Origin of the sequence: Nonomuraea turkmeniaca, from assembly GCF_005889735.1 — a bacterium.
Taxonomy (GTDB): Bacteria; Actinomycetota; Actinomycetes; order Streptosporangiales; family Streptosporangiaceae; genus Nonomuraea; species Nonomuraea turkmeniaca.
Genome location: NZ_VCKY01000081.1, coordinates 1 through 41186, shown reverse-complemented (window position 1 = coordinate 41186; position 41186 = coordinate 1). Strand labels below are relative to the sequence as shown.

The 41186-nt window shown below is 69.7% G+C and carries 32 protein-coding genes; 13 read left to right on the top strand and 19 right to left on the bottom strand.

Features of this window, described 5'->3' with window-relative positions:
• Positions 1 to 207: 207 nt before the first annotated feature.
• The 5 genes from ETD86_RS23690 to ETD86_RS23675 all read right to left on the bottom strand — a co-directional run bounded on the left by ETD86_RS23690 (position 208) and on the right by ETD86_RS23675 (position 3522).
• Positions 208 to 453 (bottom strand): hypothetical protein, encoded by a 246-nt coding sequence (locus ETD86_RS23690; protein ID WP_138668350.1) that lies wholly within the window; start codon positions 451 to 453, stop codon positions 208 to 210.
• The gene (locus ETD86_RS55355; RefSeq protein ID WP_170223232.1) at positions 450 to 587 is read right to left on the bottom strand and encodes a hypothetical protein; all 138 of its coding nucleotides are present in this window, start codon (positions 585 to 587) and stop codon (positions 450 to 452) included. Before ETD86_RS55355 ends, ETD86_RS23690 begins: the two co-directional genes overlap by 4 nt.
• 257 nt (positions 588 to 844) lie before the next feature.
• On the bottom strand, positions 845 to 1528 hold the full coding sequence (locus ETD86_RS23685; RefSeq protein WP_138668349.1) for a DUF998 domain-containing protein: 684 nt from the start codon (positions 1526 to 1528) through the stop codon (positions 845 to 847).
• A gap of 200 nt (positions 1529 to 1728) precedes the next feature.
• A complete protein-coding gene (locus ETD86_RS23680) occupies positions 1729 to 3192 on the bottom strand; it encodes an MFS transporter (RefSeq protein WP_246148096.1) in 1464 nt (487 codons plus the stop codon).
• Between the two features lie 45 nt (positions 3193 to 3237).
• On the bottom strand, positions 3238 to 3522 hold the full coding sequence (locus ETD86_RS23675) for a hypothetical protein (protein ID WP_138668348.1): 285 nt from the start codon (positions 3520 to 3522) through the stop codon (positions 3238 to 3240).
• 523 nt (positions 3523 to 4045) lie between these two features.
• Between ETD86_RS23675 and ETD86_RS23665 the strand changes: the two genes are divergently transcribed.
• On the top strand, positions 4046 to 5338 hold the full coding sequence (locus ETD86_RS23665; RefSeq protein WP_211370263.1) for a hypothetical protein: 1293 nt from the start codon (positions 4046 to 4048) through the stop codon (positions 5336 to 5338).
• Positions 5339 to 5680: 342 nt separating this feature from the next.
• On the opposite strand, the gene ETD86_RS23660 is transcribed toward ETD86_RS23665, so the two are convergent.
• Positions 5681 to 9736 carry a CHAT domain-containing protein gene (locus ETD86_RS23660; RefSeq protein ID WP_138668346.1) on the bottom strand — a complete coding sequence of 1352 codons (4056 nt, stop codon included), beginning with the start codon at positions 9734 to 9736 and terminating at the stop codon, positions 5681 to 5683.
• 95 nt (positions 9737 to 9831) lie between these two features.
• On the opposite strand from ETD86_RS23660, the gene ETD86_RS23655 reads away from it, so the two are divergent.
• Both ETD86_RS23655 and ETD86_RS23650 read left to right on the top strand, forming a co-directional pair.
• Positions 9832 to 10182: a hypothetical protein gene (locus ETD86_RS23655; RefSeq protein ID WP_138668345.1), complete on the top strand. Its 351-nt coding sequence runs from the start codon at positions 9832 to 9834 to the stop codon at positions 10180 to 10182.
• Positions 10179 to 11078, top strand: coding sequence for a hypothetical protein (locus ETD86_RS23650; RefSeq protein WP_138668344.1), 900 nt, complete (start codon positions 10179 to 10181; stop codon positions 11076 to 11078). Before ETD86_RS23655 ends, ETD86_RS23650 begins: the two co-directional genes overlap by 4 nt.
• A 150-nt stretch (positions 11079 to 11228) precedes the next feature.
• Here ETD86_RS23650 and ETD86_RS23645 read toward each other — a convergent pair whose 3' ends face one another.
• The 3 genes from ETD86_RS23645 to ETD86_RS23635 all read right to left on the bottom strand — a co-directional run bounded on the left by ETD86_RS23645 (position 11229) and on the right by ETD86_RS23635 (position 13950).
• Positions 11229 to 12560 carry an RICIN domain-containing protein gene (locus ETD86_RS23645; protein ID WP_138668343.1) on the bottom strand — a complete coding sequence of 444 codons (1332 nt, stop codon included), beginning with the start codon at positions 12558 to 12560 and terminating at the stop codon, positions 11229 to 11231.
• A 441-nt stretch (positions 12561 to 13001) separates the two neighbouring features.
• Positions 13002 to 13169, bottom strand: a complete 168-nt coding sequence (locus ETD86_RS23640) for a hypothetical protein (RefSeq protein ID WP_211370262.1) — start codon at positions 13167 to 13169, stop codon at positions 13002 to 13004.
• Between the two features lie 40 nt (positions 13170 to 13209).
• Positions 13210 to 13950, bottom strand: a complete 741-nt coding sequence (locus ETD86_RS23635; RefSeq protein ID WP_138668342.1) for a FadR/GntR family transcriptional regulator — start codon at positions 13948 to 13950, stop codon at positions 13210 to 13212.
• A gap of 457 nt (positions 13951 to 14407) precedes the next feature.
• Between ETD86_RS23635 and ETD86_RS58300 the strand changes: the two genes are divergently transcribed.
• From ETD86_RS58300 to ETD86_RS23620, 3 genes are all read left to right on the top strand, one after another.
• Complete coding sequence (locus tag ETD86_RS58300) at positions 14408 to 16762, top strand: RICIN domain-containing protein (RefSeq protein WP_138668341.1); 2355 nt, start codon at positions 14408 to 14410, stop codon at positions 16760 to 16762.
• Between the two features lie 266 nt (positions 16763 to 17028).
• Entirely contained in the window at positions 17029 to 19854 is a 2826-nt protein-coding gene (locus tag ETD86_RS23625; RefSeq protein ID WP_138668340.1) for a carbohydrate-binding protein, read from the top strand.
• Positions 19855 to 19864: 10 nt separating this feature from the next.
• Complete coding sequence (locus ETD86_RS23620) at positions 19865 to 21613, top strand: ThuA domain-containing protein (protein ID WP_211370261.1); 1749 nt, start codon at positions 19865 to 19867, stop codon at positions 21611 to 21613.
• Between the two features lie 161 nt (positions 21614 to 21774).
• On the opposite strand, the gene ETD86_RS23615 is transcribed toward ETD86_RS23620, so the two are convergent.
• The 9 genes from ETD86_RS23615 to ETD86_RS23575 all read right to left on the bottom strand — a co-directional run bounded on the left by ETD86_RS23615 (position 21775) and on the right by ETD86_RS23575 (position 30655).
• Positions 21775 to 22734 (bottom strand): phosphotransferase family protein, encoded by a 960-nt coding sequence (locus ETD86_RS23615; protein WP_138668339.1) that lies wholly within the window; start codon positions 22732 to 22734, stop codon positions 21775 to 21777.
• A 40-nt stretch (positions 22735 to 22774) separates the two neighbouring features.
• Positions 22775 to 24100 carry an alkaline phosphatase family protein gene (locus ETD86_RS23610; protein WP_138668338.1) on the bottom strand — a complete coding sequence of 442 codons (1326 nt, stop codon included), beginning with the start codon at positions 24098 to 24100 and terminating at the stop codon, positions 22775 to 22777.
• On the bottom strand, positions 24100 to 25212 hold the full coding sequence (eboE, locus tag ETD86_RS23605; RefSeq protein WP_138668337.1) for a metabolite traffic protein EboE: 1113 nt from the start codon (positions 25210 to 25212) through the stop codon (positions 24100 to 24102). The genes ETD86_RS23610 and eboE overlap by 1 nt, the downstream gene beginning before the upstream one ends.
• A 2-nt stretch (positions 25213 to 25214) precedes the next feature.
• Positions 25215 to 26060: a TatD family hydrolase gene (locus ETD86_RS23600; protein ID WP_138668336.1), complete on the bottom strand. Its 846-nt coding sequence runs from the start codon at positions 26058 to 26060 to the stop codon at positions 25215 to 25217.
• Positions 26061 to 26567 (bottom strand): EboA domain-containing protein, encoded by a 507-nt coding sequence (locus tag ETD86_RS23595; RefSeq protein ID WP_138668335.1) that lies wholly within the window; start codon positions 26565 to 26567, stop codon positions 26061 to 26063. It abuts the gene before it with no gap.
• Complete coding sequence (locus ETD86_RS23590) at positions 26512 to 27405, bottom strand: sugar phosphate isomerase/epimerase family protein (protein ID WP_246148095.1); 894 nt, start codon at positions 27403 to 27405, stop codon at positions 26512 to 26514. The genes ETD86_RS23595 and ETD86_RS23590 overlap by 56 nt, the downstream gene beginning before the upstream one ends.
• A complete protein-coding gene (locus ETD86_RS23585) occupies positions 27375 to 28220 on the bottom strand; it encodes an SCO3242 family prenyltransferase (protein WP_138668334.1) in 846 nt (281 codons plus the stop codon). Before ETD86_RS23585 ends, ETD86_RS23590 begins: the two co-directional genes overlap by 31 nt.
• The gene (locus ETD86_RS23580; protein WP_138668333.1) at positions 28217 to 29350 is read right to left on the bottom strand and encodes an inositol-3-phosphate synthase; all 1134 of its coding nucleotides are present in this window, start codon (positions 29348 to 29350) and stop codon (positions 28217 to 28219) included. The genes ETD86_RS23585 and ETD86_RS23580 overlap by 4 nt, the downstream gene beginning before the upstream one ends.
• Positions 29351 to 29470: 120 nt before the next feature.
• Positions 29471 to 30655: an ROK family transcriptional regulator gene (locus tag ETD86_RS23575; RefSeq protein WP_138668351.1), complete on the bottom strand. Its 1185-nt coding sequence runs from the start codon at positions 30653 to 30655 to the stop codon at positions 29471 to 29473.
• Between the two features lie 192 nt (positions 30656 to 30847).
• On the opposite strand from ETD86_RS23575, the gene ETD86_RS23570 reads away from it, so the two are divergent.
• The 7 genes from ETD86_RS23570 (at position 30848) to ETD86_RS23540 (ending at position 40434) form a co-directional block, all read left to right on the top strand.
• Entirely contained in the window at positions 30848 to 31027 is a 180-nt protein-coding gene (locus ETD86_RS23570) for a hypothetical protein (RefSeq protein ID WP_138668332.1), read from the top strand.
• A gap of 2 nt (positions 31028 to 31029) precedes the next feature.
• Positions 31030 to 32460: a sugar ABC transporter ATP-binding protein gene (locus ETD86_RS23565; RefSeq protein WP_211370264.1), complete on the top strand. Its 1431-nt coding sequence runs from the start codon at positions 31030 to 31032 to the stop codon at positions 32458 to 32460.
• The gene (locus tag ETD86_RS23560) at positions 32461 to 33474 is read left to right on the top strand and encodes an ABC transporter permease (protein WP_138668330.1); all 1014 of its coding nucleotides are present in this window, start codon (positions 32461 to 32463) and stop codon (positions 33472 to 33474) included.
• Entirely contained in the window at positions 33471 to 34421 is a 951-nt protein-coding gene (locus ETD86_RS23555) for an ABC transporter permease (RefSeq protein WP_138668329.1), read from the top strand. Before ETD86_RS23560 ends, ETD86_RS23555 begins: the two co-directional genes overlap by 4 nt.
• Entirely contained in the window at positions 34408 to 35613 is a 1206-nt protein-coding gene (locus tag ETD86_RS23550; protein ID WP_138668328.1) for an ABC transporter substrate-binding protein, read from the top strand. Before ETD86_RS23555 ends, ETD86_RS23550 begins: the two co-directional genes overlap by 14 nt.
• Before the next feature lie 38 nt (positions 35614 to 35651).
• Positions 35652 to 36485 (top strand): sugar phosphate isomerase/epimerase family protein, encoded by an 834-nt coding sequence (locus ETD86_RS23545; protein WP_138668327.1) that lies wholly within the window; start codon positions 35652 to 35654, stop codon positions 36483 to 36485.
• A 469-nt stretch (positions 36486 to 36954) separates the two neighbouring features.
• Positions 36955 to 40434, top strand: coding sequence for a ThuA domain-containing protein (locus ETD86_RS23540; RefSeq protein WP_138668326.1), 3480 nt, complete (start codon positions 36955 to 36957; stop codon positions 40432 to 40434).
• A 549-nt stretch (positions 40435 to 40983) separates the two neighbouring features.
• Here the strand turns inward: ETD86_RS23540 and ETD86_RS23535 are convergent.
• Positions 40984 to 41186, bottom strand: a 203-nt coding sequence (locus ETD86_RS23535; RefSeq protein WP_281286952.1) for a non-reducing end alpha-L-arabinofuranosidase family hydrolase, incomplete at its 5' end; no start/stop codon positions are given.

The window sequence follows — 41186 nt, the reverse complement described above, 5'->3', positions numbered from 1 at the left end:
CCACGGGACCGGTCTGGTTGTACGGCAAGCCGGGCGGCAGAAGCCCTGCATGGCTCCACGACCGCCGAATCCACCACCCACCCCGAAACCGACTTCACCGGATATCTCCGGATCTCAGCTAGCTCCATCCCGACACCGTACGTCTGAGAGAGCCCTTTCACGAGGAGGTTGGCATCTGCCCGGGCTCACCGTCCGGAGGCCGCCTGTCTAGATGGCGCCCGTCTCGAACGGGATGAGCTCCAGTCTTTTCGCGGTGACGTTGTCGCCGGAGGAGGTTCCGCGCAGGCGCCGCCCGAGCCACGGCCTGAAACGTTCACGGAGCCACTGCGCGTCCTCCCGGCGTTTGGCCGCGGGATGGACCCGCTCCCGGGGCGGCCACACCTTGCGCCGGTCGTCCTCGGGCAGGACCCCGAGCACCTTCGCGGCGACCATCCGGTGGTCTTCCTTGTTCATGTGCAGGCGATCCGGGCGCGCCAGTCCCGCACCCCCTGCATCGGCCACTGGTCCACCACCAGGCAACCGCACAGGTCCGCGATCGACCGCAGGTGCAGGGAGAAGGTGGCGAACTTGGCCCGCGCCCGCCGCATGATGGGCGTGTCCCGCGACCAGGTCCGGCCGCATCGACACCGCCACCGGCACCTGATCGGCCACGATCTGGTCGATGACCTTCCCGCGCACGACGAGGGTTCGCGTACCGAACCGCGGGCTCAAGCCGGGCGATCCGCTCCGCCACCCGGTGCTCGACGCGGCAGGGCGTGGCGCGCGTGTTCGCGCCGTCCGCATGGGTGATTCGGCCCGCGCGCCGTACACCCGGCCGTGGTACCGGTGCTGGACGGCCGGCTTGCTATTTGCCCCCTCGCAGCAGGCGCACCGCCAGCACGGCAAGCCACGCCCACCCGATGGTCACCGCAGCGCGTTGCAGGAGCCCGCCGTACGCGACCAGCGCGGGATTCTGCGTGAACGCGGCCGAGGCCAGCACCATGGCCACCGCGAACGCCACCGCGCTGACGACCGAGTAAACAGCCCACCCGGCTCCCCATGTCCGCGCGAGCACCACGCACGCCAAGAGGTGTGCGACGAACCCCGGCAGTGAGAAAAGATCGTGGAGTGCGGCCGTCAGACTGCTGTGCTCCGGCAACATCGCGGGGGTGCCCGGGGGATACCCGCTCACCGGGTCGCTGGTGAACACTCCGGCGCCGATGAATCCGACAGCCCATATCCCCACCAGAATCGGCCCCCAGACCGCGCCCCCGAGCGCCCGGCGCAGCCCGAAGGCGAAGGCCAGCGACAGCACGCCGGCGACGATGAAGTTGGCCGCCTGGACCCAGCCGTCCTCGCCGAGCGCGAGGGAGCTGCCCGGGTGGCGCAGCGGGTCGTAGTCGGCGCGGACTGCGCCCTGGAGCAGCAACGCGAGGACGAACAGCGGCCCGGCGACCGCCCCGCACAGCAGTAAGCGTCTGGTGATCCTGTCATGGGGGTCCGCCTGTGGCGCGCCGTGGCCGGGCGCGGGCGGTGTGATGGTTCGCATGCCTGTCAGGCTAGATTGACAGGCATGGTGCCGTCAATCCAGCCTGACAGAAATCGCGCCCACCCCCGATGAGCCTCGGCCGCCGACGGGTTCGAGACCGGGACTTGTCTGGACCCGGAGCCGTACTGAGCCGTTGGAGCTTGGTCAGCCATTGCTCGCACCGCCGGCTGAGCTTGAAGTTGAGGCCCGTCGTCGCACAGTCACCCCGGAACGCCGTCGCTGACCTCGTCGTGGGACTCGGGCGCCGCGCCCTTCCGCCGGCCGGCGGGCCTGGCGCCGCGCAGGCCGAAGGCGGAGACCGCCGCCCCCAGCAGCACCATGATCACGGGGACGACGAGCGCGGTGCGGTAGGCGTCCAGCACCGCGCCCGGTGAACCATCGGCGCCGGCCGCGGCGAACCCGTACACCGCGGTCACCGCGGAGATCCCGACGGCCGAGCCGAACTGCGTGAAGGTGTACAGCAGGCCGCCGGCCAGACCCTGCTCCTCCTCCGCCACGCTGTCGGTGGCCGCGATCGTGAGCGGACCGTAGGCGAGGGCGAAGGCGGTGCCCGCGATGATCAGGGTCGGGAACATCACCGCGTACGACCAGTCCATCTCCACCCGCAGGAAGAGCCCGTAGGCCGCGATCGCCAGCAGGAAGCCGCCGAAGATCACCCGGGCGTGGCCGTACCGGTTCACCAGGCGAGGGGTGAGGATGGGAGCCAGCACGGCGTCGCAGCCCATGACGATCAGCGCGATCGCGGTCTGCAGCGAGGACCAGCCGCGCAGCTCCTGCAGGTAGAGCGTGACGATGAACTGGAAGCCGAAGAACGCACCCAGGAACAGCAGCGCGGCGAGGTTGGCCCGGACCATCGCGGCCTTGCGGAAGATCCCCAGCCGGACGAGCGGCGCTTTGGCGCGCCGTTCGATCACGATGAATGCCGCCACCAGCGCCAGCCCGGAGGCGAGCGCGCCGAGGGTCAGCCCGAGTCCTTCGCCGCGGTGCTCGAGCCGGACGATGCCGTAGGCGAGCAGCAACATCGCGGCGGCGGCGCTGGCCGCGCCGGCCAGGTCGTAGCCGCGATGCGCGGGCTCAGGGCGGGCCTCGGCGGGCAGCAGCCTGAGCGCCGCGAGCAGGATGGCGACGGACAGGAACACCGGGGCGAAGAACACCCAGCGCCAGCCGAGTTCGGTCAGCAGGCCACCGATGACGAGGCCCAGCGAGAAGCCGCCGGCGCCGACGCCGGCGAAGACCAGCAGGGCCTTGTCGCGCTGCGGCCCCTCCGGGTACGAGGTCGTGATGATCGACATGGCGGCGGGGGTCATGAAGGCCGCCGCCACGCCGGTGACGAACCGGGCGCCGATCAGCATCCACCCGTCGGTCGCGAAGCCGCCCAGCATGGAGAAGATCAGGAAGACGCCCAGCCAGGTGAGGAACATGCGTCGCCTGCCCAGCAGATCGGCGGCGCGGCCGCCGAGCAGGGTGAAACCGGCGTAGCCGAGCACGTAGCCGCTCATCACCCACGCCGCGGTGCCGGTGGTCAGGCCGAGGTCGGCGCGGATGGTGGGGATGGCAACGGCCAGCATGGCGACGTCGCTGCCCTCGAGGAAGATCGTGCCGCACAGGACGAGCAGCAGGGCCCAGGATCGTCCGCTCTTGCGGGCCGTGGGGACGGTGGACACGGATACGCTCCTCACCCGTTGAGTCGCTTGGTCACATCTGGTTCATCAGCAGGACAACCAGATGTCCCGCACCCGCTCGGCGACATCATGAGCAGACAGCCGGGTGGTGTCCATTCGGATGTCGCCTGCGGTGAAATCAGCCTGCCGTTCATGCAGCACGCGGAGCTCCTCCGGTGTTAGGAACACGGGTCGAGTCTGCGCTCGTCTCTCCGCTTGGGGAATGTCGACCGCGAGTCGCAGCATCAGCAGGTCAGGCAGCGACTCCCGACAAAGCTCGGCGGTGCCGTCCGTCAGGACGTCCACGATCACCATGTCGATGCCGCCGTCCATGAAGTTCCGGGCCAACGCACAGCCGTTCAGCACTCCCAGTCGCCATGCCGCGCAGTGGGGCGCCGACCCGACACGGACCGCCGTGTTCGGCGAGAGCTGCGGCGCGATGCCGTACGCGTGCCGGGGACGGCCGGGTGGGCGCCCACGGGCACCGGGACGGGCCGTCGGTCAGCGCCTTCTGCGAGTACATCCCGAAGTTCACAGTTCAAAGCTAGGAATCCCAGGGCGCCGGTCGCATCGGACAGATGTCCGGTGTTCCCGATTGCTGCCAGACGGACACTGATCTAGATGTCCAGTCGTGCTTCATGGCGCGGGAAGGAGCAGGGCCGAGCCCGATCGGCTGCTCCATACGCGCCGCTCAGCCCCGACATACCAGCGCTATACCGCCGCCACCTAGGGTCCTTCGGCATGGACATCGCCTTTTTGCGCGGATTTGCCGTCTCTGGAATTGCGTGACGAGTTCGTGAAAGGAATCCGAGTGTTAAGACCCCTTCTGTCTCGTGCGGCCGCCACGACCGCAGCCGTGATCATTGCGATCGGCCTGTCCGCCGCCCCCCATCCTGCGGCGGCCGCCGCCTCTGGGACGGCCGCCTGCGACCCGGCCGGTCAGACCGCGGCCGACGCCGCCGTGGCCACGGAGCTCAACGCCACGCTCAGCGGCACGATGCGCGGTTCCATGGACGCCTACCGCGTCTCCTGCGCCCGCATGGTGATCAAGGCCGTGGCGGACCGCGGGCAGCCGCAGCGGGCCGCCGTGATCGCGCTCGCCACGGCCATCGTGGAGAGCGGGATCCAGAACATCAGCGAGGAACTCGTCCAGGGCGACCTGGGGCTCTTCCGGATGGGGCCCGCGTGGGGAAGCACCACGCAGCGCACCGACGCAGCGTGGGCGGCCGACGCGTTCCTCGACAAGATGATCAGCCTCTACCCTGACCGCGCCTGGGTCACCGCGCCGGTCGGCGAGGTCTGCCAGGCGGTCCAGGGCGCGGTCCACCCCGGCCGCTACCAGGCACAGGCCGCCGACGCGCAGATCATCGTCAACACCGTTTGGCCGCACGTGCGCAGGCCGGAGGGGGTGGCCTCGGTGTACGGGGTGCTGCCGGACGGGCGGCTGACGTACACGGCGATCGACGCGGCGTCCGGGAAACGGACGTCGGGTCCGGTGCTCTCGGCGAAGACGCTGGGCTTCACACCGAAGGCGATGGCGACGCTGAACGCCGACACGCTGCTGGTGACCGAGAGCGGCACGGCGGGCAAGCTCTACCGGATCGACGTGCAGAACGTGACGGGCACCCTCGAGTTCGCGACGCCGGTGTATCTCGGCAGTGGCTACACCCACGACCTGCTGGCCTACGACGGCAGGTACCTGTTCGGGATCACCGGTGACGCCCTGCGCCGGTACATCATCACGGTGGCGAAGCCGGCACTGGCTGACATCACGGGCAACACGCTCATCGGGACGGGCTTCACCCTGAAGACGCTCACCGCGACCGGGCTGGGGTACATCCTGGGGACTACCGCCACTGGCGCGCTGATCTCCTACAAGATCATGGGGGCGGGCCTCTGGCTGCGTTACCAGCTGCGCGCCACCACCTGGCAGGTGTTCGACCACCTGCTGTGGCCGGGTGGGGGCGTCTACTACGGTCGCAAAGCCGACGGATCGCTGTATCGCTACTTCGACATCTACCCTTACGACGGCGACGGCGCGGACGTGTCCGGGCAGGGCGCGGTCGACACCTCCGGCTGGACCCAGACCCTGCTCTCCGCCCAGCCCGGCACGGTCACCCGTGTCTCGACAATGCCACCCGCCGGTTGATCGTCGTCCGCACCGCCTCTTTGACGACGATGCCTTTGGGTCCGTGCCGGCGTGCCACGCCTTAAGAAGGCGCAAAACGGACAAAAGCATACAATTAGGACTATGTGGGTAGGGGTGGAGCGGGATCGATTTGCCCCGTCCCAATGAAGACGCCCCGGCTGTGGGGAAGCAGCCGGGGCGCCTCGCCACCACCAAGCAGCGGTGCTCGTCTCCGTCCGGATGGAGGCCCGGTGACGTAGCGACACTCGGCACGCGCCCTTGCGCCACCTCGGAAGGCGATGGCGGTGATCTCCGTGCCCACCTGACCGATCAGGCAGCAACAGAAACTTCGAGGATCTGGCGTCAAGGACCGACGTGGAGGTAGGCGGTCCACAGCAGCGGATCACCGGGACGAAGGTCCCTGGCCCGCAGGACGGCCGAGCGCAGGATGGGAGCGGCGCTGCTGTGAGGGTCCCAGCCGCCTGCGGCCAGGCCGGCGTAGACCAGGTCGGCGATCTCCGGCGCCAGTTCGTCGGAGATCTGCCAGGCGGTGGCGATGACCTCGGGGAACCCCACCATGTGCAGGGCGCCGGCCAGATGGACAGCCTCGTCGGTGAGGTGGATCGCGCCCGTCGCGGTCCGGCAGGCCGACAGGTAGGCGAGCCTGGCCTTGGCGAGATTGAGCCTGGGAAGGTCACGCAGCCAGAGAGCGCCGTCGTGCAGGAGCAGCCGGGCAGACGAGCTGTCGGTCACCTCCTGGTCGCCGTGGCAGGCCAGGTGCAGGTGGCTGCGGCGGGGGAGCTCGTCCAGCACGCGGGCCACAGTTGCTTCCTCCTCCCGCAATGGCGATGCCTCCGGCAGGCGGGCCAGCACGCGGTCAGCCTCCGGCCCGGCGTGCGGCAGCGACGGCACGCCGGGCGCATGCGAGACCGCGACCACTAGCCCGCTCCCGCCCGTGGCCGCTGCCGTCCGCGCCCGGGCCTGGGCCAGATCGCGCAGCGTGGGCGTGTAGGACGAGACGGCCCGGTCGAGCACGGTCCGCGCGTCGCCCGGGGCGTGATGCCCGGCCGCGTGCAGCGGCAGCAGTGCCATCGGCCCGGTCGGCACCCACCACACCCGGACAAGCTCTGCGCCGTCGTGTCCGCTCAGGGCGGAGAGCACCGGTTCGGCGATGTGGTCCCAGAGGAAAGCCAGGGTGTCCGCCACCGTCCGGTACGCGGTCAGATACGCCCCCACATCCGCCGTCCCGCGGTCGATCGCGGCGAGTGCGTCCTGCCAGGCCACGGCCCGGTCTCCGACGTCTTGCAGCCCGCAGCCCTCCAACGGCACGACTCTGACCTGGCCGGGCGTCACGATCAACGCGTCCGAGCGTCGTTCAGCGCAGTTGACCAGCACCACCGCGCCGTCGCCGGCCGCCCGGCTGGACTCGGCGAACGACGGCGGCCGCAGGAGGTCGGCCAGTCCCGGCAGCTCGCGTGCCCGGCGCACCAGCTCATCCCAGGCGCGGGCGTGCCTGGTGAGATCGGTGTCGTTGCCCTGCAGCACCGCGACGGGGGCGGCCGCCGGATCGAGGTGGACCCGCACGGCCTCCATGCGCGCCGCCAGCTCTGGGTCGGCGGACCGCAGGCGGCTCAGGTCGGTGCGGGTCTCGGCCAGCTGCGACCACATCAGGCAGCGGCCCTGCTCCAGCAACTCCACCGCGTGCTGTGGCCGGTCCAGCTCCAGCGCCCAGGACGCGGCCAGTGAGGCGGCGCCGCGCCAACGTGTCACCAGCCGCTCCTGCGCGTCCCGGGGCAGGCCACGCCACAGCAGCAGCGGCATCAGCTCGACCACCGTGGCGTAGCCGGCGAGCGCCTCCTCCGCGTTCCCGCTCCTGGCGCCGAGTTCTCCCCAGTCCCAGGCGGCGGCGATGCGATGGTCCACCGGCGCGGTGGCCAGCGTCGCCGCCTCCTTGTAGAGCGCGTAAGCACGTGCGGAATCGTCCCGGGTCAGCAGGCGGGCGTACTTGACCCCCAGGACGGCCCGCATCTGGCCGTCCTGGGGCACGGTCCGCACGGCCTGCTCGGACGCGGCCAGCGCGGCGTCGAGCACAGACCGTTCCCCGGACCGCTTGTACTGCTCCGCGCGGACGTCCCCCAGCAGCGAGTAGTAGCGGTGGGCCTGCCGGTAGCCGGGCGAAATGGCGTTCAGGGCCGCTTCCGCCTGGTCGGCCGCCTCTCCCAAGCTCTCCGGCTCGCCGGTGGTCTGGTACGACGCGAGCAGGCAAAGGGCCAGGTTCAACCGGAGGGCAGGCGCTCGCGAGTGCTCGTCCACGAGGGCGAGGGCCTTGCGGGCGGATTCCGTGGCCTCGGCGATGTCCGGCGCATCCCGCTGGCGGACGTACAGGGACAACGCGAGCGCGGTCAGGGCGTCGACCAATGCACGCGGCTTGGGCTCTCGCACGTACGAGGTGAGCACCCATCGCGCCACCTCCACGGCCTCGTCCAGGTCTGCGGGATCCTGCAGGGCGACATGGCGGACGAGCAGCGTGTGGCTCAGCTCGATGGCGTCGTGCACCCAGCCCGGAGCGTCCGGCGGCATCCGGGCGGCCAGCCTCGCGAACTCGGTCGCCTCGTCCAGATCCCCCGCCCGGCCGGTGAGCTCGAACCTCATGCGCAGCATCCGGCACAGGGCGGCCTGGCAGGCGGCCTGCATGACCGGGTCGGCCTCGCCGTCGAGCGCGGCCCGCATCAGGGCCTCGCCCTCGTCGATGTCGCGGACCGAGCCGGTCAGCATGGCCCGGGATCTGAGCGTCTCGGCGAGAGATCCACGGACGAGACCGGTGACGTCGCCGTCGACGATCTCCTTGAGGAGGTCTACGGCCTCGTCGACGGACGTGCGCTCGTTGGTCATGAGGAACATGCCGGCCAGGGACGTGGCGAGCTGGACCGTGGCCAGCTGGGTGAGCCTGTGCCCCAGCCCGGGGAAGCGACGGCAGCGCCGAAGCGCCTCGCGTGCCAGCTCGACGGATTCCCGCAGCTGCTCCGGGTCGAGGTCCCACGTGCCCAGCTCCGCCAGCAGCGTCGCGAGCATGATGCGCTTGTCGACCTGGTCCGGATGGTACGGGGGCAGCCCGGCCAGCCGCTGCCGCGCGGCGGCGACCGCCTGGCGCAGGCTCTCCGCGTCGCCGGTCGCGCTGTAGCGTTCCAGGCCGGGCAGCGGCGGTTCGCCCGTGTCCTGGCCGCCGCCGGTGACGCGCAGCACGGTCTCGCGGGCCAGCTCCAGGCGTACCCGCTCGGGATGATGATCCGGCAGGTTCCGCAGCGCGGTGTCGGCGGCTTCCAATGCCTGCGCGGCATCCTCGGGCGCGCCGCGTTCGGCGTGGCGGAGGGCGAGAAGGCCGGCCAGGTCGGCCAGGATCGGAGCCCATCGTGGATGGTCGCGGGGCAGAAGCTCCACGATCTCGCGCTGCAGCTCGACCGCCTCGTTCAGGGTTTCCGCTGCCGAGTCGAACTCGTGCAGCCCGGCCAGCGCGTTGGCGGCGTTGGCCAGCGCCACCAGGCCCTGGGGGTTCCTTGGTGCTTCGGCGATGAGTTGCCTGGCGTGCTCGGCCGCCGCGTGGATGTCGGCGGGATCGACGCTGATCTCGAACCTCGTCCTGCGGGCCATGCACGCCCCCGAGCGGCGCCGCCAGGGCGGTTCGTCGCCTCCAGGCTCGGCCACGGCCTCTTCGGCACGCTCCACGGCCGCGTCGATGTCGTCGGGGTCGCCCGTGCGCTCGTACCTGATGCGGTGACAGCTCCCGAGCAGGACCAGCGCCCCGGCCCGCGCGGGATGACCGGGCAGGAAGCCCGCCACCGCCTCCTGCATCAGCCACACCGCCTGGGTGGCGGGGGCGGGGTCGGACGTGCCCATGGCTATCGCCCGCTGAGCAGCGCCGAGATGCATGATCAGGTACGGCCGCAGCGGGCTGTCGTCGGCCGTGTAGCTCAGCCGTGCCTCGAACCAGCGCGCCGCGTCCGCGATCGCCGCCGGGTCGCCACTGCGCTCCGCCCGGCCGAGCCGGGCCAGCGCGGCCGAGTACCCGGGGGCCGACTCCGGGCGTTCCGGGTCGCCGTCCGCGGTCTGCCGCGCGTCGAAGGCGGCCTGGAGCTCGGGCGCGAGCATCTCCGGCTGGTCGCGGTAGACCATCTCGAACAGCGTGTACGCCACGTCCCCGTCATCGTCGCCCGCACCGTCGGGCAGGTGCTCCCCGCGCGACCACAGCACCATCCCCACCAGGTAGAGCACGTACGGGTCGGCCCGCTGCGCCGCCAGCTCGACTTGGAGGACGCGCATGGCCAGCACCCGCATGGCCGGGTCCAGGATCAGGCCGGGATCGCCGGTGTCGGTGAACCTCCGGTAGTGCGATTCGAGGGCGTTGACAAGGCCGCCGGACATTTTCCTCCTCGTGGTCACACTTGAGATATCGGGCGGGAAGCAGTGATCCGTTTCGGTCCGGCGGGTTAGGATTTCGCGACTCGCAGGAGGCGAAGATGCGTGTAGAACTGCTGCTCCAGCTGCGGGGCGAGCGCGACCGGCAGGTGTCCGTGGACAGGGCCGACGTCGAGAGGGCGCTGGCCGCTCACGACGGGGTGCTGCACGAGCTGACCTGGGAGCGCCAGCGTGACACGGCGGAGTTGCTGATCGGGCTCCCACCGTCCGCCGACCTGGAGCAGGTGGCGGCCGACGTGGGCGCCGCTCTGTCTCTCACCCACCCGGCCGCGTCCTGGGCGGTGCCGGAGGCGTTCCAGCGTGGCACGGGCGGTTCAGGCTACACGTGCGCGGAGTGCGGGGGCGTCGACAGCGACCACTTCCCCACCTGCAGGCGGCGGAGGAACGCGTGAGCTCCTGGCGCCCGCCTCAGCCGATGGGCTACCTGGACAGCATCCAGGCGGTGGGCGGGTTCGCCGCACCGCTGCTGGCCGGAGCCAGCTTCACGCTCGCGGTGCTGGCGCTGCAGTCGCCGCAACCGCCTGCTGTGCCGTACAGCCGGTGGCCCGACGCGGCCCTGGTCTGCTTCGTGCTAGCCGGTCTCGCGCAGATCGCCACCGTACAGGCCACCGCGTGGACCCGCCGCTACATGTGCACTCCGGAAGAGCTCGGCCAGTGGTATCCGGAGCACGTCACCAATGAGCAGCCCTCGACATGGCTGCGCAACGTCCAGGAGAGCCATCTGCGCCAGGCGCTTCGCTGGGCCGACGCCACCAGGCTGTTCTTCCACTGCGGCGTCCTCGCCCTGCTGCTCGGCGTGGTTGTGGCCTGTGTGCCGGACGGGGAGATCGGCCCGGGACGCTGGGCCGTCCTGGCCGTGGGCGGTGCGGGGGTGGTGGGCGAGCTGTCGTGGCTGGTACGCGCGATCTTCCTCAGCGCTGCGCTCCGGAGGCAGGTGTGGCTGAACGCCGGGGTCCTTCTCGCCGCCGCGGGTGCTGTCGCCTCGGCCGTCTGGGCCGGGGAGGGCTGGGCGTTGCGCACCGCTCTGGCGCTCCTGCTGGTCCTCGTCGCCATGATGTACACGCGTCTGGCCCGCCGCGGCACCCCGTCGCCTGCTCCCCGCCGATCTCTGCTGTCGCGGGCAGGTCACCTGGCCGCGGCCGTCGGGGCTCTCGTGGGCGCGGCGGTGCTGGCCGTCTGGGGCTGGCCTGTGGTGGTGGCGTGCGCCCTGCTGCCCGTGACGGCGGTCGCCTTCGCGGACCTCGTGCGGCTGGTCCGCGAACAGCGTGCGCTGAGGGCCGGCACCTGACCTGTTCGGCACCATCAGGCGTTCGCCGAGGATCAGGACGGGTCGAGGAGTTACGGCGAAAGGTTCCGATCGCAGCGGTCTCGTGTTCGTGGCCATCGCCGGGGCGGTGACTCGCCCCGGCGATGGCGCGTGGTCTGCCGTCACAGGGTGTCAGACGCGGGTCCACTTCTGGTTGGCGCCGGCGTGGCAGGTCCAGATCTGCATCCTGGTGCCGTTGGCGGTGCCGGCGCCGCTGACGTCCAGGCACTTGTTCGCGCCGACGGCGGTGATGCTGCCGTCGGCGTTGAGGCGCCATTTCTGGTTGTTCTGGCCGTTGCAGTCCCAGATGATCACCGCGGTGCCGTCCGCCGTCCCGGCCCCGTTCACGTCCAGGCACTTGTTGCCGTAGACCCGCAGCTCACCGGCGCTGGTGGAGGTCCACTGCTGGTTGGCCTGCCCGTTGCAGTCCCAGATCTGCGCCAGCGCGCCGTTGGCCTGCGAGGCGCCGGTGACGTCCAGGCACCGGTTCGACCCCACACCTCGCAGCGCGCTCGTGTCCGGCGGATTCGGGTTGCCGCCTCCCAGCTGCGTGAAGAATTCCCAGACCACTGGCCTGGTCCAGGAATTCTCGCCGGGTTCGAAGTCGCCAGGCCTCCCATCCACGGGACCGGGGGTGTGGCCCGCGTCGAACGCCGCCCACGCGACCGGATACCCGGTTCGGCATCCCGAGTAATAGGTGACGATGTGCGTCAGGCTGCCCTGCGCGGGCTCCGGCGGATTCTGGGGCGTGCAGCCGTTGTTCCTGACGAACCTGTCACGTAGCGACCGGCCCGCGGAGATGTTGAGCACCGGATCCCTGAGGCCGTGCAGTCCGATGTACGCGACGGGCTCCGTGCCGCCGCTGCACCCGCTGAGCTGCGCGCCGGCGTAGACCGCCACCGCGCGGAAGACCGTCGCCCGGGCGCACGCGAGCGCGTAGCTCATGCCGCCGCCGTAGCTGAAGCCCAGGGCGAAGCGCTGTGCGGTGTCCACACAGAGGTCCGCCTCGATCCGCCGGATCATGTCGTCGACGAAGGTGACGTCCTCACCACCCGAGTTGGCCCAGCCGTTGTTGAGGCCCTGAGGCGCGACGAAGATCGCGGTGTTGTTCGACAACGCCCTGAGCCCGTAGTAGGACCACGGATAACCACTGGTTCCGCCCGAGTCGACATCGTTCGCGGTGCCGCCGTTCCAGTGGAATCCAAAGATCAACCGGTAGGGGGTCGTGTTGTTGTAGTTGTCTGGAATCCTCAGGATGAAGCTGCGATTTTTGCCGTTCGTGGTAATCGATTGAGAACCGCTTCTGAGCGTCGGGGTCTTGCCGCATCCCGCGGTGTCCGCGAGGGCGCTCTGTTTTGCGAGCGACGGGGTCGCGCTGTCGGCCAGCGCCGTCTGCGCCGTGGCCGGAACGAGAAGCAGCGCTGCCGACGCGATAGCGGTGAAGAGGAGCCTAAGTCTCGACATCACGCAAATTCCTTTGCCCTTCTCGGGGTGACAAACGTGAATAGGAAGCCAATTCCATCACCTTGAGGGTGTCGGCGGACGGCGCTTCTGCTCTCTTATTCGGTGATACCGGGTCGGCGCGGAGCGCCTCGTTCTGCCGGTCGAGACTCGCGATACCGGAGCGCATTTGCCGACCGGTCGAATTTCCAGGATGTTAGCGCTCACTCAACGCCGCCGTAATCGGTTCTCCTTTCTTTCGGGCGGCTGATGGCGATGGTGCAGCGGAGCAAATATGACCGTGACAAGATCTGTCAAGGCCCGGCCTGCTCGACGGTGAGGGCCCTCGCCCGAGAGGACCCGGTCGTTCCTCCGTCTGACCAGGACAAGCGGCCGCGGCCGCCGCTGCTCTGTCGCGATGAAACTTTCACATCGTTCTGGGCGCCCCGGGCGGGGTGGCCGGTCTCACGGGGTGCGTCCGTGGTGACGCTGCAGCCGCGCGGGGCCGGTCGTTCCGCTGCGGCGGACGATCCAGGCCTCGGTGACGTGCTGGAACATCGCCGCGGCGGCGCCGTCGGGATCGTGCGCGGCGATGCGTTCGTAGATGCGGCGGGGGTCGTGATTCGACGTCACGCACAGGGCCCGATGGCCGAACCGGTCCGGCGAGGCCGGATCAGTGGGACGTGAAGAAGAGACGCTGCTGGATCTCCCTGCGGTAGTCGTCGAGGGTGTTGTCGATGTGCATGGCCGCGGCCTGGGCAGCCGCTTCGGGCTCGCCGGCGCGGATGGCCTGGTAGATGGCGTCGTGCTCCTCGACGGCCTTGGCGGCGTGCCCGCCCACCGAGCCGCGCAGCCCGATGAGGCTCGACTGCGCCTGCAGCCTACGGGCCTCCCGCACGGCGACCTGGAGGAACATGTTGTGCGAGGCCGTGGCGATGGCGGTGTGAAAGGCGTCGTCGCCCTCGTTGAACAGTTCCTCGCGTCCGGTCTCGAAGCCGTGGCGGCACACGCCGGCCGCTTCTTCGATGGCCCTCAGCTCGGCAGGGGTGGCGCGGCGGGCGGCCAGCCGGCTGGTCTCCATCTCCTGCGCCCGGCGGAACTCGAACAGCATGTAGACGTGGTCGAGGTCGGTCGGGAGGAAGAAGGACCCCCAGCGCCCGGTGCCCAACATCCCCTCGTCGTCGGCCACGTACAGGCCGCGGCCCTTCTGGGCGCGTACCCGGCCGAGCGCGGAGAGTATCTTCACCGCCTCGCGTACTACGGTGCGGCTGGTGCCCAGTTGCTGGGCCAGCTCGTTCTCGGTCGGCATGCGGTCGCCCGGGTGCAGGCCGAGTCGGACGATCAATTCCAGCACCTGCTCGGCCGCTACCTCGTAGCCCGGCCGGTATCCGCTCTCGCGCGGGGTGTCGGTCACCGTGCTTCCTCCTCGCCGTTCCCTGCAAGAGTATGACTGATGAGCTGGCCTTCCCCGGCACAACCACTGTCTGATGAGTACGACACATCTGAACGGTTCATCCGAGGGTGGTCAGGGGGCGTGCAGGCGGTGGCAGGCATCACTGCTGGTAAAGGAGTAAAACGGCTCACCATGGCCGGGCCCTCAGTGTGCGAATGGCGAAATAGGCGGGCTTAAGGTCTTGACGGGTATCCCCACTCCGAACGTAATTTGAAGCGAGGCCCGGGACGCGCTCCTTCCGGAGCCTCCGCGGCTGGATGGCATGGGCGCGGAGTGGAGGCGTCCCGCGGACCTCTGTCGCAGGAGCCGGCCTCTGCTCCTCCCCAGAAAGGCGTCACCTGCCTGAGGGTCAGGGCGTGACCTGGCCATACCCCTACCCCCCAAAGGAACGACTGTGCAATTACGTTCGCCCGTCACGATGCTGAGACCGATCCTGGTGGGCATCGCCGCGGCGCTGGCCGCGGCGTTCGCCCTCGTCGCCCCCGCCACCCCGGCCCTCGCGGCCACCACGACCCTGTACGCGTCACCCGCCGGCACCGGCACCGCCTGCACCTCCACCCAGCCGTGCTCGCTGTCCGCGGCGCAGACGGCGGTACGTTCGCTGAACGCCGCGATGTCCGGTGACATCGTCGTGGAGCTGGCCGGCGGGGTGTATCGGCTCTCCGCGCCGCTCCGGTTGACCGCCGCCGACTCCGGGAACAACGGCTACACCGTCAAATGGCAGGCCGCGGCGGGCGCCGTTCCGGTCATCAGCGGAGCCAGGGCGGTCACCGGATGGACCGTGGCCGACTCGGGGAAGAACATCTGGCGCGCCAACGTCGGCGCCGGGATCGACACCCGGCAGCTGTACGTCGACGGCGCGCTCGCCACCCGGGCGCGCACCGCCGTCAACCGGTCCGACTTCACCGCGAGCAGCACGGGGATGAGGTTCACCAGCGGCGCGCTGAGCTATCTGAACAACCTGGCCCGCCAGAGCCGGGTCGAGATGGAGAGCGTCGGTTCGTTCACCGACCGGTACGCGCCGGTGCAGAGCATCAGCGGCAACCTCATCACGATGCAGCAGCCCGCCTGGAACAACAACAACTTCGGGTACGACACCTTCACCAGCCCGCACCGGGCGGGGCCGCTCTACCTGGTCAACGCCTACGAGTTCCTCGACTCGCCGGGTGAGTGGTACCTCGACCCCGCGACCGGCGCCCTGTCCTACATCCCGCTCGCGGGGCAGAACATGGGCAACGTCAGCGTGGAGCTGCCGGTCCTCCAGTCGCTGGTGCACGTCGGGGGCACGTACGACGCGCCCGCGCACCACGTCACGTTCAGCGGGATCACCTTCACCGGCACGAGCTGGCTCGGCGCCAGCAGCAACCAGGGTTATGTGGACCAGCAGACCGGCGCCTACATAGCCGGCAACTGGAGCTGGCCCGCCTTCACCTCCTGCCACCAGGGCTGCCGGCAGTTCGAGGCGACCCGGCCGAACTGGTACCAGATGCCCGCCGCCGTGCAGGTCTCCGCGGCGAACACCATCACCTTCACCGACTCGCGCTTCGTCAACCTGGGACAGACGGCCATCGGCATCGGCAACGACGCCAACGCGCACGCCAGCGGTGTCGGCCTGGGCGCCGCCGACATCACGGTCACCCGGTCGGAGATCGCCCGCAGCTCGGCCGGCGGCATCGTGGTCGGCGGCGTGCGCGGCGACGCGCACCACCCGAGTGACCAGCGGATGGCCAACCGGAACATCACCGTCAGCAACAACCGCATCCATGACCTCGGCCTGGATCACCGAGGCGTCGTCTCGGTCCTGACCACCTACGTCACCAACACCGACGTGTCCCACAACGAGGTCTACAACCTGCCGTACACCGGCATGTCGATCGGGTACGGCTGGGGCGCCAACGAGCCGGGCGGCAGCACCCACTACGCCGACCGCGGCCTGTACGACTTCCAGCCGCGCTACACCACGCCCACCACCGCCTCCGGCAACCGGCTCATCGGCAACTACGTGCACGACGTCATGCAGCAGATGACCGACGGCGGCTGCATCTACACGCTGTCGTGGAACCCGGGCGCGGTGATCAGCGACAACCACTGCCTGCGCACCAACGGCTGGTTCGGCATCTACTTCGACGAGGGCTCCAGGTACTACACCGTCAGGAACAACGTGCTCTCGAACACCGGCACCTGGGCCACCGCCAACTACTGGTACGGCGAGAACATGGGCAACTTCACCGTCACCGGCAACTGGTCGACCAACGGCAGCACCAACGTGACCAACGGCGACCGCGGCAATGTGGTGAACAACAATGTCACCGTCACCAACGGCGCCTGGCCGGCGGGCGCCCAGGCCGTGATCGCGTCCGCCGGCCCCCAGGGCCAGCCCTCAGGGAGCACGGGTGCGTTCAAGGGTGTGGGGTCGGGCCGGTGCCTGGACGTCACCGGCGCCTCGCAGGCCAACGGCGCGCTGGCGCAGATCTGGGACTGCAACGGGCAGGCCAACCAGCAGTGGACCTCCACCAGCGCCGGTGAGCTGCGGGTCTACGGCAACAAGTGCCTGGACGTGAACGCGGCGGGTACGGCGGACGGCACCGCGGTGATCATCTGGGACTGCAACGGCCAGAACAACCAGAAATGGCGCCTCAACGCCGACGGCAGCATCACCGCCGTCGGCGCGAACAAGTGCCTGGACGTCACCGGTGCCGGCACCGCCAACGGCACCAGGATGCAGATCTGGACCTGCCACGGCGGCGCCAACCAGAAGTGGACCCGCGTCTGACACCGTCTGACGGCCGCGGCCCCGTCTCCCACCGTCGGGCACGGGAAGCGGGTTCCCCCTTCGCCTGAACCGATGTCGGCATCCGACGGATCTTCCCGCGCGACAGCGATGGGCAACCAACACCTCCCTCACGACCGGCCGCCGCAATCGGCGCCGGCCGTGAGGGAACCAGAGGCGGCACTCCTCTGGCCACGAAGCGGAACCCTGGCAGACGCGCGGTGGCGCGCCTTGCCCTGACTGATTTCCTGTGTCAGGAGGGAACATTCATGTCCCGACGTCCGTGGCTCACCTTGCTGACCACGATGGCGCTGATCATTCCCGGAGCGCTCGCGCTCGACGCCTCCCCGGCGAACGCCCTCGTCATCCCGCCGTCCGACTACCAGCAGGTGTCTCTCGCGTCGGGCGGAGCGGAGCTGGGTGAGGCGATGTCGCTGGCCGTGATGCCGAACCGGTCAGTGGTGCACACAGCGCGCGACGGCACGCTGCGTGTCACCGACGCCAACGGCAACACGAAGGTGGCCGGCAGGCTCAACGTCTACAACCACGACGAGGAGGGCCTCCAGGGCGTGGCGGTCGACCCCGGCTTCGCGTCGAACCGGTACCTCTGGCTCTACTACTCCCCGCGGCTGAGCACGCCGACCGGTGATGCGCCAAGCACCGGCACGCAGGCCCAGTTCGACCAGTGGAAGGGCGAGCTGTACCTGTCCCGGTTCACCCTCAAGACGGACGACACTCTGGACATGACCAGCGAGAAGGTGGTCCTGCGGGTCCAGAACGACCGCGGCCAGTGTTGCCACGTGGGCGGGGACATCGACTTCGACGCCGCCGGCAACTTGTATCTGACCACCGGCGACGACACCAACCCGTTCGAGTCGAGCGGCTACTCCCCGCTGGACGAGCGGACCAACCGCAACCCGCAGTTCGACGCCCAGCGCTCGTCCGCCAACACCAACGACCTGCGCGGCAAGCTCCTGCGCATCAAACCGCAGCCCGACGGCACCTACACGATTCCCAGCGGCAACATGTTCCCGCCGGGGACGGCGAGGACCCGGCCGGAAATCTACGCGATGGGCTTCCGCAACCCGTTCCGGATGAGCGTGGACAAGGCGACCGGCATCGTCTACCTCGGCGACTACGGGCCGGACGCGGGCGTGACCAACCCCAACCGCGGGCCGAGCGGGCAGGTGGAGTTCGATCGCATCACCGCTCCGGGCAACTACGGCTGGCCGTACTGCACGGGCACGAACACCACCACCGAGACCTACAACGAATGGAACTTCGCCACCAACAGCACCGGTCCGAAGTACAACTGCGCGGGCGGCCCCACCAACAACTCCTTCCGCAACACCGGCCTCGCCACGCTGCCTCCGGCGAAGCCGGCGTGGATCAGGTACGCGGGGGACGCCGGATCTCCGCCGGAGTTCGGCTCCGGGTCGGAGTCGCCGATGGGTGGTCCGGTCTACCGCTACGACCCGAATCTGAACTCGGCCATCAAGTTCCCCCAGGCGCTCGAAGGGCGGTATTTCGCCGGTGAGTACGGCCGGCGCTGGATCAAGGCGATCGAGGTCAAGTCGGATGGCGCCTACGGGGAGATCTCGGCGTTCCCCTGGTCGGGGACGCAGGTGATGGACATGGCCTTCGGCCCTGACGGGGCCCTGTACGTCCTTGACTACGGCTCCGGGAACAACAACCAGGCGCTGTATCGCATCGAGTACATCGGGAGCGCCAACCGCAATCCGATCGCCAAGGCGTCCGCCGACAAGACCTCGGGGCCGGCCCCGCTGACGGTGAACTTCTCCTCGGCGGGCAGCTCTGATCCGGAGGGTGGCGCGCTGACCTACTCGTGGAGCTTCGGCGACGGCACCACCTCCACGGCGGCGAATCCGAGCAAGACCTACACCACGGACGGCACCTACACGGCGACGCTGACGGTCCGGGACCCGCAGGGTCTCACCGGCACGGCGAACGTGATCGTGAACGTCGGCAACACCGCGCCGACAGTCAGCCTCACCACCCCTGCCGACGGGCAACTGTTCTCCTTCGGTGACACCGTGCCCTTCCAGGTCACCGTCAGCGACCCGGAGGACGGCACGATCGACTGCACCGGGGTCACCGTCGCCTACTTCCTCGGCCACGACAGCCACCGCCACAAGATCACCTCCACGACCGGCTGCTCGGGCTCCATCGCGGTGCCGGTCGACGGTGAGCACGACGCCGGGGCCAACATCTACGGCGTCTTCGAGGCCTCCTACACCGACAAGGGCGGCCTGACCTCCGCCAGCGCCCGTACGCTCCAGCCGCGGCACCGGCAGGCCGAGCACTTCGGAGCCCAGCAGGGCATCCAGACGGTTGACCACGCCACCGCGGAAGGCGGCAAGACGGTCGGCTTCACCGACGACGGCGACTGGATCTCCTTCCAGCCGTACAACGTGAGCAACGCGACAAGGATCACTGCTCGGGTGTCCTCGGCCGGGGCGGGCGGCCGGATCGAGGTGCGGGCGGGCTCGGCGACCGGCACACTGCTGGGAACGGTGAACGTGGCGAGCACCGGCAGCTGGGACACCTTCACCGACATCTCGGCGAACCTCAGTGGCGCGCCGGCCGGCACGACGACGCTGTATCTGGTCTTCCGCGGCCCGACCGGACAGGGCTACCTGTTCGACGTGGACGCCTTCACCTTCGACACCGGTACCCCGCCCACGGGGAGCACGAGTACGTTCAAGGGTGTGGGGTCGGGCCGGTGCCTGGACGTCACCGGCGCCTCGCAGGCCAACGGCGCGCTGGCGCAGATCTGGGACTGCAACGGGCAGGCCAACCAGCAGTGGACCTCCACCAGCGCCGGTGAGCTGCGGGTCTACGGCACCAAGTGCCTGGACGTGAACGCGGCGGGTACGGCGGACGGCACCGCGGTGATCATCTGGGACTGCAACGGCCAGAACAACCAGAAATGGCGCATCAACGCCGACGGCACGATCACCGCGGTGGGGGCGAACAAGTGCCTGGACGTCACCGGCGCCGGCACCGCCAACGGCACCAAGCTGAACATCTGGACCTGCACCGGAGGAACCAACCAGCGCTGGACCCGCGTCTGAAGGGACACTCATGCCACGACATCTGACCCCCGCCGCGCTCGGGCGCATCGCGGGGAGCGACCGAAGGACATCCGTGCTGCGACGCCTGTCGGTGACGGTGGTGGCGATCATCGCCGCCGCGACGATGATCCCCGCCATCCCCGCCCAGGCCGCCGCCTTCAAGGTGCTGGTGTTCTCCAAGACGGCCGGGTTCCGGCACGACTCGATCCCCACCGGGATCCAGGCCATCCGCGACCTGGGGACCGCCAACGACTTCGCCGTCGACGCCACCGAGGACTCCAACGCCTTCAGCACGGCCAACCTGGCCCAGTACAAGGCGGTGGTGTTCCTCAACACCACCGGTGATGTGCTGAACGACACCCAGCAGGCCGCCTTCCAGACGTATGTGGACGGCGGGGGCGGTTACGTAGGAGTGCATTCGGCCGCGGACACGGAGTACAACTGGCCGTACTACGGGCAGCTGATGGGGGCCTGGTTCAACAACCACCCGGCGATCCAGCAGGCCACCGTACGGAACGAGGATCGGGCGCACGCCGCGACGGCTCACCTCGGAGCGACCTGGTCACGTACCGACGAGTGGTACAACTACCGCTCCAACCCTCGCCCGAACGTCCGGGTGCTGCAGAGCCTGGATGAGGGCAGCTACAGCGGCGGCGGCATGGGCGATCACCCGATCACCTGGTGCCGCCCCCAGTCCTCCGGCCGCGCGTTCTACACCGGCCTGGGGCACACGCAGGAGTCGTACGCCGACCCGAACTTCCGCACGTTGCTGCTCGGCGGGATCCGGTACGCGGCCAAGGCCACCAACGCCGACTGCCGCCCGGAGACCGGGTACACGACGTTGTACAACGGCTCGACGACAGGCTGGTCGCAAGCGGGGCCGGGGTCGTTCGCCAACAGCGACGCCACGCTGACCTCCCAGGGCGGCATGGGCATGTTGTGGCACAACGCCAAGGAGTTCCGCTCCTACTCCCTCAAGCTCGACTGGAAGCTGACCGGCGACTCCAACTCCGGCGTGATCGTCGGGTTCCCGGCCACCAGTGACCCCAACGCGGCGCTCAACACCGGATACGAGGTGCAAATCGACGCAACCGACACTACGGACAAGACGACCGGGGCGATCTACGGGTTCAAGGCCGCCGACATCGCCGCCCGCGACGCGGCGCTGAACCCGCCGGGGCAGTGGAACACCTATGAGCTGCTGGTGGAGGGAGAGCGGCTGCAGGTGTTCCTGAACGGCAGCAAAATCAATGATTTCACCAACACCGATCCGGTCCGCTCGCTCCAGCAGGGCTACATCGGCATCCAGAACCACGGGTCCGGCGACGTGGTGTCATACCGCAACATCCGTATCAAGGAACTGAACAGCACACCGGGCAGTACGAGCGCGCTGCGGGGTGTGGGGTCGAACCGGTGCCTGGACGTCAACGGCGCCTCGCAGGCCAACGGCGCGCTGGCGCAGATCTGGGACTGCAACGGGCAGCCCAACCAGCGGTGGACCTCCACCAGCGCCGGTGAGCTGCGGGTCTACGGCACCAAGTGCCTGGACGTGAACGGGGCCGGGACGGCGGACGGCACCGCGGTGATCATCTGGGACTGCAACGGGCAGAACAACCAGAAGTGGCGCATCAACGCCGACGGCACGATCACCGCGGTGGGGGCGAACAAGTGCCTGGACGTCAACGGCACCGCCAACGGCACCAAGGCGCGCATCTGGACCTGCACGGGAGGAACCAACCAGCGCTGGACCCGCGTCTGAGACCATCCGTCCACACCCCGGGAGCGGCCAGGAGCTTCAGTGCTCGAACCCGACGATCATGGAGCAAGCGTTCGGGTTCGCCGGCTCTGCCCAGGCCGCTCCCGCGTCCGTCCCGGGCGGGCAGCGATCAACGAGTGGCAGCGATCAACGAGTGGCGGTGGTCACGACAGCTGGGTGCTGAACATGGTGTTGCGGCGCAACTGTTCGGCGCACCATCGGAAGTGCCCATCGCTGTCGTCCATGCCGAACAGATCGTACGTGGTGAGGGCGTATACGGCCTGGTAGGCGGTGAGGGCAGCGGGCGCGTAGCCGAGTTCTTGTGCGAAGAACCGGGTGAGTTCCGCGGTGTGCTCCTCGGCGTACGGGCCGTACATGTCCCAGACGGCCGCGGTGACGGCCGCCTCGAAGGCCGGATCGCCTGCGGTCGTGTAGAAGCCGAAGTCGAGGACGGCGACGGGCCGGCCGGCGGCGTCGGTGTGGATGTTGGGCGGGACGAGGTCGCCGTGGATCGTTGTGACCGGAGCATCGGGAAGCGACCGCAGGGCGTTCAGCGTGCGTTCGACCCCCGCGCTGAAGTCCGGCACATGCACGGCCAGCGCAGCGCCGTGCCGGGCCGCGGCTCGCATGACCAGGCCCGCGAGCGCGTCCTGGAAGCGGTCGTGACCCTGCCACAGCGGACGGTCATCGCCCTGGACGGTCAGCCGGCGCATGGCGTCCGTACCTGGCACCGAGGCGAGGCCACGCAGGACGGCAAGCAGCGCGTTCCTGTGATGAACGGGCAGCGTGCGCTCGTAGTCCTCGTGCGCGGAGTCGCCCCGCATCGGGACGCCGGGCAGCTCACGCTCGTACGTCACCACGACACCCTCGTGCTCGTGGACCTGGAAGATCTCCGGGGTGGCGAATGGCAGCCGGTGCTGTGCGATGTCCGCATAAACCTGGCGGGTGAGCTCGGTCGGCGGCCGGCCCGTCCACACCTTGGCGACCTGGCCGTCGCCCAGCCTGTAGACGACGCCCTCGACACCGGCGCCGATACGGCGGGCCCCTGGGTGTCCGCGGTCCGCGAAGTATCCGGGCCACGGATCGGCGGCGGGGGCCGCCTCGGCCTTCGGTGAGATCTCCATCTGCGCATGAGATCAGCAGCTGTACCGGCTCAACCAGGCATTATCGCCGGGCCAGGCCGGCCAGGAGTCCCTTGACCTCGGTCGCCTCGTAGGAGTCATGGTCGAAGGGACCGATGATCACCGGGCCGTCGTCGGGGAGATCGGGCAGCCGGCCGTGGCTGCCCCGCACCGGCGCCGGGTCGAGCGGCACCACCTGCATCGTGTAGCGGAAGCCCAGTTTCTTCCTGGCCAGCGCCGCCGCTGCGCGGAGCTTGACGAACGGGTCGCTCGGGTCCATGAACAGCTCGGCGGGGTCGTAGCCGGGTTTGCGGTGGATGTCCACGAGCCTGGCGAAATCCGGAGCACGGTCGTCGGAGAGCCAGTAGTAGTAGGTGAACCAGGCGTCGGGCTCGGCCACCGCGACGAGCTCGCCGGCGCGTTCGTGGTCGAGCCCGTACTTCGCCTTCCCCGCCTGGTCGAGCACCTCGTCCACGCCGGCCAGCTCGGCGATGACGGCGCGGGTGCGGTCGAGGTCGGCGGGGTCGCGTACGTACACGTGGGCCACCTGGTGATCGGCCACGGCGAAGGCCCGGGACGTCCACGGGTCGAGGTACTCCATCCCGGCCTGGGTGTAGACCTCCAGGAGACCCGCGGTGCGCAGCGCGCGGTTGATGTGCACCGGGCGGGACGCCGGGGTGATGCCGTATTCCGAGAGCACGACCACCTCGGCGTCCTCGGCCAGGAGCGGAGCCAGCGCGGCGTCGACGGCGCGGGCCGCCGCGATCGCCTCGGGACCGGCGGGCCCGTACCGCTGGAGGTCGTAGTCGAGGTGAGGCACGTAGACCAGCAGCAGATCCGGCCGTTCGCGGGCCAGGATGCGGCGGGCCGCGGCGATGATCCATTCGGAGGAGGCGATCCCGGCGTTGGGTCCCCAGTAGGTGAACAGGGGAAACGGCCCCAGCGTGGCCTCGAGGTCGTCGTGGAGTGAGGGCGGGCGGGTGTAGCAGTCGGGCGATTTGCGGCCGTCGGCGTGGTAGACGGGGCGCGGGGTGACGAGCAGGTCGGTCGGCGCGCCCATCGCGTACCACCAGCAGACGTTGGCCGTGCGCAGGCCGGGCGCGGCGGTCCACAGCTGGTCGCCCTGGATGAGCGCGTTGTGCTGGCGCCACAGCAGCACCTCGCCGAGGTCCCGGAAGTACCACCCGTTGCCGACGATGCCGTGGTCGCGGGGCATCGAACCGGTCAGCAGCGTGGCCTGCATCGAGCAGGTGACGGCCGGGAGCACGGGCCGCAGCGCGGCTACCGCGCCCGCCTTGGCCACGTTCGGCATGTGCGCGAGCAGGCGAGGGGTGAGCCCGACGACATTGATCACGATCAGCGGTGCCATCACGTCTCCTTCAGCCCGAGGGCGGCGAGCTGCCCCCGCATCCAGTCGAGCTCGGCGGCGATGCCTTCGGCGATGTCGGCCGGCGCGCCGGGAAGCACGTTCCACGTGTAGGTCTCCACCTCGACGTGCCTGGTCAGCGGAGGTTCTCCGCCGAGGAGCGCGTCCAGCACGGCACGCAGGTAGGGGGCGCTGGTGGCGAGCGGAGGGAGCGGCGCGTCGTGCAGCGGGACGTGGAAGTGCACGCGCCAGCTCTCGTCCGCGGGCAGGCCACCGGCGAGGGCCTCGCCCAGGTCGTCGGCGTATCCGGTGGCGGAGCGCGTCTGGTGGAGGAAACGGGCCTCGTCGAACGCGGCCAGCGCCCGCTGTGCCCCCGGCGGGGCCTCCAAGGCGCACGACGCCTGGAGCTTCACGATCGGCAGCCCGCTGCCGGCGCCCGCGCCGGGTTCCTCGAACCCCACGGCCATGTGGCAGGCGTCCAGGCAGAGACCGAGGTAGTCGTGATCCACGTCGCTCAGCAGGGCGGTCGCCTGGGGCGTCGTCTCGATGATGCAACCGGGCTCCGGCTCGAAGCCCAGCCGGATCACCTTGCCGGTACGGCCGGTCAGCGCGCGCAGGCCCTGGGCGACCGCGTCGACATTGGCCATGACCGCCGCCGCCTTGTCGCTCGTCCACCCGGCCCGCCAGGCGAGGGGGAGGGTCGAGATCGTGCCCTCGGTGACGTCGTCCGGCAGCAGGGCGGCGAGGATCTCGGCGAGCCCGAGCGTGTAGCGCAGCCGCTCCGCATCGGCCCAGTCAGGGGTGTAGACGCGGTACTTCACGATCTCGTCCTGGAAGCCGCGGTAGGGGAACCCGTTGAGGGTCACGACCTCCAGCCCGAGCGCGGTCAGCCGCTCGCGCAGCCCGGCGAGCTCCTCGGGCCGGGCGAGGAGGTCCGCGGCGGCGTGCTGGGACAACCACAGCCCGAGCCCGAGCCGTTCGACTCCGAGCAGATGCCTGACCCGCGTGGCGACGCCGGACAGCTGACCGTGGATGCCGGGCAGATCCTCGGCGGCGTGGACATTGGTGCAGTAGGCCAGGTGCACCGTCGAGCCGTCCGGATGGCGCAGCCTCATGGTCAGCCCCGCTTGATCGTGTTGCCGGCGTAGTCGGGGCCGGCTTCTGAGCCGGCCGCGAGGTCGAGGCGGCCGCTCTGCCCGTAGAAGGCGACCGGATTGCGCCACAGCACCTGATCCACGTCGTCCTCGCCGAAGCCGGCCGCGAGCATGACGTCGGCCACCTGACGCGTCTTGAGCGGGTCGCTCCGTCCCCAGTCGGCGGCCGAGTTCACCAGCATCCTGTCCGTGCCGTACTCCTTGAGCAGGGCCACCATCCGGTCCGGGTCCATCTTGGTGTCGGGGTAGATCGAGAACCCCATCCAGCAGCCCGAGTCCGCGACCATGCCGACGGTCATCTCGTTGAGGTGGTCGATGAGCACCCGAACGGGGGGTATCCCGGCGGCCCGGACCACGTCGAGCGTCCGGCGGGTGCCCGCGGCCTTGTCCCGATGCGGAGTGTGCACGAGCACCGGGAGATCATTCTCCTGCGCCAAGGCGAGCTGCGCCTCGAAGGCCCGTTCCTCCTCTGCTGTCATCGAGTCGTAGCCGACCTCGCCGACCGCGACGACGGAGTCCTTCAGCAGGTATCGCGGCAACTCGGCCAGCACCCCCGCGCACCGCGGATCGTTCGCCTCCTTCGGGTTGAGCGCGAGCGCGCAGTGGTGGTGGATGCCGTACTGTGCGGCGCGGTACGGCTCCCAGCCGAGCAGCGCGTCGAAGTAGTCGAGGAAGCTGCCCACGTTGGTGCGGGGCTGCCCCAGCCAGAAGGCGGGTTCGACGACGGCCCGCACCCCCGCGGCGTGCATGCGCTGGTAGTCGTCGGTGGTCCGGGAGGTCATGTGGATGTGGGGGTCGAAGATGCGCATTCAGATCCTCTCCAGGACGTCGCGCGGGACGGGCCGGCCGGCCGCCCGCAGCTCCGCCGCGTAGTCCGACAACATCCGGGCCAGTTCGGCGTCGAAGCGGCGGTCCAGCTCGGCCACCGCCGCCAGCGGGATCGACATGAAGACGCACTTGAGCACCCCTTGCCGGAAGGAGTGGTCGTCCAGCCACGCCGAGCCGTACGGGCCGAGGGCCGCGGCGACCAGCCGCGCGTCATTGGTGCGCAGCGCGTCCTCCACCAGCCCGACTGCCGTCCCTTCCAGGTCGAGCTCATGCAGGGCGGTCAGGATCGCCAGCCGCTCGCCGCTGTCGCCGGCCTCGTACAGGCTGTGGATCACCGCGTGGTGGCCGTGCAGCGCGCCGAGCAGCGCGCGCCGGGCGCCGGGGCCGCCCCGCCGTTCGGCCTGCGGGAAGAGCCGGTGGATCGCGTGCGGGTCAGCCTCGACCTGCGGGAGGGCCTGTGCCAGCCACTCCTGTGCCGGCTCCTTCATGTGCCCTCCTCAAGAAGTCGATCGATCGCCGGGCGATCTGCGGGGCCGCATGGCTGTGCCGGGCCAGCTCCACGGCCACCAGACCCGAGTAGCCGTGCAGAGCGGCGAGCACCGGCACGAAGTCGATCTCGCCCTCGCCGAATTCCAGGTGCTCGTGGACTCCCCGGCGCATGTCCTCGATCTGCACGTGCACGGTGTACGGCAGCGCCCGGCGGACACAGGTGTCCAGATCCTCCCGCTCCACGCAGTGGCAGTGCCCGATGTCGAGGGTGAGGCCGAACCGGGCATGGGCGCCGAGCATCGTACGCAGCCGCTCGAAGCCGTCCAGGTCGGCGACGAGCATCCCGGGTTCGGGTTCGAATCCCAGCGTGACGCCCACCTGGTCGGCCTCGTCGAGCAGCCGTGCGCATTGGCAGGCCAGCCGCGTGTACGCCTCCGCCTCCGGCATGCCGTCGGGCCGTACCCCGCTCCACAGATGCACCACGGGAGCGCCCAGATCGGCGGCGACCCGCATCGCCGTGATCAGGAACTCCACTCTGCGCTCGGCGTCGTCGCTGATGAGGGTCGGATGGTGTTTGCGCAGGGGATCGAGGGTGTAACGCCCGCCCGTCTCGACGACGGCAGCCAGGCCGAGGCGTTCGAGGAGCCCGGCGATTCGCGACACCTCCGCGGCCAGGCCGGGGGAGTAGGGGTCGAGATGGCCGTGGTCGAGTGTGATCGCCGCACCGGTGTACCCCAGATCGGCCAGGATCGCGAGCGCCTCGGGGAGCCGGTGGCCGGCGAAGCCGTTGGTGCAGTAGGCCCACTTCACGATGTCGCCAGCCGGGACGAGAGCCACCTACCCAGGGGCAGCGAACACAGCAGCGCGCCCGCCGCCGCGAACCGCCCGCCACCCGCGACCGCCGCCGCCTGGAGCGGGATCAGGCCGAGGATGCTCAGGCGAACGGCCTGCCGCACGTTCTCCGGGTCGGGGCGGGTCCGTAACCCGGCCTGGACGGGGAGGGTGGAGGCGAGATAGCCGGCGATGAGGACACCCGCGCCGGCCCGGGCGGCGGCTCCGTTGCGCAGGCAGGAGGCGGCCGCGAGTCCGGCCGCCGCGGTGCTGGCCACGAGCGCGCGCTCGGCGGTCCCGGGTGCCGCCCCCGTCACCTCGGCTCTGCCCAGGACGCTGATCCCGTAGGTGTGCGCGCCTATCGCCAGGGCCGCCGGCACGGCGGCTCTGGCCTGCTCGCCGGCGCCGAGGAGTACGTCCAGCACGCGGCAGGCCGCCATCGACGCCGGTCCCGCCGCCGTCCGTTTGAGGCCCAGGTCGTAGGCCCACACCGCGCCGGCCAGCAGGCCGGCGACGGTGAGACCGCGACGGCCGCCGGCGACGGCGGCTGTGGCCAGGCCCGCGCCGGTCAGGGCGGCCGCGAGCCCGAGCGCGGCGCCCGGGCGGACCCGGCCTGACGGGATCGGGCGTTCAGGACGCTCGATGGCGTCCACCTCACGGTCCGCCCAGTCGTTGAGCGCCATTCCCGACCAGTACATGAGCACCGACGCCAGGGCCAGGCCGGGTGCCGGCCGCCGCCCCGCGGCGGCGGCCCCCGCCATGGTGTCCCCCGGCACCGACAGTGCGGCCGGTGCGCGGACCAGCTCGAGCAACGCCCTCATGACAGTTCCTCGGCGAAGGCGCGCAGCCGGGCGTACTGGGCGGCCAGCGCGTGCTCGTCCGTCCCCAGCGGGCTCTTGAAGAAGTAGCCGAGCTCGGGCAGGACGCCACGCCGCCCCTTCTCGTGCGCACGTGCGACCAGCCGGGCCAAGTCCAGGACGAGCGGAGCGGCCAGCGCCGAATCGCAGCCCTGCCAGGTGAACTGCAGCGTCATCCGCACGCCGAGAAAACCTTCGAAGGTCACGTGGTCCCAGGCGGTCTTCCACTCACCGAGATCCGGGACATAGTCGATGTGCGTCTCGCCCTCGACGGGTCCTCCCAAGACCTTGGCGACGGCCTGGTCCTTGGAGAGCTGCTTGCTGGACCTGGCGGCCGGATCGGCGAGGGTCGCCCCGTCGCCGCCGCCGAGCAGGTTGAGCCCGGACCAGGAGCGGACCCGCAGTGCCCGGTCGGCGAACATGGGCGCCAGGGCGCTCTTGACCAGGGTCTCGCCGGTCTTGCCGTCGCGTCCCGCGTACGGCACGCCCCGCTGGGCGGCGAGTTCCGCCAGGGCGGGCAGGGTCGGCCCGGTGGAGGGGGTGAACTCCACATAGCCGCACCCGGCGTGGAACGCCGCATAGGCGTACAGCGAACTCGGCGGCAGGACGTCGTCCCCAGCGGCGAGCCGCTCCTCGAGGTCGGCCAGCCTCTCGAACTCCGGGCGCGAATCCACCGGGGGCTCGGTCGACGACACGTTGACGACGACCACCCGGGCCAGCGCGTGCCGGGCGCGGAAGCCGGTGATGTCGTCGATCAGCCGGGTCGCGGCCCGGCCACCGTCGCCGGGGACGTAGCCCGGCCGGATCTCGGCGTCGGCGGCGTCCAGATCGGACGCGAGCAACCCCGGGAGTTCCGGTGATATGACCCCTGCTCTGCCCAGCTGTTCGGCGCGCTTGCGTAAGGAGGTCTCGGTGATGTCATGGCCGCCGAAGGCCAGGTCGGTCAGCGGAACCAGGTGCCCGGGAAAGCCGGGGGACTCGCTCACACATCCTTGCGGGGACGCCGCTCCCGCCTTGATGGCCGCGGCGCCCACGATGGCAGTGGTCGCCACGGATCCCCGTGCCCCGATAAGCCACACACCGAGCTTGTCCATGAAAGCTCCATCGTGTCGGGACTACCACCGCATGCGGAAGGCATCCGGTATGTAAGTATCCGCGATGTTAAGAGCTACTTTTGTCGATGGTCAAGCATAAGCATGCTCATCGCTGTCCTATCATCCGCCGCTTACGGCCATCACCGCCTGGTCCACCGCATCGGGCGCCAGCACGTGCTCGAGCACCATCACCGCCGCACCTGTGATGCCCGCGCGGTCCCCGAGCTCGCTCGCCAGGATGTCGAGGTGCTGGGTGGCCAGCGGCAGGGACCTGCTGTAGACCACCTCGCGGACGCCGGCGAGCAGGTGTTCGCCCGCCTCCGCGAGGTCGCCGCCGATGACGATGAGCGAGGGGTTGAAGAAGCTGACGACCGAGGCCAGGACCGTGCCGATCTCCCGGCCGGCCTGGCGGACGGCCTGGATCGCGGGGACATTGCCCGCTCGCACCAGCCCGACGACGTCGCGGCTGACGGAGGCGTCCTCGCCGGCCGCGCGCAGGCGGGCGGCCAGCGCGCCGCCGCCCGCCACGGCCTCCAGGCATCCGGTGTTGCCGCACCGGCAGACGACGTCCTCGAACGACGGGACCCGGATGTGGCCGATGTCGCCGGCCGCTCCCTGGGCGCCGCGATGCAGGCGGCCCCCGCTCGTGATCCCGCAGCCCACCCCGGTGCCGATCTTGACAAAGATCATGTGCTTGACCTGCGACCTGACCGCCCAGTACTCGCCGAGCGCCATGATGTTCACGTCATTGTCGACCAGTGCCGGGGCGCCGAGCCGCGCGCTCAGCCACTCGGGCACCGCGAAGCGATCCCACCCGGGCATGATCGGCGGGTTGACCGGCTTGCCGGTGTCGTGCTCCACCGGGCCGGGGAGGCCGACGCCGATGCCGCACATGTCGGCGATGCCGCGCCCGCACTCGCCGAGCAACTCGTGGAAGCTCTCGACGAGCCAGGTCAGCACGGGCACCGGACCCCGGTCGATGGGCATCTCGGCGCTGCGCTCGGCGAGCACGGTGGTCGCGAGGTCGGTGACGGCGAGCCGGGCGTGCGTCACACCCAGGTCCGCCGCCAGCACGACGCGTGCGCTCTGGTTGAAGGCGAACGTCGTCGCGGGACGCCCGCCGGAGGGGATCGCATCGTCGGTCGGTGCCACCAGGCGCTGATTGAGCAGGGCGTCCAGCCGGAGCGAGAGCGTCGAACGGGCCCATCCGGTGAGCTCGGCCAGCTCGGCGCGGGTGCGGGGCCGCCCGTCGCGCAGGATCGAGAGCAGAGCTCCTGCCCCGGTGGCCGGGCCACCGGAGCCCATCAGCGTGCTCTCACTCAACACCCGCTCCGTTCATCGGGAGGACACCTTTGGCGATCTCCTCCAGATTATGCCGCGCCGGTGCTGGCTTTTGCTTGACCGTCGACATAAGCCCGCTTAGCATCCCGCAGCATGAGGGATATAGGCCTGAAACCTGTTGATGCCCCCAGAGTGGGGATCACCGGGACAGGTTTCATGGGGCGGGTGCATGCCCGCGCCGTGCGGGTCGCCGGTGCCGCCATGACCGGAGTGCCGCACAACCACCTCCACGCCCCGTTCGCCCTCAAGCCCCTGATCTGTGAGAAGCCGCTTGCCGCCGAGATCTGCGAGGCCGCGCTCGCGTCCGCTGAGACGGGAAGGTGGACCGAGTGCTGAGCATGCGAGGCATCGGCAAGAGCTTCCTGGGCGTGCGGGTGCTGTCCGGAGTCGACTTGGACGTGACGGCCGGTGAGGTCCACGCCGTCGTCGGCGAGAACGGCGCCGGCAAATCCACCCTGATGAAGATCATCTGCGGGGTTCACGCGCCGGACGAGGGCACGATCGAGATCGACGGCCGGCCCGTCTCCTTCGGCCATCCGCTCGAGGCACAGCGTTCCGGAATCGCGATCATCTACCAGGAGTTCAACCTGCTGCCCGAGCGCACCGTCGCCGAGAACGTCTTCCTCGGACGCGAGCCTGTCAGGCGCGGCCTGGTCGACCGGGCCGCCATGGAGGAGGCGACCGCGCGGCTCCTCGACGAGCTGGGCGAGGACCCCTTCGGCCCCCGCGACGCCGTCAAGCGCCTGCCGGTGGCCCAGCAGCAAATCGTCGAGATCGTCAAGGCGCTATCAGTGAACGCCCGGCTCGTCGTCATGGACGAGCCCAGCGCCGCGCTCGCCGAGCACGAGGTCGAGCTGCTCTACCGGCTGATCGGGCGGCTGAGGGAACGCGGCGTCGCCGTGGTGTACATCTCGCACCGATTACGCGAGGTGTTCGACGTGGCCGACCGGGTCACCGTGCTCAAGGACGGCGCGCGCGTCACCACGCTCCCGATCGGCGAGGTGACCTCCGACGAGCTGATCCGCCTGATGGTGGGCCGCGACCTCGGCACCTACTTCCCGCCCCGCTCGGCGGGCGCCGGCGAGGTGCGGCTCAGCCTGCGCGGAGCGGGCAACCACAAGCTCCACGACATCGATCTGGAGCTGCGTGCCGGGGAGATCGTCGGCATCGCGGGCCTGCAGGGATCCGGCAGATCGGAGCTCGCCAAAGCGATCTTCGGCGCGGAGCCGTTCACCACGGGCGAGATGATCCCGTCGCGCCCGCGCTCGGTCCGGGAAGGCGTGGCCATGGGCATCGGGCTGGTGACCGAGGACCGCAAGGCCGAAGGGCTCGCGCTGCGCCAGTCCGTGCGCGACAACGCCCTGCTCGTCGCCCGCGCGGTGGGGGCCAAGGGCCGCGACGGCGTCCGCGATCTGCTCGAACGGGTACGCCTCTCACCTGCGCGTCAGGAACAGGAGGTGCGCTACCTGTCCGGCGGCAACCAGCAGAAGGTCGTGCTCGTCAAATGGATGACGATGGCGCCGCGGGTGCTGCTGTTCGACGAGCCGACCCGGGGGGTCGACGTCGGGGCCAAGGCCGCGATCCACGACCTGATGCGCGAACTGGCGAACGACGGCATGGCCATCATGATGATCTCTTCCGAGCTGCCCGAGCTCATCGGCATGAGCGATCGCGTCGTCGTCCTGCGCGACGGCCGCATCGCGGGCACGCTGCCGGCCGGGGCCTCCGAGGAGGCCATCATGCGCCTGGCCGCGGGAGAGGTGGCCTGAATGAACCTGCTCACGCGCGCCCGCCGTCCCGCCCGCCGCGGCCAGGCACGCGGCGGCCTGGCGGCGCGGTTGCGCGAACCCACGCAGGTGGTGTTCCTCGCGCTGCTCGGCCTGGTCGCGGTCGGCTGGGTCCTCGTCGCGCTCGACGGCGGTCAGTTCCTCACCATGGAGAGCGTCGTCGGGATCCAGCAACGTTCCGCGGCCCTCGGCATCGTGGCGATCGGGCAGACGCTGGCGATCCTGGCCGGATCGCTCGACCTGTCCGTGGCGTACCTGATCAGCCTGGCCTCGCTGGTCGCGGCGGAGATCATGGCCGGCCAGGACGGGAACATCGGGCCGGCGGTCGCCGCGGTGCTGGCCATCAGCGCGCTGGTGGGACTGGTCAACGGGCTGGTCATCACCAGGCTCCAGGTCCACGCCTTCATCGCCACGCTCGGCACCGCCCTGATCATCAAGGGCATCGTCGACCACCTGTACGACGGCCCGGCGGGCAAGGTGCCCGAGTCGTTCCAGCTCCTCGGATACTCCCGTATCGGGCCGATCCCCGTCTCGGCCCTGCTCTGGGCGGGCGTGGCCGTCGTGGCCTGGTTCCTGCTGAGCAGGACCCGGCTGGGATACCGGATCTACGCCGTGGGCGGCAACGAGGAGGTCGCCCGGCTGTCCGGGATCCGTACGGGCCGGGTCATCGTGATCACCCACGTGCTCTGCTCGGTCTGCGCCGGCATCGCGGGTCTGCTGCTCGCCGCCAGGCTCGGGGCGGGCGCGCCCACGGTGGGCACCGACGGCGGCTATGACCTGGAGTCCATCGCCGCGGTCGTGCTCGGCGGGACCGCGCTGGCCGGAGGCAAGGGCGGCGTCGCCGGAACCGTGGGCGGGGTCCTGCTGCTGGCCGTCCTGGACACCATCTTCAACCAGCTCGAGGTCAACTCCTTCGTCAAGGACGTGGTCCGCGGCGTGGTCATCGTCATCGCGGTGGCCGTCTACGCCCGGCGCGGAACAAGGCGGTCGGCATGAAGCGGGCACTTCCCATCCTCGCGGTCCTCGTGGTGCTGCTGGCCGCGATCGCGGTCGCCAACCCCTTCTTCCTGGAGCCCGCCGGGTTCCTGGCGTTCCTCAAACGGGCCGCGCCGCTGGTGATCCTCGCCGCGGGACAGTATTTCGTCATCGTCTCCGGGGAGTTCGACCTGTCGGTCGGCTCACTGGTGACGGCCGAAGTGGTGATCGCCGCGCGGCTCATCGACGGCGACGAGTCCGCCACCTGGCCGGTCCTCGCCCTGCTGGTCGTCGTCGGGCTGCTCGTCGGACTGGTCAACGGCGTGGTCACCACCAAGCTGCGGGTGCCGTCGTTCATCGTGACGCTCGGCATGCTGCTCGTCCTCAGCGGGGCGGTCTTCCTCTGGACCGGTGGCGCGCCGCGTGGCGCGCTGTCGGAGGGCTTCCGGGTCTTCGGCCGCGGGGGCCTCGGGCCGCTGCCGTGGTCGGTGCTGATCCTGCTCGCCATGGGCGCGGCGGCGATCTGGCTCATGCGCGCCGATTTCGGCAAGACCCTCATCGCCACCGGTGACAACGAGCGTGCCGCGGCACTGTCCGGGGTCCGGGTCGATCGAGCCAAGATCTTCGCCTTCATGCTCTCCGGTCTGTCCGCGGCCGTCACGGCGATCCTGCTCGGCGGTTTCGCCGGCGTCTCGGCGCAGGTGGGCCAGGGACTGGAGTTCTCCGCCATCACCGCGGTCGTCCTCGGCGGCGTGGTGCTCGGCGGCGGCCGCGGCTCCGTGCTGGCCGCCATGGCCGGGGCCGTCACGCTGGAGGCGCTGTTCACCCTGCTCAACCTGTACGGAATCTCGGGGGCGCTGGAGTTCACCGTGCAGGGCGTCATCATCATCGCCGCGGTCGCGGCGGGAGCCATCCGACTTCCCCGGAAGTTCACCCCCCGAAGAGGAGACGCACATGCCGCGTCATAAGGCCGCAGTCGCCGTGTTCACCACGCTCGTCCTCGCCGGCTGCACCACCGACAAGCCGCCGGCTGTCCAGAGCAGCGCGCCCGCCGCGAGCGCCAGCCAGACCGCTCAGGGTTCCGGCACGGGCGCGCAGTCGAAGTTCTTCGTGCAGGCGGACTTCGACGCCCAGCTGGCCATGCGCTCCCAGACGCCGCAGGGCCCCACGGACAAGCCCTGGGAACAGGCCATCGCCCCGAAGATGATCGACACAGCGAAGTACAAGAAGGACGGGCCGTACCACCTGTGTTTCTCCAACGCCGCGGTCAACAATCCCTGGCGGCAGGTCGGATGGAAGACGATGCAGGCCGAGGTCGGCCTGCACAAGGAGATCAAGAAGTTCACCGCCCTGGATGCCGAGGGCAAGGACGACAAGCAGATCTCCGACATCGCCGAGCTGCAGGCCAAGGGCTGTGACGCGCTGATCATCTCACCGAACACCACGGCCACGCTCACCCCCGCCGTGACGGCCGCCTGCGGGAAGGTGCCCGTCATCGTGTTCGACCGGGGCGTGGAGACGGACTGCCCGGTGACGTTCATCAAGCCCATCGGCGGCTACGCCTTCGGCGCCGACGCCGCCGAATTCCTGGTCGAGAAGGTGCCGGCGGGCGGGAAGGTGCTGGCGCTGCGCATCCTGCCCGGGGTGGACGTGCTGGAGACGCGCTGGTCGGCGGCGAAGGTGGTCTTCGACAAGAGCAAAGTCCAGGTAGTGGGCGTGGAGTTCACCGACGGCGACGCGGCCAAGACCAAGAGCGTCGTCAGCGACTACATCCAGCGGCACGGCAAGATCGACGGCATCTGGATGGACGCGGGCGCCACGGCGGTGGCCGCGATCGAGGCGTTCGAGGACGCCGGTCTGCCGGTGCCGCCGATCAACGGCGAGGACCAGCAGGACTTCCTGCAGAAGTGGAAGGACGCCAACCTCACCGCCGTCGCACCCACGTACCCGACCTACCAGTGGCGCACCCCGATCATCGCCGCTCTGAAGATCCTCAAGGGCGAGGAGGTGCCCGAGATGTGGAACCTGCCGCAGCCGAAGGTCACCAGCGAGAACCTGTCGACCTACCTCAAGCCCAACATGCCGCCGCTGCACTACGCGCTGTGCGGTTGTGAGGACCTGCCCGGGTTCCCGGAGACCTGGGGCGGGAAGAAGAGCTGATCGGCTCCTTCTGCGAACCGACGACGAAGAGGGACGCGATGTTCTCCATCGGAGTGAACACCTGGGTCTGGGTCTCCCCGCTGACCGACGACGACCTGGCGCGGCTCGCGCCGCGCATCGCCCGGTGGGGCTTCGACGTCATCGAGCTGCCCGTCGAGCAACCCGGCGACTGGAACCCGGACAAGGCCGCGGCGGTGCTGGCCGAGCACGGGCTGGCCGCGTCCGTGGTGCTGGTCATGCCGCCGGGGCGCGAGCTCGTGGCCGCCTCCCCGGAGACCGTCCGCGACACCCAGGACTATCTGCGGCACTGCGTCGACGTGGCGGTGACGGTCGGCTCCCCGGTGATCGGGGGGCCGGCGTACGCCTCGGTCGGCCGTACGTGGCGGCTCTCGCCGGACGAACGCCGGGGGGTCTACGCCGAGTTGCGGGAGCATCTGCGGCCCGTCCTGGACCACGCGGCCGAGCGCGGGGTGAAGCTCGCGGTCGAGCCGCTCAACCGGTACGAGACCAGTCTCGTCAACACCGTCGATCAGGCGCTCGACGCGCTGCCCGAGGACTGCCACCTGGCACTCGACGTCTACCACATGAACATCGAGGAGAAGGACCCCGCCCAGGCGGTGCGGGTCGCGGCGGATCGCATCGCGCACGTGCAGGTGTGCGGCACCGACCGCGGCACGCCGGGAGCCGACCGCTTCGACTGGCCCGGCTTCACCCAGGCCCTGCACGACGCCCGCTATCAAGGGCCGCTCGTCATCGAGTCCTTCACCGCGCACAACCAGACCATCGCCACCGCGGCCTCCATCTGGCGGCCCCTCGCGGAGAGCCAGGACGCGCTGGCCGTGGACGGCCTGGCGTACCTGCGCACCCTCTGACACGCGCCTTCCCAGCCTTGGGTTGCCGACGTACGCGCCCCGGAGCTCGGCTCCGCGCGAAGTCTGTCCCGATACAGAGTCTGAAAGTTTCATACTCATTTTGCTTTTGACTGCTGGAGATGCGACTCCGATCTTTGTCGAGTCAGGATCGGCGGAACAGCCAGATATCGTCGACGCCGCTTTCACCTGCAGATTCCCGAGATGGGCACGAGACTCTGGCTCGGCGAAAGAGAAAAGACGGGTCCTGATTCGCTGGATAAGCATGCTTGACAGTTAACTTGTGCAGGCTTATTTTCGTTCCGAATCGATCAGACATCTGTTGCATGGTCGGGCCCCGGCACCCACCGCGCCATCCACCGACCATGGCGTCCTCGCCGCACGACCGGCCCGGCGAGCCGAGACGACGCATGCCTTCCCATCGCCACCCGGCAACTCCCACCGTTGCCGGTAACCCCTCAGGAGATCCTTCATGCGAAGATCACGCCTGTTCTCCGCCCTGGCCGCGGCCCTGTTAGGGCTGTTGGTGTCCTCGGCGCCGCTGGCGGCGCACGCGGCCGCTCCGCAGTTCAAGGTGCTGCTGTTCACCGAGACGGCGAGCGGCGCCTACAGGCATGACTCCATCCCCGCCGGTGTCGCGATGTTCCAGCAGCTGGCGACCGACAACAACTTCCAGGTCGACCGCAGCGAGGACTCCACCGTCTTCACGAGCGCGACCCTGAACACCTACGACGCGGTGATCATGTTCCAGACCAGCGGCATGGTGTGGGACAACGACGCCCAGCGTCAGGCCTTCCAGGCGTATGTGCGCAGCGGCCGCGGCGTCGTCGCCATCCATAACGCCACCGACATGAACATCGAGACGCAGTTTCCCTGGTGGGACCAGGTCGTGCTGGCCGGCGCGCACATGACCGCGCATTCGGCGACCGTGCAGGGCACCGCCAAGGTGGCCGACAAGGTTCACCCCTCCACGAAGGGGCTGCCGGATCGGTGGGTGCGTACGGAGGAGTGGTACAACTTCGACAAGAACATGCGGGGCTCGGTGCACGTCCTGGTGACCGCGGACGAGACCACCTATGACGCGGGGCCGAACAAAATGGGCGCCGACCACCCGATCTCCTGGTGTCACAACCCGGAGGGCGGCCGGGTGTGGGCCACCGCGATGGGCCACCAGGCGTCCTCCTACTCCGAGCCGCAGTTCAAACAGCACCTGCTGGGTGCGGTGCAGTGGGCGGCGGGCGCGGCGCCGGGTGACTGCGGCGGCACGGTCGCGGCCCGGTTCCAGAAGGTGACCCTCGACGGCGCACCGGACCAGCCGATGGAACTGGACGTGGCCGCCGACGGCAGGGTCTTCTACATCTCGCGCTCCGGCAAGGTGAACATGATCCCCGCCAATGGCGGGGGCACGCGCGTCATCGGCACGCTGTCGGTGTACGACGGCGGCGAGGACGGCGGCATCGGGCTGGCGCTGGATCCGAACTTCGCCACCAACGGCTGGATCTACGTCAACTATTCGCCGTCCAATGGCGGTGAGGTGAACCGGGTATCGAGGTTCACCTTCAACGGCACCAGCCTCGACCTGGCGAGCGAGAAGAAGATCCTCGAGGTTCCGGCGTACCGCAACGTCGACGAGCCCGGCCACACCGGCGGCTACCTCGCGTTCGGGCCGGGCGGGAACCTGTACATCGGCCCGGGTGACGACACCAATCCGAATGGGTCCAGCGGGTACGCCCCGATCGACGAGCGGCCGGGCCGGGAGCACTACGACGCTCAGCGGTCCTCGGCCAACACCAACGACCTGCGCGGCAAGATCCTGCGCATCCACCCCGAGCCCGACGGCACCTACACGATCCCGTCCGGCAACCTGTTCGCGCCCGGCACCGCCATGACCCGGCCGGAGATCTACGCCATGGGCTTCCGCAACCCGTTCCGCTTTGCGGTCGACAAGGTGACGGGCTGGATCTCGGTGGGTGACTACGGCCCCGACGCGGGCGCCGCAAGCTCCACCCGTGGTCCCGAGGGCACCGTGGAGTGGAACCTGATCAAGCAGCCGGGTTTCTACGGCTGGCCGTACTGCGTCGGCAACAACATCCCGTTCAACGACTTCAACTTCGCCACCAACACCTCCGGCGCGAAATTCAACTGCTCAGCACCGGTCAACAACTCGCCCAACAACACCGGCCTGAGCAATTTGCCCGCGGCCAAGCCCGCGACCGTGTGGTACAACTACCACGCCTCGGCCGAGTTCCCCGAAATCAACTGCTGTGGCGGCGCCGCCCCGATGGGCGGCCCGTTCTACCGCCACGACCCGGCCAGCAGCTCGGACCGAAAGTTCCCCGCGTATTTCGACGGCACGCCGTTCTTTTATGAATGGAGCCGCAACTTCGTCAAGGAGTTCCCCCTGGACTCCTCGGGCAACCTCCTGAAGATCAACCCCTTTGTGGCACAGCTCGCCCCGCGTGCGCCGATCGACATGAAGTTCGGCCCGGACGGCGCCCTGTACATGGCCGACTGGGGCAACGGCTTCGGCCACGCGAACACCGATGACAGCATCTACCGTGTCGACTACGTGGCCGGAAACCGCGCGCCCCTGGCCAAGGCGAGCGCCAACCCCGACTCGGGCGCGGCGCCCCTGGCGGTGGCGTTCTCCTCGGCCGGCTCAGCCGACCCCGACGGCGACGCGATCACCTACGCGTGGGACTTCGGCGACGGCGGCACCTCCACCAGCGCCAACCCCTCCCACACCTACAACACCAACGGCACCTACACGGCCAAGCTGACCGTACGGGACTCCGGCGGGAAGACGGGCAGCGTCACGTTGCCCATCGTCGTCGGCAACACTCGTCCCAAGGTGGCCTTCTCGGCTCCGCCCAACGGTGGGTTCATCGACTTCGGCGACCAGGTGGCCTACACGGTCAACGTCACCGACGCCGAGGACGGCGCCGCCGACTGCACCAAGGTCAACGTGATCACGGCGCTCGGCCATGACCAGCACACCCACGACACCGGCCAGTACACCGGTTGCTCCGGGACGGTCACGACCACCGCCTCCGGCCATGACGAGGCCTCCAACGTCTACTACGCACTGTCCGCCGACTACACCGACAAGGGCGGCCTGGAGGGCAGCGCCGGCATCACCCTGCAGCCCAAGCACAAGCAGGCCGAGCACTTCACCGGCTCGACCGGAATCCGGATCGTCGACGAGCCCGGAGCCGAAGGCGGCAGGCGCATCGGCGACATCTCCAACAATGACTGGATCTCCTTCAATCCGATCAACCTGTCCGGGATCGACACGGTGTCCTTCCGCGTCTCGGCGCCGTCCAACACCGGGGCGTCCATCGAACTGCGCGCCGACTCGCCGACCGGGGCCCTCCTCGCCTCCAGCCCCGTGCCGGCGACCGGGGGATGGAACACCTACGTGTCGCTGCCGGCGGTGCAGGTCACCGACCCCGGTGGCACCCGCAATGTCCATGTCGTGTTCAAGGCGCCGTCCGCGAACTCGTTCGACGTGGACTCCATCACCTTCAACGGCAGGGGCGTCGGGCAGGGGGACGGCTCGCCCGGCAGCACGAGCGCGCTGCGGGGTGTGGGGTCGAACCGGTGCCTGGACCTCAACGGAGCGTCGCAGACGAACGGCACACAGGTGCAGATCTGGGACTGCAACGGGCAGCCGAACCAGCAGTGGACCTCCACCAGCGCCGGTGAGCTGCGGGTGTTCGGCACCAAGTGCCTGGACGTGAACGGGGCCGGGACGGCGGACGGCACCGCGGTGATCATCTGGGACTGCAACGGGCAGAACAACCAGAAGTGGCGCCTCAACGCCGACGGCAGCATCACCGCCGTCGGAGCGAACAAGTGCCTGGACGTCAGCGGCGCCGGCACCGCCAACGGCACCAGGGTGCAGATCTGGGCGTGTAACGGCCAGAACAACCAGAAGTGGATCCGCATCTGATCCCCATGTGACGCCCGAACCCTGGAGCCGGCCCGCTTTCCTGCGGCCGGCTCCAGCGTCCTTGCCGTGACCCAACGGCATGTGAGGCATTTCGCGTGCTCGTACGTCTCGTCACACACCGTCCGGACCCGGCAGCCAGGAGACCAGCTCTGCTTTCTCCCAGCCGCCCAACATCCAGAACTGAAGGGGCGGTTGTCGTGCAGGTTGGCCCTCGCGCTCCAGCCGTAGTGGTGGATCGTCATGCTGGGGCCTCGCGGCGCCGGTAGTGGCACGCACGGGCGCGGGCCTGGTGACGGCAGTCCGTCCGGGCGGCTTCCCTCCGAACCAGTGACGGAGGGGCGGCCTGGACCTCCGGGCCGCCCGTTACGGCGAGTATGAGGTGCGATTCACCAGGGCAGCCGTAGGGTCCTGGGCGCGGCGGATGCTCCCAGACGCCGTGCCCAGGACCCGGCTCACACGGTGATCAGCAGGGGCCTGATGTCCCCCGCGCGGGCTCGGCCTCGCACCGGGCCCGCCACGCCGGAACCGATCCGGAATCGTGTCATGCCGTTAGCGCTGCAGGGTCAGCAGGCCTGGCCGGTAGGGCAGGAGGCCGTAGTCGCCGCCGGAGTTGGGGCTGCGTCCTTGGTAGAGCAGTTGCAGGTTGCAGGGGTCAACGGTCATGGTCTGGTCGGCGCTGGTGCGGATGAGTTCGCCGTGGCTGATGTCGTTGGTCCAGGTGGCGCCGCTGTTGGCCTTGCCGGCGAAGGGGT

Excerpts from the sequence above, each read along its gene's own strand:
- ETD86_RS23625 (WP_138668340.1), top strand. The coding sequence starts at position 17,029 with ATGTCCCGACGTCCGTGGCTCACCTTGCTGACCACGATGGCGCTGATC.
- ETD86_RS23685 (WP_138668349.1), bottom strand. The coding sequence starts at position 1,528 with ATGCGAACCATCACACCGCCCGCGCCCGGCCACGGCGCGCCACAGGCG.
- ETD86_RS23545 (WP_138668327.1), top strand. The coding sequence starts at position 35,652 with ATGTTCTCCATCGGAGTGAACACCTGGGTCTGGGTCTCCCCGCTGACC.
- ETD86_RS23575 (WP_138668351.1), bottom strand. The coding sequence starts at position 30,655 with ATGGGCTCCGGTGGCCCGGCCACCGGGGCAGGAGCTCTGCTCTCGATC.
- ETD86_RS23660 (WP_138668346.1), bottom strand. The coding sequence starts at position 9,736 with ATGTCCGGCGGCCTTGTCAACGCCCTCGAATCGCACTACCGGAGGTTC.
- ETD86_RS23655 (WP_138668345.1), top strand. The coding sequence starts at position 9,832 with ATGCGTGTAGAACTGCTGCTCCAGCTGCGGGGCGAGCGCGACCGGCAG.
- ETD86_RS23585 (WP_138668334.1), bottom strand. The coding sequence starts at position 28,220 with ATGAGGGCGTTGCTCGAGCTGGTCCGCGCACCGGCCGCACTGTCGGTG.
- ETD86_RS23595 (WP_138668335.1), bottom strand. The coding sequence starts at position 26,567 with ATGAAGGAGCCGGCACAGGAGTGGCTGGCACAGGCCCTCCCGCAGGTC.
- ETD86_RS23645 (WP_138668343.1), bottom strand. The coding sequence starts at position 12,560 with ATGTCGAGACTTAGGCTCCTCTTCACCGCTATCGCGTCGGCAGCGCTG.
- ETD86_RS23615 (WP_138668339.1), bottom strand. The coding sequence starts at position 22,734 with ATGGAGATCTCACCGAAGGCCGAGGCGGCCCCCGCCGCCGATCCGTGG.
- ETD86_RS23540 (WP_138668326.1), top strand. The coding sequence starts at position 36,955 with ATGCGAAGATCACGCCTGTTCTCCGCCCTGGCCGCGGCCCTGTTAGGG.
- ETD86_RS58300 (WP_138668341.1), top strand. The coding sequence starts at position 14,408 with ATGCTGAGACCGATCCTGGTGGGCATCGCCGCGGCGCTGGCCGCGGCG.
- eboE (WP_138668337.1), bottom strand. The coding sequence starts at position 25,212 with ATGAGGCTGCGCCATCCGGACGGCTCGACGGTGCACCTGGCCTACTGC.
- ETD86_RS23610 (WP_138668338.1), bottom strand. The coding sequence starts at position 24,100 with ATGGCACCGCTGATCGTGATCAATGTCGTCGGGCTCACCCCTCGCCTG.
- ETD86_RS23555 (WP_138668329.1), top strand. The coding sequence starts at position 33,471 with ATGAAGCGGGCACTTCCCATCCTCGCGGTCCTCGTGGTGCTGCTGGCC.
- ETD86_RS23550 (WP_138668328.1), top strand. The coding sequence starts at position 34,408 with ATGCCGCGTCATAAGGCCGCAGTCGCCGTGTTCACCACGCTCGTCCTC.
- ETD86_RS23560 (WP_138668330.1), top strand. The coding sequence starts at position 32,461 with ATGAACCTGCTCACGCGCGCCCGCCGTCCCGCCCGCCGCGGCCAGGCA.
- ETD86_RS23675 (WP_138668348.1), bottom strand. The coding sequence starts at position 3,522 with ATGGACGGCGGCATCGACATGGTGATCGTGGACGTCCTGACGGACGGC.
- ETD86_RS55355 (WP_170223232.1), bottom strand. The coding sequence starts at position 587 with ATGCGGCGGGCGCGGGCCAAGTTCGCCACCTTCTCCCTGCACCTGCGG.
- ETD86_RS23620 (WP_211370261.1), top strand. The coding sequence starts at position 19,865 with ATGCCACGACATCTGACCCCCGCCGCGCTCGGGCGCATCGCGGGGAGC.
- ETD86_RS23565 (WP_211370264.1), top strand. The coding sequence starts at position 31,030 with ATGCGAGGCATCGGCAAGAGCTTCCTGGGCGTGCGGGTGCTGTCCGGA.
- ETD86_RS23580 (WP_138668333.1), bottom strand. The coding sequence starts at position 29,350 with ATGGACAAGCTCGGTGTGTGGCTTATCGGGGCACGGGGATCCGTGGCG.
- ETD86_RS23600 (WP_138668336.1), bottom strand. The coding sequence starts at position 26,060 with ATGCGCATCTTCGACCCCCACATCCACATGACCTCCCGGACCACCGAC.
- ETD86_RS23570 (WP_138668332.1), top strand. The coding sequence starts at position 30,848 with ATGGGGCGGGTGCATGCCCGCGCCGTGCGGGTCGCCGGTGCCGCCATG.
- ETD86_RS23690 (WP_138668350.1), bottom strand. The coding sequence starts at position 453 with ATGAACAAGGAAGACCACCGGATGGTCGCCGCGAAGGTGCTCGGGGTC.